A 57,041-nucleotide genomic window follows, 5' to 3' on the forward strand; every position below is an offset into this window, starting at 1 on the left:
CGATGGCGGAACGCGAGACCGATCGTTCAGTGTCGCAGACCGTGCGGGCGCAGCTTGCGCTGCGCGACCTCGTTCTCTCCGGCGGCCTGCGGCCCGGCGAGCGCATCTCGGAGCTGCAGGCGGTTGAAATCACCGGAGTGTCGCGTACGCCGGTGCGGATGGCGCTGGTCCGGCTCGAGGAGGAAGGCCTGCTGGAGGCGATCCCTTCCGGCGGCTTCATGGTCAAGGCGTTTTCAGAGCGCGACATTCTCGATTCGATCGAGCTGCGCGGCACGCTGGAGGGCCTGGCCGCGCGCTTCGCCGCCGAGCGCGGCGTCTCGTCGCGCGATCTCGAACCGCTGAAGGAATGCCTCAACGAGATCGACGGTCTGGTGCGGCAGGATCCGATTTCGGTCGAAGCCTTTTCGTCCTATGTCGCGCTCAACGCGCGCTTCCACGCGTTGCTCATCGAGCTGTCGCGCAGCCCGCCGCTGATCCGGCAGATCGACCGCGCTTCGGCGCTGCCGTTCGCGTCGCCGAGCGGCTTCGTGATGGCGCAATCGGCGCTGCCCGAGGCGCGCCAGATCCTGCTGATCGCGCAGGACCATCATCGCGTGGTGGTCGACGCCATCGAGAACCGCGAGGGCGCGCGTGCCGAAGCGATCATGCGCGAACATGCAAGGCTTGCGGCGCGCAATCTGCGGCTGGCGCTGCGCAATCGCAGCCATCTCGATCTGCTGCCGGCGCTGGCGCTGGTCACCGCCGGCTGAACGGAGCGCGCCATGCGATTCATCGAAACCTGGACATCCGCCACGCTGCTCGCCGTGCGCGACCTCACGCCCGGCATCCGCGAATTCCTGCTGCGGCCGGACGATTTCACCGCCGCGCCCTATCCCGTCGGCAGCCATATCGATGCCGGCGTCACCATCGAAGGCCAGCCGCAGACCCGCTCCTATTCGCTGGTCGGCGAAGTCGATCCGCAGGGCTACCGGATCGCAGTCCGGCACGCTGCGGATTCCCGCGGCGGTTCGCGCTATATGTGGTCGCTCGCGCCGGGCGCGCGGCTTGCCATCACGCTGCCGACTTCGCTGGTGCAGCTCGACTGGACGCGGCGACATTTCTGCCTGATCGCGGGTGGCATCGGCATCACGCCGATCGTCGGTGCGGCACAGGCGCTGGCCCGCCGCGATGCCGGCGTGACGCTGCACTATGCCGTGCGCACGCGCAGCGATGCGGCCTATCTCGATATGCTCGAAGGTCTGCTCGGCGACCGCCTCGTCGTCCATGCCGGCGACGAGGGCCGGCGGCTCGACCTCGACAGCGTCTTCGCAAGGCTACCGAAGGATACGATGGCGCTGTTCTGCGGCCCAATGCGGATGCTGGATGCGGCGCGGCGCGCCTGGGAGGCGTCGGGCCGTCCGATGACTGATCTGCGTTACGAGACCTTTGGATCGAGCGGGTTGCTGCCGACCGAGGCGTTCCGCGTGCGGCTCAGGGACGAGGGGACCGAGTTCGTGATCCCGCAGGATCGCTCGATGCTGGACGTGCTCAACGAAGCCGGCCATGAGGTGATGAGCGACTGCAGGCGCGGCGAATGCGGCGTCTGTGCGCTCGACGTGATCGACGTCGATGGCGAGATCGACCATCGCGATGTCTTCTTCAGCGACCATCAGAAGCAGGAGAGCCGCAAGATCTGCGCGTGCGTCTCGCGCGCCCGCGGCACCATCACGGTGGACACCCTGCATCGCGCCGACGCGCTCTGACGCAACCGGACGTTCGGTCGGGGGCTACGCCGCGTGCACGGAGTGCTGCGGATCGTGATCGAGCAGGGCAGTGATCTCGCTGCCCGACATCGGCCGGCCGATCAGATAGCCCTGAACCTCGTCGCAGCTGGTCTGGCGCAGATATTCGAGCTGGTCGGAGGTCTCGACGCCTTCGGCGACGACGCCGATCTGCAGCTCCTGCGCGAGGCCGATCACCGATTTGACGATCGCGGCGCAGTCCGGCTGGGTCAGCATGTCCCGGATGAAGGATTGATCGATCTTGATGCGGCTGAACGGCAGCTTGCGCAGATAGGTCAGCGACGAGAAGCCAGTACCGAAATCGTCGAGCGCGACCGTCAGGCCGAGCTCGAGCAGCGCGTTGAGGATCGCGGGCGCCGATCCATATTTCGAGATCAGCATCGACTCGGTGATCTCGATCTCGAGACGGTTCGGCGCGACGTTGGCGTCGGCGAGCGCGTCGACGATCGTCTGCAGGATGCCGACGTTCTGGAATTGGACCGCGGAGAAGTTCACCGCGATCCGGATGTCGTCCGGCCAGCGCGACAGCATCGCGCAGGCACGGCGGATCACCCACTCGCCGAGCTGGTGGATCAGTCCGCTTTCCTCGGCGATCGGGATGAAGACGGTCGGCGGGATCAGGCCGCGCGTCGGATGCTGCCAGCGCAACAGCGCCTCGAAGCCGGTGACGCGGCCTTTGCGGATGTCGAGGAACGGCTGGTAGACGAGAAACAGCTGGTCCGCGTCGATGGCGTGCTCGAGATCCCGCTGCAAGGCGCGGCGATTGCGCGCCGACTGGTCGTCGCCGGCCTCGAAGAAGCAGATGGTGCCGGGGCCGGATTTCTTCGCCCGGTAGAGCGCGATGTCGACATGCTTGAGCAGGTCGTGGGAGGTGCTGCCGTCGCGTGGCGCGAGCACGATGCCGATGCTGATCGCGCTGTTGATCTCGAAACCGTCGATGGGGAATGGGTCGGCGAAGGCCGCGACGAACCGTTCGGCGATCGCAAACGCGTCCTCGGGCCTCGTCAGATTCGACATGATCAGGGCGAACTCGTCGCCGCCGATCCGTGCGACATGTTCGGCCGCGCGCGTGCAGCGCTGCAACCGGGCCGCCACCTGCACCAGGAACTCGTCGCCCGCCGGATGGCCGAACCTGTCGTTGACCTCCTTGAAGCGATCGATATCGAGCAGCAGCACCGCGAATTCCTCGCCCGACCGCGCCAGCCGGTTCAGCGCGCCGTTGAGCGCTTCATTGAAGGCGACGCGGTTCGGCAGATGCGTCAGCGGATCCTGCCGCACCGTCCGTTCGGCCTCGTGCTGGGCGATGATCCGCCGCCTGAACTCGAACGCGTTGACGAACACGCCGCGCAGCAGCACCGAACCGTAGACCAGGACCAGCACGGCCATCAGGAGGTAGACGAAATCGCCGTCCCGGCCGAGGCAGATCGCGGTGCCGACGAAGATCGGCGCGGTGAAGGCAATCGCGGCGATCGGGATGGTGGAGAACGCGAAGGCGCCGCCGGCCAGCATTCCGGCGCACAGGCAGGTGATGACGAGCTGGGCGCCGCTCGATGCGTTGGCGAAGAAGGCGACCGGAACGACGCCCCAGGCGGTCCCGAGCGCCAGCGCATTGCGCACCAGCCGGTACATGGTTCGGCGCGACACGAATTGCGGCTTTGCGATGCGGCGCGCTGCCCGCGCCTGCAAGCCGAAGAACAGCGCCGCGCTGCCGACCGCGGCCGCCCACACCAGCGCAAAGGCCCAGTCCGGCGATTGCCACAGCGCAATCGCGAGCACCAGCGCGTTGCAGGCGTTGGCCAGCATGATGCCGAAGGAGTAGCCGAGCACGAGCGAGACCTGTTCGGCGCGGATGTGGCCGGCAAGCGCTTCATCCGCCGGCGGTGCGCCGAAGGCCGCGAGGTCGCCCGCGAACAGGGTCGCGAAATATGATCTCAGATGGGTACGCATCACTACGTTGCCCGCGCGTCACTACGTCGCCTGCCCGGTTTGGCCATGGCGCAGTGGCGAAGAATTCTCTGCAAACCTTTGACAAACTATGAACTATTGGAACGGACCGGGTCACGGCGGGCCCTCCTTCGGTTCCACCGGCGGGCATTGCTAACAAATCGATACAAATACGTGATGCGAGGTCACCGAGCGGCAAAGCTTGCCCGACGCTGCGCTGCTTGATCCCCCGCGGGTTTTCGCAATGAGTCGGGTTCCCGCGAACGGCAAAAACCAGAAGGTGCGCATGAGTCTCCCGATCACGAACCACGATCCCGGGTTCCGGATTACGCGGGCCAGCCATGTCGTCCTGACCGCTCGTGATCTCGCGGCGAGCTCGGCTATGGCGCGGCCGTCGAACGCGGCACGGGGCGGCACGGGCCGGGACACGCGATGTATGTCTACATGCGCGATCCCGACGGGCATCGCGTCGAGCTGTTCAACACGCACTACCAGATCATGGACATCGAGAACGAGCCGGTCGCCTGGGATCCGTCCGACCACAAGATCTCGTTTCCATGGGGACTGCCGGCGCGGCAGGCCTGGTTCGAGGAGGCGACGCCGTTCGAAGGTGTCGCGATCCGCGAGCCCGAGGTGAAGCCGAAGCCGCTGACGCTCGAGAGCTAACTCGCGAAGTAGCATGTCATTGCCAGCCGACAATCCCATTCATGACGTGGCCATCGTCGGCCTCGGGCCGGTCGGTGCCATCTTCGCCAATCTGCTCGCGAAACCCGGCTTGAAGGTCGCAGTCGTCGAGCGCGTTGCCGACATCTACGACAAGCCGCGCGCCATCACGCTCGATCATGAAGCGCTGCGCGTGCTGCAGGCGATCGGGCTCGGCGATTTCATGGAGCAGGTGATCGCCCCGCATAACGGCTCGCACTATCTCGGCGTCGATGGCGAGATCATCAAGATATTCGACCCGATGCCGCCGCCGTTTCCGCTCGGCTGGATTCCGAACGTGACCTTCGTGCAGCCGGACGTCGAGCAGGCGCTGCGCGACAAGCTCACAGGCTATCCGCATGCCGACATTTTCCTTGCGGCCACGGGCGTGGCGCTGCAGCAGGACGACGGCGCGGTGATGCTGACCGCGCGCCGCGAGTCCGGCGAGGAGTTCCTGATCCGCGCGCGCTATCTGGTCGGCTGCGACGGCGCCAACAGCTTCGTCCGCAAGCAGCTCGGCATCGGTCTGGACGACCTCGCCTTCGATGAATGGTGGATGGTGGTCGACACGCTGACCAGCGATCCCGCCAGGCGGCCGGCCAGAAGTTTTCAGTATTGCTGGCCGTCGCGTCCCGGCACCTTCGTGCCGGGTCCGCGCAATTTGCGGCGCTGGGAGATCAAGTTGCTGCCCGGCGAGGATCCCGAGGCGGCCGGCGCACCTGACAACGTCGTGAAGCTGCTCAAGGGTTTTACCGATATCTCCGACCTCACGATCTGGCGCTCGGCGGTCTATCGCTTTCACGCGCTGCTCGGACAGCGCTGGCGCGACCGCCGCGTCCTGCTGATGGGCGACGCCGTGCACCAGACGCCGCCGTTCCTCGGGCAAGGGCTGTGCGCGGGTATCCGCGATGCGGTGAACCTGGCCTGGAAGTTGAGGCTGGTTCTTCGCGGCGACGCAGGCGATGCGCTGCTCGACAGTTACGAGATCGAGCGCAAGCCGCATGTCCGCGCCGTCGTCGCCAGCGCCAAGGAGTTCGGCAAGATCATCGGCGAGCTCGATCCGCTGGCCGCCGTCGAACGCGACATGCGGCTGCGCGCCGACCTGAAGGCCGGCAAGGCCGAAACCATCAGGCAGAAATTCATCCCCGATCTCGCCTCCGGCCTGATCGCGCGCGATGCCGCGCTTGCCGGGCGGCTGTTCGTGCAGCCGCATGTGCGCGCGCCGGATGGGCGGACGTGCCGGCTCGACGACCTGCTGAAGTTGGAATTCGCGATCGTGACGACGGCGGCGGAGCCGATGGCGTGGCTGTCGGAGGCGTCCTCGAGCGCCTGGCAGCGTCTGTCAGGCGAGCGCGTCGTCATCGCCACATCGGGCGAAAGTGCCGATCGAGGCGGTATCCTGAGCGTGGTGGAGCGCGACGGGCTGTTCGCCGAATGGATGCGGCAACATGGCGCCGCGGCGGTGATCGTGCGGCCCGACCGCTACGTGTTCGGCGCCGCAGGGAACGCCGATGAGCTCAATATGCTTGTTGGGCAACTGCTCCAGAACCTCAGCGCAGGGCGCTAGCCTTTTCAAGCCGCCGCTTTGTCTGTACCACCGGAAGAAAGAAATTCCGGGGGGAAACCAGTGAACAAAAATCATGATGCGGCGGAGTATGATTACATCATCGTCGGCGCCGGCTCGGCCGGCTGCGTGCTCGCCAACCGCCTGAGCGCTGACGGCAAGCACTCGGTGCTGCTGCTCGAGGCCGGACCGAAGGACAGCAACATCTGGATCCATGTCCCGCTCGGCTACGGCAAGCTGTTCAAGGAAAAATCCGTCAACTGGATGTACCAGACCGAGCCGGAGCCCGGCCTCAACGGCCGGCAGGTGTTCCAGCCGCGCGGCAAGGTGCTCGGCGGCTCCAGCTCGATCAACGGCCTGCTCTATGTGCGCGGCCAGCACGAGGACTATGACCGCTGGCGACAGCGCGGCAATGCCGGCTGGGGCTATGACGACGTCTTGCCCTATTTCAGGAAGGCGGAGGATCAGCAGCGCGGCTCCAACACATATCACGGCGCCGGCGGTCCGCTGCCGGTGTCGGATTGGCGGCATCACGATCCGCTGTCGGAGGCCTTCGTGCATGCCGCAGCCGAGGTCGGCATTCCCACCAATCCGGATTTCAACGGGGCGACCCAGGAGGGCGCGGGCTTCTTCCAGACCACGACGCGGCGCGGCCGGCGCGCGTCAACGGCGCGGTCCTATCTGCGGCCGGCACTGACGCGCGGCAATCTTCATGTCGAGACCTCGGCGCTGGCGCAGCGCATCCTGTTCGACGGCAAGCGCGCGAGCGGCGTCGCCTACAAGCAGGACGGGCAATTGCGCAAGGCCAAGGCGCGCAAGGAGGTGCTGGTATCGAGCGGTGCGTACAACTCGCCGCAATTGTTGCAGCTCTCCGGCGTCGGCCCCGCCGATCTGTTGAAGCAGCACGGCATCGACATCGTGCTCGATGCGCCCGGCGTCGGCAACGATCTGCAGGATCACATGCAGGTCCGTATCGTCACGCGCTGCGCGCAGACCGTCACGCTGAACGACGTCATCAATCATCCCGTACGCCGCGTCATGGCGGGCCTGCGCTATGCGGCGCTGCGCAAGGGGCCGCTGACGATCGCCGCCGGCACCTCCGGTGCATTCTTCAAGACCAGCCCGCGGCTGGCGTCGCCCGACATCCAGATCCACTTCCTGCCGTTCTCGACCGACAAGATGGGGGAGAAGCTGCACCCGTTCCCGGGCTTCACGGCCTCGGTCTGCCAGCTGCGTCCGGAGAGCCGCGGATCGCTGAAGATCAGGAGCGCCGATCCGGGCGTGCCGCCGGAAATCCGCATCAACTATCTGGCGACCGAGACCGATCGCCGCGCCTTCATCGACGGCATCCGCATCCTGCGCAAGATCCTGGCGGCACCGGCGCTGAAATCCTATTCAGTGGGCGAGGTCGATCCCGGCGCCAAGGTGGTCAGCGACGACGACCTGCTCGATTTCTGCCGGCGCACCGGCAGCACGGTCTATCATCCGACCTCGACCTGCCGGATGGGCAACGATCCGCTCGCGGTGGTGGACCAGCGGCTCAAGGTGCGCGGCATCGAAGGTCTGCGCGTGGTCGATGCGTCCGTCATGCCGGACCTGATGTCGGGCAATACCAATGCGCCGACGATCATGATCGCGGAGAAAGCGTCGGACATGATTTTGGAGGATGCACGGTAGTCCACCGCTCTTCAGTCCGTCACCCTGAGGAGCGCGTAGCGCGTCTCGAAGGGTCGACGGCCCCAGTGTTTCGACGGGCGGCTCTCTTCACTCATGGCCAGACCCGGGCCGTCGACCCTTCGACGGCCGCTGAAGAAGCGGCCACCTCAGGGTGACGGTGAGGGAAGCTCCGTAGATGGGGTCACGGGCCGACGGATGGAGCCGGTCGCCGCTACGGCGCAATTGGACAGCGCGCTTGCGACCGGCTTGGCCGAGAGGCGGTCGTCCCTCAAACTGATGGTGTCAACGGAGTCGGGCAAGACCCGCTCCAAGCATCATTAAGGGACGACCATGTATCACTATGCAGGAATCGACGTGTCTTTGGAATGCTCTACGATTTGCGTTGTTGATGGCGCGGGCAAGATTTTGCGGGAGGCGAAGGTTGCCAGCGAGCCGGCGGCCCTGATCGCCTGGTTCCGATCGCTGGGCGTGAGCCTCGAGCGGATCGGGCTGGAAGCAGGACCGCTGTCGCAATGGCTCTATGGGGCGCTGCGTGATGCGGGCCTTGCGGTGGAATTGTTGGAGACGCGGCATGTCCGCGACGCCTTCAAGGCGATGCCGGTGAAGTCGGACCGCAATGATGCCCGCGGCATCGCCCAGCTGATGCGGCTGGGCTGGTTCCGGCCGGTGCACTGCAAGTCGATCGAAGCACAGGAGACCCGCGCGATCCTGACGGCGCGCAAGCTGCTGCAGTCGAAACTGCGCGATGTCGAGAACAGCGTGCGCGGCGTGCTGCGAGGCTTTGGCCTGAAGGTAGGCAAGACCACCGAGCGCAGCTTCGCCGGCCGCATCAGGGAGCTCGTCGCCGGCCATCCCGGGCTTGAACTGGTGGCGAAGGCGCTGCTCGAGGCCCATGCCGTGGTGCTGCGCGAGTTCAATGGTCTGGATAAACACACCCAGAAGCTCGCCAGATCGCATCCTCCAGCCCGACTTCTCATGACCACGCCGGCAGTCGGCCCGATCGTGGCTCTCACCTATGCCGCGGCGATCGATGATCCGACCAGGTTCCGCTCATCGAAGGCAACCGGCGCGCATTTTGGGCTGACCCCGAAGAAGTACCAATCAGGACAAACTGACTACAGCGGTCGCATCAGCAAGATCGGCGATGCTTCGGTCCGCGAAGCGCTATACCAGGCCGCTCATGTCATGCTGACCAAACCGCTCAAGGGCTGCTCGGCTCTGAAGAGCTGGGCGATGCGGATCGCCAGGCGCGCAGGCATGAGCAAGGCCAAGGTGGCCCTGGCGCGCAAGCTTGCCGTGATCCTGCATCGCATGCTCACCGACGCAAAACCGTTCAATCCGATGGCCAAGGGTGCCGTCATCTAAGCAAGAAGCATCAGCCGAATCCGGGCGGGCCACAACACCAGGCCTTCCCTGAGCGAAGTCCCTTGCCGGGACGACGGATCCGGTCAGGCCGCCATCCGGGAAGTTGGCTCACAACCACGCTTCCGTAGATTGGCCGGCCGGCTCCTCTCATGCACCCCATCAGGCGACGGCCATCGCGCGCCGATCCCGTACAGAAGCAAGTGCCCGGCAAGCGGATGACGCAAAAAGGGATTGACTAACCAAGGCCCGTGACAGAAGCCCGGACGAAGCGAAGCGTAATCCGGGGCCGGGCCATCGACGGAGGAGAGAGTCCCGGATTGCGCTGCGCTCCATCCGGGCCACAAGGCCTCAGCCCTTATACGCGCGCACCCGCGCGACCATCTGCTCGACATGGGCGATCGGCGTCTCGGGGAGGATGCCGTGGCCCAGATTGAAGATCAGCCGCCCCTTGCCAAAGTTCTCCAGCACATCGTCCACCGCGCGGTCGAGCGCGGCGCCGCCGGCAATCAGGGCCAGCGGATCGAGATTGCCCTGCACCGCGACGCTGTTCTGCACGCGCTCGCGGATCATTGACGGCTCGGTGGCCCAATCGATCGAGACCGCATCGACGCCGGTTTGCTCGACATAGGCGGGCAGCAGGCCTGCCGCGCCGCGCGGGAAGCCGATGATCCTGGCATCGGGGACCTGCTTGCGCACCCCGGCCACGATGCGCCGGGTCGGCTCGATCGACCAGCGGGCGAACTCGCGCGGCGGCAGCACGCCGGCCCAGGTGTCGAAGATCTGCAGGCAGTCGGCGCCGGCCTTCAACTGGCCAACCAGATAATGGATCGAGTTCTCGACCAGCACGTCGATGATCTTGGCGAATGCATCCGGATGGCGGTAGGCAAGCATCCGCGCGGGTGCCTGGTCCGGCGTGCCCTGTCCGGCCACCATGTAGGTCGCAACCGTCCACGGCGCGCCGCAGAAGCCGATCAGCGCGATCTCGGGGGCGAGTTCGCGACGGACGCGGCGCAGTGCTTCAAAGACCGGCTCGAGCTTGTCGAAGTTGGCGTGGGTCGCCAACGTCGCGATCTCGCCCGGCGTTGCCAGCGGATCGAGCCGGGGTCCTTCGCCGGCCTCGAAGCGCACCGAGCGGCCGAGCGCGTAGGGGATCACCAGGATGTCGGAGAAGATGATCGCGGCGTCGAAGTTGAACCGGCGGATCGGCTGCAGCGTGATCTCGGCGGCGAATTCGGGCGTGAAGCAGAGATCGAGGAAGCCGCCGGCCTTGGCGCGCAGCTCGCGATATTCCGGCAGATAGCGGCCGGCCTGCCGCATCATCCAGAGCGGCGGCACGGCCTGCCGGTGGCCCGACAGCACGTCGATGAGCGGCTTTGTGGTAGGATCCTGGGGCACGCGGATAGTTCCTGATCGCGGTCAAAATTTGCGCCCCTGATACACGCTGCAGCGCGATGGGCCAAGGCGGTTCTGGAACCCCTCTTTGCGTGGCCGCGTTGTGTCTAGGAATACCCTTGGGGAATGGAGGGACGACATGGCCGACAAATTCGATCCTGCCCCGCACGATAAGCATGCCGAGAAGCCGCATGAGGCGCAGGCCGCCGACCGCAAGGCTCGCACCCGGCTGAAGGAGGGGCTCGAGGACACCTTCCCGGCCTCCGATCCGGTCAGCGCCACGCAGCCCGCGCCGTCGAAGCACGACGGCAATCGGGACAATTAGCTGGTATATCCCAGCGGCTGCTGACCACGATGCCAACTGCGTTCATCATGCGGCGACCTGCCCGCTGAGGAGCGGTGGCCCGGAGCGACCGAGCCCGCCCGCGTACCGTGATTGCCGCGATAGACTAGACGGGGCCGCTTGCGGGGCGCTGCATCCGGTCAGATTCGAAGGTCACGCCGAGCCGCCGCTCCAGGCGCCAGGCCACGATGCAGTGCCGCCGGATCGGTTCGCTCTCGATATCGAGGTCGAACGCGAACGGGATTGCGACATCGCTTTCCACGGCGAGCCCCGCGCCGCCGGTCGAGATGTTGAGCACGAGACATCCGACACTGGTGTTGCGGAAGAAGATCGTCCCGCGCTTCAACAGGATCGTTCGTTGGCTGTCGGTCTTGTATCTTATTGTTGTGCTCACGGCAGTGTCCTATCCCCGATCGGTCCCCTAGTTCACCAGCACGGCGCCGTCGCAGCGGATGCCCAGCACCCAAACGTCGACCTGGCCGAGCCCGATGCCGAGCGTCGCGAGCAGCGACGCCAGCACCTGATCGACGGAACTCGTCACGCCATTCAGGATGCTCATGACGAGCGCCCCCAATCCCGGGATTGGCAGCCCGAGCGGGCCGAGATTGATGGTCAGCGAGAGGTCGCCGAGCAGGCTTCCGGTCAGCGATGAAAGGAAGTTGGTCGTCGTCACCGTCTTCTTGGTGCCCGACTGGATGTCGCTGTAACTGAAATTGACGTTGGTCGGCGTGGTGTTGCCCATGCCGGCATGGGCGAGGCCGGTGACGGTGGCGAGACCAAGGTTGACCAGTGTCGCCGGCGGCGGATTGGGCTTGGTCGTGAAGTTGGTCATGTCGGCGACCGTGACGTTGCCGATCCATGCATCCACGATCCCCGGCGTCACGCCGATCGTGACCTGCGAGGTGTTGATGTTCGGGTGGCCGCAGGACGCCGCGTTGAGTGTCGCGGTACCCGAGGCGACCTCGACATAGACCGGCAGATTGACCGCAGACACGGTGCCGGAGCCGAGAACATTGATCGTCGCCAGGATCCTGGTCTGAGCGGTGTGGACGCTCACACCCTGGGTGCCGATCGCGATCCAGCTCGAGCCGACCGGGCGCTCGCCGATCGTTGCGATCACGGAGACATTGGCGATGCCCGGCAGGCCGAGATTGACCGAGGTTGCGATCTGATGGTTGCCGTTGGCGATCTGCGCCACCGTGGAAATCAGGTCGAAGACCGACACACTGGCGCCGACCTTGGGTTTCTGCCCCACCGTGAGATTGGCAAAGGGACCGAGGTCGACCAGCGTGCCCGGCGAAATCTTGGTGGTGGAGCCGGTGACGGCCTGGGAGATCGTCGACAGCGCGGTGGTCGCTGCGTTGGCGCCGTTGGTGATCTGCTGTGTGGTCAGTGCGGACGCGACGATGTCGCCGACCTTGATGTTGCTGCTCAGCAGGTCGCTATAGGTGACGCCGGTCAGGTTGACCCGGGTTGCCAGTGCCGACAGGAAGTCCAGTGCGTCGATCTTCGCGCTGATCAGCGCATTGTAGTCCATCACCGAGAGCGACAGCGTGGTGCCGAGCATCGAGCCGAGCAGCGCATTGAGCGCGCCGCCGTTGACCGAGAGCAGCCTCGAGCCGATCGCGAACGAAGCCATTTCGGTCGATGTCGCGGTGGCGGTCGTCTTGATGGTGAAGCTGCTCGCGCCGGTCAGGTAGCGTGCGAAGTAGAGCGGGGTCTGGGTGTTCAGCGTGACCCGCGCGGCGTTGGGAGTGCCGACCGCCGGGGTCACGAAACGGGCCTGCGGCGCGATGGCGCTGTTTGCGGTGTAGGTTCCTGTCTCGACCTTGACCAGCGCGCTGGCCGGGTACTTGTTCTGCGTCACGGTCGCGGTGGCGGCGTTGACCGGGTTGTTCAGGTTGGCGGCGGCGACGATCGCGGCGAGATCGGCGGTGCTCTGCGTCTTGCGCCGGTCGGCGAAGATGGTGCCGAGATCGATTGCAAGCCCGGCGCACCCGATCAGCAGCGTCATCAGGCCGGCGCTGATCATCGCGAAGTTTCCTCGTTCGTCGGCGCCAAAGCGCCTCATCAGCATGAGGACGCCTCTCATCCTAGAATCCCCCGTACTGAATCGCCGCGGAGCGGACGATGGTGCTCGCCGGCGCGGGGACGAAGGGCAGCTTGTAGATGAAGTTGCCGGCCGCGTTGTAGTTGACCGTCACGACGTAGACGTTGGCATTCGATGGAGACGGCGCGGCATTGACCGTGAGATTGGCGGCAACGAGCAACGGATAGGTCGACGCGTTGGCGGTGACGTAGTTCGTCGCGAGGCTGTTGCGTTCGGTGTCGGTCATTCCCGCGATGGATGACCGCGCCGCTTCGGCGGCGAGTTGCTGAACGCCATGCACCATGGCGAGATACGAGCCGAAGACGATGATGCCGAAAATAAAGGCAAGAAACAGCGGCAGCATCAGCGCGAATTCGACGGCAGACGCACCGCTTCGGCAGCGAAAAAAACTGGTCATTGCAACACACCTCGAAACGCCAACTGCGACGTCACGTTGCGAGGCTTTGATTAAGGAAAACTATGAAAACGCTTTCGCGAATCAGCGGCGGCAATTCAGACTTATCGGGTCAGTGAAACATTATGGGGCGATCAGAATATTTGATGCGATATCCGCAAAAACCCGGGGTGTGGTGCGGTTGAGGTGCTGCAGCGTGTGGGGATGCAGTTGTTGGATACCGTGATATGCGGAGCAATGCACGTAACAATACATATGGCCTGTAATATCAGTGCCTTGGCGGTAATTGTAGCTAAACGAAAGTGCAACCAAATGTTAGTATAGCTTGATCACATACTGTGGAGATTGGAATTGCGTCCCGTGCTGAGATTGGAGTGCTCGCGATGCATAGACCGCGTCAACATTTGAATATTCCTACTGAAATCGTTCGCACCGTCGTTGCGATCGCGGAGACAGGCAGCCTGTCGAAAGCCGGGGAGCGTCTCGGCCTCAGCCAGCCGGCGATCAGTTCGCAGGTCAAGCGCCTGCAAAGCCTGATCGGTGGCGCACTCTTCGTCAGAACCGCAAACGGCACCACGACCACCGAGCTCGGCAAGGTCGCCGTGCAGCAGGCGAGGCGCATCCTCGAAGCCAACGATCAACTGCTTCGGCTCGGCGGCAATCATGAAGGACCCCAGCCGTTGCGGCTGGGAATCAGCACGATGCTCGCCGAGGAATTCCTGAAGCTGCATCCGTCCGATGCACTCGCCGACGTTCTGCTTCACGCCGACATGTCACCGGCCGTCATCAGGGGATTGATCGACGGCTACATCGACATCGCGTTCGTCTACAGCAACCCTTCGCAGGAGAACGAAGACGAGGTGACGATCGCCGCCGAGGCCGCCGAGCGGTCGGTGTGGGTGCGATCTCGTGATTTTGTGCTGCGGCCGGGCGCCCCGATCCCGATCCTGGCCTGGCCTGGTGACGACTGGATGATCCGGACGCTCACCAAGCACAACATCACATACAAGATCGTGTTCAGGAGCCCGAACCATCAGCTGCGTCTGGAAGCCGCGCGGGCCGGATACGGCCTGACGGCGTGCCCCGAGCGGATGATCCCGTCCTCGCTGATTTCCGCGAAGGACTATTATCTTCCGGAGCTTCCGATGCAGAAGCGCCTGCTGTGCGTTCGCCCTGGTCTCGAAGGAAGCCGCGCCACGGCGATGGTGCAGCGGTTGTCCAGCCTGTTCTTCAGCGGCGCGAAGCCGATGCGTCAGGTGAGCAACATGTAGCCGCTGCTGCCGCGGTCCGGCAGCAGCGATCAATAGTGCGGTGGGCGTTCGTTGGCGGGGCCGGGCGCCTGGCGTTCGGCCTCCTGAAGCCGGTTGCGCAACTCGGCGATCTGGCGCGTCAGCGCGTCGATCTGCTTCCATTGTGCCGTGATGGTCTGGTTCAGCGTCTCGATGGTTTCGTCCTGATAGGTCAGGCGGACCTCCAGCGCGTCGATCCGCTCGCTCAGCTTTGCCGTGTCATTCATGGATGCCAGCCTCGCAGGGGGGCATCCGCGCGCTCCACGTCGCTCGAACGCGCTCCCGCGCGCTCGCGCAGGCCGTGACCGAGCGCGACACGCTCGTCGAACACAAAACAGTCGCCGCGCCAGCGGCTGTCCTGCTGCGGCGTGTCCTCGAGATATTTCAGGATGCCGCCCTTGAGGTGATAGACCTCGGCAAAACCCTGCGCGAGCAGATAGGCGCTGGCCTTCTCGCAGCGGATGCCGCCGGTGCAGAACATCGCAATCCTGCGGTGCTTCGCCGGATCGAGGTTCCGTGCCGCAAATTCCTTGAACTGTCCAAAGCTCGCGATCCTGGGATCCACCGCGCCTTCGAACGTGCCCATCGCCACCTCGAACGCGTTGCGGGTGTCGAGCACCGTGATGTCGGGCGCGGCGATCAACTCGTTCCAGTCGGCGGCATCGACATAGGTGCCGACCTGCCGCGTCGGATCGACCATGGTGTCGCCGAGCGTGACGATCTCCTTCTTCAGCCGCACCTTGAGCCGCTGGAACGGCATTTGCGCGGCTTCGGAGAACTTCAGCTCGAGATTGTCGAGGCGACCGCCGAACAGCGGCCCGCGCCTGAGCTCCGCAACGAAGTCGTCGATGCCCTGGTCGGTGCCGGCAATCGTGCCGTTGATGCCCTCATGGGCGAGCAGCACGCTGCCCTTGAGATCGAGCCCGGCGCAGAACGCGCGCAGCGGCTCGCGCAGCGCGCGGAAGTCCGGCAGCGCGGCGAACTGGTAGAAGGCGGCGACCTTGAAGGGCATCGCCGGGGTTTATCAGGCCGGCCGGGCCGGCGAAACCCGCAAAGCCATGCATTGTCGGGATAATTCCCCTGGCATGCCAGGCATTGCTCAGCCGGGGATGAGTGTGCCATGTACTTTGTACCCCCTTGGCATCATCCGCCGCGGCCGCATCAGACCATCACGATCAAGCGAGCACTCCGTTATGAGGAATTTCCATTTCGCCGGCCGTTCCACGGTCCATGCCCAGAACGCGATGGTGGCGACGTCGCATCCGGAGGCGGCGCTCGCGGCCATCGAGGTGATGCGCGAGGGCGGCACGGCCGCCGACGCGGCGGTCGCGGCCTGCGCGCTGCTCGGCGTCATCGAACCGCAATCGACCGGCATCGGCGGCGACTGCTTCGCGCTGATCCAGCCGAGGGGGGAAGGCAAGATCACCGCCTATAACGGCAGCGGCCGGGCGCCGATGGCGGCGACCGCCGACTGGTATCTCGAGCGCAAGATCCATTCGGTGCCGCTGACCTCGGCACATGCGGTCAGCATTCCCGGCGCGGTCGATGCCTGGGACGTGATCCTCAGGGATCACGGCAAGTTCGGCTTCGACCGGCTGTTGCAGCCCGCGATCAAGGCCGCCGAAGAGGGCTACGTGGTCGCTCCGCGTATCGCCTTCGACTGGAAGAACGGGTTCGAGAAGCTGAAGAACGGCACCAACACCGAGCGCTATCTGTTGCCGCACGGCAAGCCCGCGGTTGCCGGCGACGTGATCCGCCAGCCCGAGCTCGGCAAGACGCTGCGCGCGATCGCGCAAAAGGGCCGCGATGCCTTCTATAGCGGTGAAATCGCCGCCGACATGGTCGACACGCTGCGCGGCATCGGCGGCCTGCACACGCTCGAGGACTTCGCTGCGCATTCGACCGAGGCGACCTCGCCGATCGGCACGATGTACAAGGGCTACGACGTCTGGCAGTGCCCGCCGAACGGTCCCGGCATCACCATGCTGGTCATGCTCAACATCCTGTCGCGCTTCGACCTGACCAAGTTCAAGCCGCTCAGCATCGAGCGCTTCCACCTCGAGGCCGAGGCGGCACGCATCGCCTACATGATGCGCGAGCAGCATATCGGCGATCCCCAGCACGTGCATGTCGACGTTGCCGGCATCCTCGCCAGGGAATTCGCCGAAGAGCACATCAAGAACATCCGGATGGACCGGCTGCTCGAACTGCCGAACGTTGCGCCGCCGATGAACCCGTCGACCGTCTACATCACGGTGGTCGACAAGGATCGCAACGTCTGCTCGTTCATCAACTCGATCGCGCATTCGTTCGGCTCGGCGATCGTCTCGAACAGGACCGGCGTCCTGCTGCAGAACCGCGCCGGCGGCTTCCGCATCCAGCCCGGGCATCCGAACTGCATCGCACCGGGCAAGCGTCCGCTCCACACCATCATCCCGGCGCTGGCCACCAGGAACGGCCGCGCGGTGATGCCGTACGGCGTGATGGGCGGGCAGTACCAGCCGGTCGGCCAGACCCGTGTGCTGACCAACATGCTCGACTATGGCTGCGACATTCAGGAAGCCATCGATATGCCGCGCGGCCTGCACTACGAAGGCGTCTACCAGCTCGAGGACAGCGTGCCGGCGGAGATCGTCGAAGGCCTGAAGAAGATCGGTCACAAGACCACCAGCGTGGTCGCGCCGCTCGGCGGTGGCCAGGGCATCTGGATCGATTGGGACAAGGGAACGCTGACCGGTGGCTCCGATCCGCGCAAGGACGGCTGCGCGCTCGGCTACTGAGCGCTGGCATCAACCGGCATCAAGCAGGGAGAACATCTACCATGCGTTCGTCACGACGCACTATCATCCAGACCGCATTCGCCGCTGTCGCGGTGGCAGTCTCCACGTCCGTTGTCAGCGGGACGGCAACGGCCCAAACTGCAGGAAAGCCCATGACCACAGCTTCAGGCCTCCAGATTATCGACAGCAAGGTCGGCACCGGCGCCTCGCCGAAGACCGGCCAGACCTGCGTCATGCACTACACCGGCTGGCTCTACGAGAACGGTCAGAAGGGCAAGAAATTCGACTCCTCGGTCGATCGCAACGAGCCGTTCGAGTTTCCGATCGGCCAGGGTCACGTGATCAAGGGCTGGGACGAGGGCGTCGCCACCATGAAGGTGGGCGGCAAGCGCACCCTGATCATCCCGCCGAATCTCGGCTACGGCGCGCGCGGCGCCGGCGGCGTGATCCCGCCGAACGCCACGCTGATGTTCGACGTCGAACTGCTTGGCGTCAAATAAGCTGATGGGCGTTAAGTAACCGGCCCACAACAACTGGGGCGCAGCGATGAAGATTTCGATCCTCGACGATTATTTCGACACGCTGCGCACCCTCGATTGCTACCGCAAGCTCGACGGGTATGACGTCAAAATCTGGAACGATCATGTCCAGGACGTCGATGCACTGGCCGAGCGGCTGCGCGATACCGACGCGCTGGTCCTGATCCGCGAGCGCACCCAGATCCGCACCCCGCTGCTCGAACGTCTGCCGAAGCTGAAGCTGATCAGCCAGCGCAGCGTCTATCCGCATATCGACATCGACACCTGCACGCGGCTCGGCATCATCGTGTCGTCGAGCCAGCATGCCGATACGCCGTCCTACGCCACCGCCGAGTTCACCTGGGGCATGATCCTCGCGGCGATGCGCGCGATCCCGCAACAGATGGCGGCGCTGAAGGCGGGCAAGTGGCAGATCGGCGTCGGTCATACGCTGCGCGGCAAGACGCTCGGCATCTATGGCTATGGTCGCATCGGCGCGGTGGTCGCGGGCTATGGCAAGGCGTTCGGCATGAACGTGCTGGTCTGGGCGCGCGAGGGCGCGATGGCGAAGGCGCGGGCCGACGGCTATGAGGCCGCGGCCAGCAAGGCGGATTTCTTTGCCCGCTGCGACGTACTGTCGCTGCATATGCGGCTGGTGGACGCGACGCGCGGTATCGTCAAGGCGGAAGACCTCGCGCGGATGAAGCAGACCGCGCTGATCGTCAACACCAGCCGCGCGCCGCTGATCGAGGCCGGCGCACTGGTCAATGCGCTGCGTGCCGGCCGGCCCGGGATGGCCGCGATCGACGTCTACGAGAGGGAGCCGCTGCGCGACACGGCCGACCCGCTGCTCAATATGGACAATGTGGTCTGCACGCCGCATCTCGGCTACGTCTCGCGCGACGAGTACGAAATCCAGTTCACCGACATCTTCGATCAGATATTGGCTTACGCGGCCGGTACGCCGACCAACGTCGTCAATCCGGATGTGCTGACACATCCGGATGTGCTGGCGCATGCGCGCCCGCGCGGCTGACCAGCATCGCTCATGCTCGAACGGCCGGCTCGATGGGGCGGCCGCGTCATCTCCCGTTCAGCGAGGCCAGTGAGCCGCTGCGGTCACCCTGCCGACAATCCTCTTGATGCCGCCGAGTGCCTTCTGTCCCTTGCCCTTGGCTTCCAGGATCGCGCCTCTGCCCTGCATCGCCGGAGAGCCGGTGACCTTGCCAAGACGCCGCTTGAACCTGCCGATCGCCTCGTTGGCCGTGCCTTTGATCCTATCGGTCGTGCTACCCATGAAATTACTCCTTCGGAATAAGAAGAAACGCGTTCGGAATAAGAAGAAACGCGCCGGCACATGGCGATGTTCCGATTTGGCGAGTTCCGATTTTGCGCTCGCCTGCGGGAGCGCTTTTCGGTAGCGTTCCACGCACGAAACCTGACCAACGAAAGCAAGAACGATGAGCGGTTCCCACGATCACACCCATTCCCACGACCATCACCATCACGACGATGAGCGCTGGAAGCACGACGGCGTCCGCGTGATTCCCGGCAACCAGCTCGATCCGAATGTGCCGTCAACCGCCGGCATGGACCGCAAGGCCGCGATCAATTTTGCCCGGGTCGGCGCGCAGAAGTTGTGGGCAGGCACCGTCAGCATCAAGCCGGACGCCAAGACCGGCGCGCATCATCACGGCCATCTCGAAAGCATCATCTATGTCGTGAAGGGCAAGGCGCGGATGCGCTGGGGCGAGAAGCTGCAGTTCACCGCCGAGGCCGGCCCCGGCGATTTCATCTTCGTGCCGCCCTACGTGCCGCATCAGGAAATCAACGCCAGCCGCGACGAGGTGCTGGAATGCGTGCTGGTGCGCTCCGACGGCGAGGCGGTCGCAATCAATCTCGACATCGAGCCGATCGAGAAGCCGGAGACCGTGCTGTGGGTCGACCCGGTGCACCGCCATCCCGACGAGAAGAAATAGCTGCGACGTTTGCGTCGTCATTCCGGGGCGATGCGCAGCATCGAACCTCGGATGCGCAATAGGGCATGGGGCAATCTCGAGATTCCGGGTTCACGCTTCGCGTGCCCCGGAATGACAGTCTAGGCTAGGAGGCCAGCATGACACTCGTGCGTTACGAGAGCGCCGACCACATCGCAACCATCACGATGGACCGCGTCGCGTCGCACAACGCGCTCAACAACGCGCTGTGCGACGAGTTGCAGCAAGCCTGGCGGCGCTTTCGCGACAGCGATGACCGCGTCGCGGTGCTGGCCTCGGCCGAGGAGAAGTACTTCTGTGTCGGCGCCGACGTCCGGGATTTCCCCGCCAATATGTGGCAGGCGGTGCCCGGGCTCGGCGTCGAGCTCGACAAGCCGGTGATTGCGGCGACGTCGGGCTGGGTGGTGGGCGGCGGCTTCGTTCTGGTGCAGATGGCCGACATCTGCGTCGCCTCGGAGACGACGCGGTTCGTCTATCCGGAAGCCAAGATCGGCACCACCGGCGGCGGCGTCTCCTCGGTGCTGGCGCGGATGCCGCACAAGATCGCGATGGAGTTCCTGCTTGTCGGCGAGGAGCTATCGGCCGAGCGGGCCTACCAGATCGGCTTCGTCAACCGCATCACGCCGCCGGGGCGGCACCTTGCGGCCGCGCAGGAGCTGGCGGCCAAGATCGCGGGCAACGCGCCGCTGGTGGTGCAGGCGCTGAAGAAGCTCGCGCGCGACGCGATGCCGAAGGGGCCGCTGGAGACGGTCGCGGAGGTGCGCCGGCAGCTCGACGCCATCAAGGACAGCGAGGACCTCAAGGAAGGCGCCAAGGCCTTCAGCGAGAAGCGCAAGCCGAATTTTACGGGGAGGTGACGCAGTCATTCCGGGGCTCGCGAAGCGAGAACCCGGAATCTCGAGGGTTCCCCGATGCGCAATTGCGCATCTGAGGTTCGACACTCGCGCGTCGCCCCGGAACGACGGGCTCAAGCAAACACCCGGTGATCGATCACATCGTTCGGCACGACATAGCCGTAACGCGTATTCGACGGTTCGGGGCCGGCCTTCTCATACTGCGCCTTCATCATCGCAAAGCGATCGCCCTTGAGGTCGAGCATGGCGCGCTTCGGCTGGATGTTGTAGAGTCGGGCGTTGTTGTCGCCGAAGATCGCCGTCTTGACCGGCCCGTCGGCGGGGCCGAGCGGTGCATAGCCGAACTTCTTCTGCATCGTCTCCGGGATTTCCAGCCGCCGTAGGCCCTCGATCTGCCATTGCGGCGCGCCCGTCCACAGCGCATCGGTGCCCCAGCAGACGTGGTCGACGCCGAGGCCCTTGATCAGGGTGCCCATCAGTGCGGCGCAGACATTGGGCTCGGCGACCAGTGTGGTTGCAAACAATTGCCCGACGTCGCCATAGACGTTGTTGACGCCATACTGCGCCGGGATGTCGGCGAGGTCCGAGGTCCAGGCGATGCGGCCGGTGCGCTCGAACTCGGCGAGCGCGACCTTCGGGTCGCCGCCGACATGGCGATAGGCCGAGTGGTAGATGATGAAGTTGAGCTGCGGCCAGTCCTTGGCCGCTCGGCCGACATCGGCAACGTCGGCGAAGCCGCGCAGATTCGGATATTGCTTCTCGATCCCGGGCGGAAACAATCCCTTGTGGACGCAGACATTCTTGATGCCCGCCTTCACCATCTTCTCGTAACCCTTGTAGGCGACCTTCTCGTCGTCCAGCCGCCAGGGGTAGCGGCTGATCTCCTTGTGGGTGTTGTCGCCGATCGTGTAGCCCTTGCAGGATTCCGGCTTCAGCGCCAATGCGGCGTCGAGCTTGTCGAGCCAGCCAGGCTGCCCGGGCGTGAAGATGGCGTGGCAGAACACGCGTCGCGAGCCGGCCTCGTCGTTCATCTTCTTGCGGGCGTCGGCCATTTGCTCGTTGGTCAGGAACCAGTCCTGCTCGATATCCGACGGCGCCGAGGAGATCAGCGCGATCTTGGTGTCGGAATCGAGAAACATCTCTTTCTTGTAGTTGTTGAACTTGAGATCCTCGATGGTCTGCTCGTGATCGTTGAGCTCCTTGTTCCAGCCGGCCTTGCCGACCGCCTTGCGCATTTCCACAAAACCCGTGATGCGGGTGTCGTCGCGCAGGAAATGTGTGTGCATGTCCATGATGAACTGATCTTTCAGGGAGTTGGCGCGCTCCTGCGCCATCGCGGGTGTCGCGGCCTCCGCCGGCGTCACGGCGAACAGCTCCCCGTAAACCTGATTCATCGCGACGAAGGAGGCGGCCATGCCGGCCGCGGTCTGGAAGAATCTGCGGCGATCGAGGCCCTGCTTGGCGCCAAGATCGTCGGCCATCGCGAGCAGCCGCGCCTCGACCTCGCGCTGACGTTCGTTCTGCGGGTCGGGATAGAATTCGTCGCTGGAGACGATCTGGGTCGGGATCGGCGTGTGGTGCCGGCACAGTTCGGAGGGCATCAAGGCGGCAAGTTCTTCGTCGGTGAGATTGCTGCTCATTCTTCGCTCCCGCTTCTCGCCGGATTTTTCCGGTCGGATCGCGGCGGAGACTAGGACCAAGTCCGTCTGTCGTCCGCGCCGTTTGCCGGAAACCGCGTTCACAAAATCGTGCATCGGATTGGCGGACGCGAGATGCGCCCGTCGCCCAACCGGACATGCGCGCTGCTATGCTCGATCGCACCGGATCGAACGAAGAAATCCGGAAGGGAGCGGATCCATGATGTCATCTGACCATTCGCGGCGCAGCATGATCAAAGGCATCGGCATTGCAGCGGCCGCCGGCGTATTCGGCGCAGCGACGGCGCAGGCCGCGAGCGCGGTTCCTGCCGAGGGAGAAATGTGGAGCAACGAATACTGGGCGAAGAAGGGCGACATCCCGTTGTGGATGTTCCGCAAGCGGATCGGCGCGCCGAAGCCGGGCGAGCCGACGCGGCCGGTAGTGTTCTTCGTTCACGGCTCGTCGGTGACATCAAGGGTGTTCGACCTCACGGTGCCCGGCAAGGGCGAGTATTCGCTGCTGAACACATTTGCCCGCTACGGCTTCGACTGCTGGACCATGGATCACGAGAACTACGGCAAGTCCGGCCGCACCGCGGGCAATGCGGATATCGCAAGCGGCGTCGAGGACCTGAAGGCCGCGGTCGAGGTGATCGCGCGCGAGACCGGGCAGAGGCGATATCACTTCGTCGGCGAATCCTCGGGCGCGCTACGGGCCGGCGCTTTCGCAATGGCCGCTCCCGAGCGCATCGACCGCCTGGTATTCGCGGCCTTCACCTACAAGGGCGAAGGCTCGCCGACGCTGGCAAAGCGCGCCGAGCAGCTCGCCTATTACCGCAGCCATAACATGCGCAAGCGCGACCGCGACATGATCCGCTCGATCGCAACCCGCGACAGGCCCGGCACGTCGGATCCCGCCGTGGTCGAGGTGCTGGCCGATGTCGAGATGCAGTTCGGCGACCAGATCCCGACCGGCACCTATCTGGACATGACCTCCAATTTGCCGGTGGTGCATCCGGAGAAGGTGCTGGCGCCGGTGCTGCTGGTCCGCGGCGAATATGACGGCATCGCCGCGGTTCCAGACCTCGAGGAGTTCTTCAACAAGCTGCCGAACGGCGACCGGCAGTTCATCATCCTGCCCGGCACCGCCCATTCGGTGGCGCTTGCCACCAATCGGGAGCTGTTCTGGCATGTGACGCGGGCATTCCTGACCATGCCGACACCGATTGTGACGTGACGTCACCCTGCGGCAGGACGCCGCAAAAAAAATTGGCGAGGTGATGTCGGGACGTGGCGAGGCGGTTCGTCCTCGGGGCGCAACCCCGCGAAAAGGAGCACCTTTCATGGCCACGCCGACAATGATCTTCGTCAACCTGCCGGTCAGCAATCTCGCCCACGCGACCGCCTTCTATGAGGCGATCGGCGCGACCAAGAACGCGCAATTTTCCGACCACACCGCCTCCTGCATGGTGATCTCGGACACGATTCACGTCATGCTGCTGACGCACGACAAGTTCCGTGAGTTCACCCCGAAGAAAATTGCCGACACCAAGACCACAAGCGAAGTGCTGATCTGCCTGTCCGCCGACAGCCGCGACGCGGTCGACGGCTATGTCGCCAAGGCGACAGGAGCGGGCGGCAACGCCGATCCGTCGCCGCAGCAGGATTACGGCTTCATGTACGGCCGCAGCTTCGAGGATCCCGATGGTCACATCTGGGAAGTGATGTGGATGGACGTCGAGGCGGCGATGAAGGCGCAGTCCGCCGCGGCGACCGCCTGATCGCATCCTGCCATCACGAGGAGTTCAGCATGTCCAAGGTATTTCCCTGCCTGTGGTTCAACGGCGAGGCCGAGGAGGCCGCGAACCTCTACGTCTCGCTGCTGCCCGGTTCGCGGATCGAGACCGTCCAGAAGAACGTCATCGACAGCCCCGGCGGAAAGGCCGGCACGGTGCTGCTGGTCGAATTCACGCTCGCCGGTCAGCGCTTCATGGCGCTGAACGGCGGGATGAGGATGGAGCATACCCACGCGGTCTCGTTCGCGATCGACTGTGTCGACCAGGCCGAGGTCGATCGCCTGTGGGATGCGTTGCTCGCGGCCGGCGGCACGGCCGAGCAGTGTGGCTGGCTGCGCGATCGGTACGGCGTCGCTTGGCAGATCGTGCCGGCGGCGGTCCGCCAATATCTCGGCGGGACCGACGCCGCCGGCGCCGCGCGCGTGATGCAGGCCGTGCTCGGGATGATCAAGCTCGATATCGAAGGTTTGCGCCGGGCCTATGAGGGCGAGGCGGCGGCGTAAGGTAGGGCTTCGCTGGCATCAGCTTCGCTGGCATCGCCCGGCTCGCCGCCTCCGCTGAAGCTTTGGCGCGCCCGAAAGCGAAAGCCTCGTCGAAGCCTTGGCGTAGACGGGACCGGGCGATCCAGCATTCCAGAGACTTCGGTGCTCGGCCGACAGGCCGCGGCGTATTGGATGCCCCCGCATGATGCGGGACATGACCTTATGGGCACGATGGTTCCGTCAGATGACCGTGGCGACGGATCGCGGACGCAGCTGATATCGTATAATTGTCGCAAGCTGCGTTCCTCCCGCACCGTGCTGGCCCTTTGAACATCGCATCCAACTCGCATTCTGTTCCAGGACGTCCCGCCGCGCGCACGGCGATCGTCGCGGCCATCATCTTCATCGTCGCCCATGTCGTGCTGCTGCTCGGGATCACGGCACCGGACAAGCTCTATTTCGACGAGGTGCACTACGTGCCGGCGGCGCGGCAGATGCTGCTGCCGGTGCGCGAGGGCCCGATCCTCAATCCGATGCATCCGCCGCTCGCCAAGGAGATCATCGCGCTCTCAATCAAGGCGTTCGGCGACGTACCGCTCGGATGGCGTTATCCCGCGGCGCTGTTCGGTGCGCTGGCGCTGGTCGGCGTCTATCTCGGCGGGCTTGCGCTGTTCGCGTCGCAGGAACGCGCGATCGCAGCCGTGCTGCTCGCCTTCTTCAACCAGATGCTGTTCGTGCAATCGCGGATCGCGATGCTGGATATTTTCGCGCTCGCCTTCGGCCTGTTCGCGATCGCGGCGTTCGTTCACGGCTTCAGGCAACCAAGACCGCAATCCGCATTCGCGCTGGCAGGGCTCTTCGCGGGGCTTGCCACTGCCTGCAAATGGAGCGGCCTGTTCGTGCTCGCGACCTGCATCGCGATTGTCGCTGCGATCCGCCTGATGCAGGGCTGGCGCACGCGCTTTGCCGACGCCAATGCGGAGGATTGGTACCGGCCGGATCTATGGCCGGACTTTCGTGTTCCGCACGTCATCGTCTGTTTCGTGCTGATCCCGGCGGCCGTCTATCTCGCGACCTTCGTGCCGCTCTATGGCCTCTCGTTCACGGATATCATCGAGGCGCAGCGCCGCATCCTTGCCGACAACACCACGACCGCGATCGCGGGCCATACCTATATGAGCTCATGGCCGTCCTGGCCGTTCCTGGTGCGCCCGGTCTGGTACCTGTTCGAGAAGGTCGGCGACGACAGGTTCGCCGCGATCGTGTTCCTTGGCAACCCGCTGGTGCTGTGGCCGGCATTGATCGCGCTGATCATTGCGCTGCGCGACTGGATCGTCGGGCGCGGCTGTGATGCATTTCTCGTGGCGGCGTTCTACCTCGGCCCGTATCTCGCCTGGGCGCTGCTGCCGCGCACGCTCGGTTTCATCTATTACTATTTGCCCGCGGCGACCGCCGCGAGCTTCGTGCTGGTCTACGCCTTGACACGCAAGGGGGCGCCGCGCTGGCTGCTGTGGACGTTCGTCGCGGTTGGATGCGCAGGGTTTGTTGCGATGCTGCCCGTCACGGCCGCTGTCATCGAGACGTCGATGGCGACATTCAACCGGCTGATGCTGTTTCAGGGTTGGATATGATTGATCCGCCTGCCGCACTGGCAGGCGGATCGAGAATACAAAGAGATTACTGCGACGCGGTCTTGGTATCCATATTGACGACCTGCACGCGGCGATTGGTCGGGTCCATCGGCGCGCTCGGGTCCTTCGGCCGGGTCTTGCCGTAGCCGACGGTGACGAGATCCGAGCCGTTCAGACCGTAATGCTCGACCAGATATTTCTTGATGGTGTCGGCGCGGCGCTCCGACAGGTCCTGGTTATAGGCCTCGCCGCCGATCGCATCGGTATGGCCGGCGACGACGAAGGTCGAGCCCTTCATGCTGGCATCCGACAGCGCCTTGCCGAGCTCCTCCACCGCCTGGGTCGAGCCCTTGCTGATGTCGGCCGAGTTGTAGTCGAAGTGGATCTCCAGGTCGATCTTCGGCTTGTTGGCCGCAATGTCGGCGATCTCCTGGCGTTCAACGCGCGACAACGAACGGGTCTGCCGGTTGCGGACGGTGTTGAGGAAGCTCGCCTCCTTGGCGGAAGCCGCGGGGTCGACCTGCGTGCCGGCGGCGAGGCTGCGGGTGACCGACTTCGGCTTCAGCGCATTGAGGATCTGAGCGGCCGGAACGGCCTCGCTGCCGGCCAGTGCAACGCCCGCCGTCATCGACAGCGCTGCGCCGATTGTCAGAAGTGACACGGAAAAAGAGCGGGTCATGGTTCTCGTCCTCAAATGTCTGGCTAGCCAATCCGGCTGCTGTCGGTTTGATGCTGGGAGCCTAGAACGGGTTCAAAACCCGGAATGTGATCTGGGTCACGATTGATCGCCGGCCCGCCCTCCACACCGGCGCGAATCTGACTACATTGGCGGGGCAATGTCCCGCGCCGCCGAACCCCTTTCGTTGAACAATGCTAGCGCCCGCCACATCTGGCTGCGTGCGCAGCGGCTCGATACAGAGGCGCCGTTCGGAGAGGGAGCGTCAGCGGTGGCGGCCGCGGTCGATCATCTCGGCTATGTGCAGATCGACACCATCAACGTGATCGAACGCTGCCATCATCACATCCTGTTCACCCGCATTCCGGACTACCGCCGCGCCGACCTCAAGCAGGCGCAGAGCCGGGACAAGAGCGTGTTCGAGTACTGGACGCACGCGCTGTCCTACGTGCCGTCCAAGGATATCGGCATCTTCCTGCCCGCGATGAAGGCGCACAGGCGCGAGGGCCACAAATGGTTCTCGTCGGTGACCCCGGCAGATACGCGCAAGGTGCTGCGGCTGCTCCGTGCCGGTCCTCTGACCATCCGCGACATCGATGACGACGTGCTGACCGAGAAGGAGCATCTCTGGCAGAGCCGCAAGCCCTCCAAGCGCGCGCTGCAACTCGCCTTCTATGGCGGCGTGGTCACGATCAGCGAGCGTGCCGGCATGTTGAAGACCTATGAGCTGATGACCCGGCACTTCGGCTGGGACAAGCCGCCGAAGCCGGCCCCGGCCTCGGCCAGGACCGCCTATCTGCTCGACCGCGCGCTGCGCTCGCAGGGCATCGTCAGCCTGGATTCGATCTGCCACCTCGACGCGCCGAGCAAGAAGGCGGTGCGCAGCCTGATCGAGGCGCGCCTGCGCCGCAAGGAGCTGGTGCAGGTCGCGCTGGAAGGTGCCGGCAAGCAGGAGCATTGGGCGCAGCCCGAGGTGCTGGAAGCGACCGGCGAGGGTGATCCCACCCTGGTTCACATCCTTTCGCCGTTCGATCCGCTGATCATCCAGCGCAAGCGCACCGAGCTGTTCTTCGGCTATGGCCACCGTTTCGAGGCCTATGTGCCGAAGGAGAAGCGCCTGTTCGGCTATTTCGCGCTGCCGGTGCTGGTCGGTGACGACATCGTCGCCGCCCTCGACCTCAAGACCGACCGGCAGAACAAGAAGCTCCTGATGCAGAAATGGAGCTGGGTCGGCAACGGCAAGAAGCAGGCGGCACGCAAGGAGCTGAAGCGCCGCATCGAGGAAGAGCTCGACCGCTTCGAGCGCTTCCAGCTGGCTGAATAGGGCTGGCTCGCAATGACGCCGTGCACAAAACGCACAAGGTTCCCGTTTGCGCTGTGAGCTATGAGTTTTTGCCATTGCTCAAAGCGGAGCCAGCCAATAATCCTCACGGCAAGCAACACCCGGGGGGCAGCTTATGAGCCAGACAGCAACCATTGCGCCTGATCGCGGCGCCCGCAGCGAGATCGAGACGTCGACGATCCGCGCGATCTCCTGGCGGCTGATCCCGTTCCTGATCCTGGCCTACTTCTTCTCCTATCTCGACCGCGTCAATCTCGGTTTCGCCGCGCTCACCATGAACAGCGAGCTGAAGTTCTCGCCGGTGGTGTTCTCGTTCGGCGCCGGCATCTTCTTCATCGGCTATTTCATTTTCGAGGTGCCGAGCAACCTGGCGCTGGAGCGGTTCGGCGCCAGCAAGTGGATCGCCCGGATCATGGTGAGCTGGGGCATCCTCTCGGCGCTGATGGCGGCGGTCTATGACGAGCACAGCTTCTACGCGCTGCGCTTCTTCCTCGGCGTGGCCGAGGCCGGCTTCTTCCCCGGCATCATCCTCTATCTGACCTACTGGTACCCGGCCGAGTATCGTGCGCGCTTCCTCGCCGCTTTCGCGCTCGCGGTGCCGATCTCGACCGTGATCGGCGCGCCGATCTCCGGCCTGTTGCTCGGCCTCGACGGCGTGATGGGCCTGAAGGGCTGGCAGTGGCTGTTCGTCATCGAGGGCATTCCCTCGGTGCTGCTCGGCATCGTCACCTGGTTCTATCTGACCGACCGGCCGGAGAAAGCCGATTGGCTCTCGGCCGAGCAGAAGGCGTGGCTCAAGGCGAAGCTCGACGCCGAGGTCGCGGCCAAGCAGGCGGCGAAGCATTTCACGCTGGGCGAGGCGCTGTCGTCGCCGAAGGTGCTGGCGCTCAGCGCGATCTATTTCGGTTTCGTCGCCTCGCTCTATGGCATGCAGTTCTGGCTGCCGCAGATCGTCAAGGCGTTCGGGCTGACCAACGCGCAGACCGGCTTCGTCACCGCGATCCCGTACGCATTCGGCACCGTCGCGATGATCCTGTGGGCGCGCCGTTCCGATGCCACGCGCGAACGCGTGTTCCATGTCGGCGCGCCGCTGCTACTGACCGCTCTGGCGCTCGGCGTCTCCAGCTACATCACCGATCCGGTCATGACGATGGTGGTGCTGACGATCGCCGCGATCGGCGTGTTCTGCACCTTCGCGGTGTTCTGGACGCTGCCGACCGCCTGGCTCTCCGGCACCGCCGCCGCCGGCGCGATCGCGCTGATCAACTCGATCGGCAACCTCGCCGGTTTCGGCGGGCCCTATCTGATCGGCTGGGTCAAGGAAGCCACCGGCAGCACGTCGACCGGTCTGCTGGTGCTCTCGCTGTTGCCGCTCGCGGCGGGCCTGCTGGTTTTCCTCGGCAGCCACGAGACCAAGACCGAGTTCGCCGGCGCGAAGTAGCTGCGCCGCTCGGCTAGACCACAAAAATCGAAAACAACCCCATGCACAGTCCCGGATTTCGCTTTGTTGCATCCGGGCGACGCATTTTTCCGGGCTTCCACACCCACAATTCCGCGCCTATCACGGCCATCCTCACGAATTGGTTATAACTGACGAATATTGACATTTATCAGTGATAAATCGATACTCTTCATCAGTTGTCAGCCCGATGGAGATTCCAGATGTTCGTTCGTTCCGTTTTCTCGAGCTATTACAGGCTCTTGACGGGAGCATCGTTGGCTTTTGCGGTGTTCGCGCTGACCGGCTGCAATGAAAAGGCGGCCGAGAACACCGATCCGGGACGCCCCGTTCTGGTGGCGACCGTCCATTATGAAGCCGAAACCCCTCAACGCAGCTTTGTCGGCACCATCAAGCCCCGTATCGAAGCCGATATGGGCTTTCGGGTTGCCGGCAAGGTGGCCAAGCGGCTGGTTGAGGTCGGACAGACAGTCGACGTCGACCAGCCCTTGGCCACCCTCGACGAGGTCGACCTGAAGCTGCAGGCCGAGCAGGCGGAGGCGGAATTCCGCGCCGCCACCGGCGTGCTGGCGCAGGCCGCGGCCGCCGAGCAGCGCGCCAAGGACCTGAAGGCCAAGGGCTGGACCACCGACGCGGCGCTCGATTCCGCCAAGGCCGCCGGCGACGAGGCCCGCGCCCGGCTGAATCGCGCCGAGCGCTCGGTCGAGCTGACCAAGAATTCCCTCTCTTACGCAACGCTGGTGGCCGACACCCGGGGTGTCGTCACAGCGACCATGATCGAGCCCGGCCAGGTGGTTGCCGCGGGCCAGGCTTCGATCCGTGTCGCCCGACTTGGCGAGAAGGAAGCTGTCGTCGCGATCCCAGAGACGCTTCTTGCTCGTGCCAGGTCGGGCGTAGCCACGGTGACGCTGTGGTCGGACGCCAAGAAGAGTTATGCCGCCAGGCTGCGCGAGGTCGCCCCGCAGGCCGATCCCGCCACCCGCACCTATCTCGCAAAATTCTCGCTGCCGGAGGCCGACGAGGCGGTCTCGCTCGGCATGACCGCGACGCTGACCTTGGCCGACAAGGCGAGCGAGCGCGTCGCCAAGTTGCCGCTGTCGGCGCTGTACAGCCAAGGCGGCGATCCCTCGCTCTACATCGTCGATGACAAGGGCGACATCGCACTGAAGCCGGTCAAGGTGAAGGCCTATGAGAGCAGCAACGTCGTCATCTCCGGCGGCGTCGACGATGGCGCCAAGGTGGTCGCCCTCGGTGTGCAGAAACTCGATCCGAGCCAGAAGGTGCGGGTCGTGTCGTCGCTGTCGTTCTAACCCTCGCATAGCAGCGGAAACGGTTCTGGGACTGGTCTAGAACTTGGAGAGTTCGATGAAGCGCTTCAACCTTTCGGCCTGGGCGGTCAGCCATCCGACGCTGGTGCTGTTCCTGATGATCATTCTCGCCGCCGCCGGCTTCTTCTCCTACGAGAAGCTCGGCCGCGCCGAGGATCCGTTCTTCACCGTCAAGGTGGTGAACGTCTCGGTGATGTGGCCGGGCGCGACCTCGCAGGAAATGCAGATGCAGGTCGCCGATCCCATCGAGAAGAAGCTGCAGGAACTGCCGTTCTTCGACAAGGTGCAGACCTATTCCAAGCCGGGCTTCACGGCGATGCAGGTCTCCTTCAAGGACTCGACCTCGCCGAAGGACGTGCCCTATCTCTTCTATCTGTTGCGCAAGAAACTGGTCGATGTGCAGGGCGAGCTGCCCTCCGGCATCCTCGGTCCCGTCGTCAACGACGAATTCTCCGACGTCGATTCGATCCTCTATATGATGACCGGCGACGGCGCCAATTATGCGCAGCTCAAGAAGGTCGCGGAGGGTTTTCGCCAGCGCCTGCTGAAGGTGCCGGGCGTCACCAAGATCGATCTCTACGGTACGCAGGACGAGCGTATCTTCGTCGAGTTCTCGCATGCCAAGCTGGCGACGCTCGGCATCACGCCGCAGGCGCTGTTCGACTCGCTCGCCAAGCAGAATAACGTCACCCCGGCCGGCACCGTCGAGAGCTCATCGCAGCGCGTGCCGCTGCGCGTCACCGGCGCGCTTGACGGCGTCAAGGCGGTTGCCGAAACGCCGGTCGAGAGCAACGGCCGCGTGTTCCGGCTCGGCGATATCGCGACCGTCTCTCACGGCTATGTCGATCCGCCGAGCTTCGTGGTGCGGCAGGAAGGCAAGCCGGCGCTCGGCATCGGCGTCGTCACCGCCAAGGGCGCCAACATCCTCGAGCTCGGCAAGGAGGTCCAGAAGGCGACCGCCGAGTTCCTGAAGGCGGTGCCGCAGGGCATCGATATCCAGCAGATCGCCGACCAGCCCAAGGTGGTCGAGCACGCCGTCGGCGAGTTCGTGCACTCCTTCGTCGAGGCGCTCGCGATCGTGCTGTTCGTCTCCTTTGTCGCGCTCGGCTGGCGCACCGGCATCGTGGTCGCGCTGTCGGTGCCGCTGGTGCTCGGCATCGTCTTCATCGTGATGAACGCGATGTCGCTCGACCTGCACCGCATCACGCTCGGCGCGCTGATCATCGCGCTCGGCCTTCTGGTCGACGACGCCATTATCGCGGTCGAGATGATGGTGGTGAAGATGGAGCAGGGCTGGGACCGCATGAAGGCGGCGTCCTTTGCCTGGGAATCCACCGCGTTTCCGATGCTCACGGGAACGCTGGTCACGGCCGCCGGCTTCCTCCCCATCGGCTTTGCCAATTCGGCGGTCGGCGAATATGCCGGCGGCATCTTCTGGATCGTGGCGATCTCGCTGGTCGCCTCCTGGTTCGTCGCGGTGATCTTCACGCCCTATATCGGCGTCAAGCTGCTGCCCAACATCAAGGTGCACCAGAACCACGATCCGCACGCGATCTACGAGACGCGGATGTATCGCGGCTTGCGCAGCGTCGTGCAATGGTGCGTCGATCACCGCATCAAGGTGGTGGCGGCGACCGTCGGCGTCTTCGTTGCCTCCATCGTTGCGTTCGGCCACGTCCAGCAGCAGTTCTTCCCGCTGTCGGAGCGGCCCGAGTTGTTCCTGCAGCTCCGTCTGCCCGAGGGAACCGCCTTCAACGTCACCGAGAAGACGGTGAAGAAGGCCGAAGGGCTGCTGAAGGGCGATGACGACATCCAGACCTACACCGCCTATGTCGGCCAGGGTTCGCCGCGCTTCTGGCTCGGCCTCAACCCGCAGCTGCCGAACGAGGCCTTTGCCGAGATCGTGATCCTCGCCAAGAACGTCGAGGCGCGCGAGCGCGTCAAGGCCAAGATCGAGCAGGCCGCCGCCGATGGCGCGCTGAACGAGGCGCGGGTCCGGGTCGACCGCTTCAACTTCGGTCCGCCGGTCGGCTTCCCGGTCCAGTTCCGCGTGATCGGCCCCGATGCCAACAAGGTGCGCGACATCGCCTACCAGGTGCGCGACGTCATGCGCCAGAACAAGAACGTCAAGGACGTCCAGCTCGACTGGAACGAGCAGTCGCCCTACCTGAAGCTCGCCGTCGACCAGGATCGGGCGCGCGCGCTCGGCCTGACCCCGCAGGACGTCTCGCAGGCGCTGGCGATGCTGATCTCGGGCGCGCCGGTCACCACGATCCGCGACGGCATCGAGAAGGTCGGCGTGGTCGCCCGCGCGGTGCCGTCCGAGCGGCTCGATCTCGGCCGCGTCGGCGATCTCACCATCACCACGCGCAACGGCGTCGCCGTCCCGCTGCAGCAGATTGCGAAGATCGAATATGCGCATGAGGAGCCGATCCTGTGGCGGCGCAACCGCGACATGGCGATCACCGTGCGGTCCGACGTCGTCGACGGCGTGCAGGCGCCCGACGTCACCAACCAGATCTCGCCGAAGCTGAAGGACATCCAGGCCCATCTCGAGCCGGCCTACCGGATCGAGCCGGGCGGGGCGTTCGAGGAATCCGCCAAGGGCAATGCGTCGATCTTCATCCTCTTCCCCGTGATGGTGATGGTGATGCTGACGCTGCTGATGATCCAGCTGCAGAGCTTCTCGCGCCTGTTCCTGGTGTTCCTGACGGCGCCGCTCGGCATCGTCGGCGCCTCGCTGGGGCTGAACGTGGCCAACCAGCCGTTCGGCTTCGTGGCGCTGCTCGGCCTGATCGCGCTCGCCGGCATGATCATGCGCAACGCCGTGATCCTGGTCGACCAGATCGAGAGCGACGTGGCGTCCGGCCTGACCCGGCGCGAGGCGATCGTCGAAGCCACCGTCCGGCGCGCCCGGCCGGTGGTGCTGACGGCCCTGGCCGCCATCCTTGCCATGATCCCGCTGTCGCGCTCGGCGTTCTGGGGCCCGATGGCGATCACCATCATGGGCGGTTTGTTTGTTGCGACTTTCCTGACCTTGCTGTATCTGCCGGGCCTTTACGCCCTCTGGTTCCGCAAGACCCTCGAGGAGAGCGGCTCCGAGCAAACCGATACTGCGCCGCAGCATGCCGGCGATGCGCAACGCGCATTTCCGCTTGCTGAGGCGGCCGAATAATTGAAGATTGAGCAGGCCAACATGACACTGATCTCGGAACATAGCGAAACCGACACCCGCGAGCGGATTCTCGTGGTGGCGGAGCGCTTGTTCCGGCAGATCGGCTACCAGAAGACGACGGTCGCCGATATCGCCAAAGAGCTGCGGATGAGCCCCGCCAACGTGTACCGCTTCTTCGATTCGAAGAAGTCGATCCACGAAAGCGTGGCCCGCGGCCTGATGGGCGAGGTCGAGATCGAGGCCCAGCGCATCGCGCGCTCGGAAGGGCCGGCGGCGTCGCGCCTGCGCCAGCTGATGACGACCATCAATCGCATGAACACCGAACGCTATGTCGGTGACTCCAAGCTGCACGAGATGGTCGAGATCGCGATGCAGGAGGACTGGGACGTCTGCGTCGCCCACATGGAGTGTATCGCCTCCATTATCGGCGAGGTGATCGCGCAAGGAGCCGCGTCGGGGGAGTTCGAGATCAAGGACCTGCAACTCGCCTCGCTGTGCGCCTGCACGGCGATGATGCGGTTCTTCCACCCGCAGATGATCGCCCAGTGTGCGACCAAGCCGGGCCCGACCATCGACCAGATGATCGATTTCGTGATCGCCGGCCTGTCGCCGCGCGGCCGCGCCAACTGAGCGCCAGCCCTGACATTTTCGTCAGTTGACTCTTCTCGCATAGCAGGCAAATCGGTTTGTGGCCCGGATGGAGCGCAGCGCAATCCGGGGCCATTTCCGCTTGCGAGACCGTTCCGGATTGCGCTGCGCTCCATCCGGGCCACGTGAGAGGGGCCAGCCGTGACCGCCAAAGACCTGCACTTCTACGAGCCGAAGAACGGCCACGGCCTGAAGCACGACCCGTTCAACGCCATCGTGGCGCCGCGGCCGATCGGCTGGATCTCCTCGCGCGACAAGGGCGGCAACGTCAACCTCGCGCCCTACAGCTTCTTCAACGCCTTCTGCTACGTGCCGCCGATCATCGGCTTCTCCTCCACCAACTGGAAGGACAGCGTCGCCAACATCCAGGACACCGGCGAGTTCGTCTGGAATCTGGCGACGATGGATCTCGCCAGGCACATGAACGCGACGGCGGCGCATGTCGCGCGCGATGTCGACGAGTTCAAGCTCGCGGGGCTCACGCAGGTCGCCGGCAAGCTCGTCAACGTGCCGCGGGTCGCCGAAAGCCCGGTGTCGTTCGAATGCAAGGTGAGCCAGATCGTCCAGCTCCAGGGCGCCGACGGCAAGAAGGCCGAGGCGTGGCTGACGCTCGGCGAGGTCGTCGCCGTCCACATCGACAAGGCCTTCATCAAGGACGGCGTCTACCAGACCGGCCTCGCGCACCCGATCGTCCGCGCCGGCCGCCGCGGCGACTACTTCGAGATCAAGCCGGAAAACATGTTCGAGATGATCCGGCCGGATTAGCTCTTCCGCCCCGCTCTTGCGGGGTCGAGACGAGCGAAGCTCGCTCTTAGAAAGCAGGGGTGAGGGGCTGCTTCCGCAAGTTCTGTCGGCGATGAGACCTGTACCCCCTCACCCGGAACGCATCCGGCGATGCGTTCCGACCTCTCCCCGCAAGCGGGGCGAGGTAAGAGACGTCGCCCCGCAACGACGGCCCGCGCCACAACAATGTGAAATCTCCGCGCGCGGGGATGAAAAACCGTCACTCGCAACCTCTCCGAGAGCAGTCTAACCTCCACCCGCCAGGCCGGATCAACGGCCAGCCAACAGAGTGGGAGGATGCGATGACACGCCAACCGCGGCGCGATCCGAACGAAGAACAACGCGATCCGAATGTCTCACGACGCACGCTGGTTCAGGGGCTTGCGGCTTCCGCCGCCGCCGTCGCGGGCATCGGCAGCGCGCTGGCTCAGAACGCGCCCGCGCCGGTCGGGCCGCCGACGACGATCACCAGCCCGCCGCGCGACTTCAGTCCGCGCGGTGCGCCGACCACCTATTTCTGGGACCCCGACATCATCGCGGTCGATCCGTCCTTCAACGACCTTGCCCAGCCCAACACCTCGATCAAGCGCCTCTTCACCGGTGTGCTGTGGGCGGAAGGCCCGGCCTGGAGTTCGCAGGGCCGTTATCTGTTGTGGAGCGACATCCCCACAACCGGCAGATGCGCTGGTCGGAGGATGACGGCCATGTCAGCGTCTTCCGCATGCCGTCGAACTACTCGAACGGCAATTCGTTCGACTTCCAGGGCCGCCAGCTGTCCTGCGAGCATCTCACCCGTCGCGTGACGCGCTACGAGAATGACGGCACCGCGACCGTGCTCGCCGATAACTATCAAGGCAAGCGGCTGAACTCGCCGAACGACGTCGTCGCGCATCCCGACGGCAGCTACTGGTTCACCGATCCGCCCTATGGCGGCCAGCTCTATGAGGGCGAACCTGACGCCGCGGGCGGCCCGGGCAATCCGGCCGGCAAGCTCAATCCCCGGATCGGGCAGCCGGCGGGCTTCGTGCCGGCCAAGCGCGAGCTGCCGACCAATTGCTATCGCATCGATCCCTCCGGCCGCCTCGATCTCGTGGTCAGCGAGGACCAGGTGCCCGATCCGAACGGCCTCTGCTTCTCGCCGGACTACAAGAAGCTCTACGTGGTCTCGACCGGCAAGGGACCGGGCGATAGCGGCCCCGGCGGCAAGGGCGACGTTTTCGTGTTCGATGTCGGCGCCGACAACAAGCTTTCCAACGGCAAGCGGTTCAGCGACTTCACGATCGACGGCGTGAAGTGCGGACCGGACGGCATCCGCTGCGACGTCAACGGCAATGTCTGGTGCTCGAGCAATGCCGGCCGCGCCGTCGGTTACAGCGGCGTGACGGTGTGGTCGCCGGACGGCAAGCTGCTCGGCCGCATCCGGCTGCCTGAGGTCTGCGGCAACATCACCTTCGGCGGCCCCAAGCGCAATCGCCTGTTCATGGCGGCAAGCCAGTCGCTCTATGCGGTTTATACGGCAACCCAGGGAGCAGGGCCGGCCTAGCTCGCGGTCAGGCTAGATGGAGTTATATCCGCGCAGGAACTGCGCTCCCTCTCCCGCTTGCGGGGGAGGGCAGGGGTGAGGGCTCTCTCCGCGAGCCGCATTGTGGAGAGAGCCCCCACCCGCATCGCATCTTCGATGCGATGCGACCTCCCCCGCAAGCAAGAGAGGTGCAGAGGAGCCTGCCGCGAGTCCGATCGATCCGGCTTCATCCCGCACGGCGCCGCCGCCACCTCGGCTACCTGATTGTCGCACCTCACTTTTCGGAACTGAAGGCGCAGCCTGCCGTTAACAGAATGGCGCCTGGGCCGCGTCAATTTCGCTTTATTTGAACAGCGAAGTGTTCACCGGTGGACGGCATTTTCGATAGGATCACCCATCCGCGCCGCCGTTTCATGAGGATCCGCCATGAGCTTCCGCCGCGACTATATGACAAAACCGATCTTCTCCTGGGCGCGTGGCGTGCTGCCGACGATGTCGGACACCGAGCGCGAGGCGCTGGAAGCGGGCGATGTCTGGTGGGACGCCGATCTGTTCACCGGCAATCCCGACTGGTCGAAACTGCTGGCGTTTGCGCCAGCCAGATTGACCGACGAGGAGCAAGCCTTCCTGCACGGTCCGGTCGACGAGCTCTGCAGGATGCTCGACGAGTGGAAGATCAACTGGGAATGGCGCGATCTGCCGCCCGAAGTCTGGGCCTTCATCAAGGCCAAGAAATTCTTCGGCATGATCATCCCGAAGGAATTCGGCGGCCTCGGCTTCTCGCCCTATGCGCATTCCGAAGTGGTGCGCAAGATCTCGTCGCGTTCGCTGACCGCGGCCGTTACCGTGATGGTGCCGAACTCGCTCGGGCCGGGTGAACTCCTGATGCGCTTCGGCACCAAAGAGCAACAGGACAAATGGCTGCCGCGCCTCGCCTCCGGCCAGGACATTCCCTGTTTCGGGCTGACCAGCCCGGAAGCCGGCTCCGACGCCGCCTCGATGATCGACACCGGCATCATCTGCAAGGGCAATTTCGAAGGCCGCGAGGTGCTCGGCTTGAGGCTCAACTGGCACAAGCGCTACATCACGCTGGGGCCGGTGGCGACGCTGCTCGGACTTGCGTTCAAGGCCTATGATCCCGATCACCTGGTCGGCAGCGAGGACGAGCTCGGCATCACCGTCGCGCTGATCCCGACCCATCTGCCCGGCGTCTCGATCGGCCACCGCCATCTGCCGGCGATGCAGGTGTTCCAGAATGGCCCGAACCGGGGCAAGGACGTCTTCATTCCGCTCGACTACATCATCGGCGGTCAGGAGCGGCTGGGTCAGGGTTGGAAGATGCTGATGACGGCGCTCGCCGCCGGCCGCGGCATCTCGCTGCCGTCGTTGTCGGCGGCCGGCGCTGCCTATGCCGCGCGCACCACCGGCGCCTATGCCCGCATCCGCGAGCAGTTCGGCATCTCGATCTCGAAATTCGAGGGTATCGAGGAGCCGCTCGCCCGCATCGTCGGTACCGCGTATTTGCTCGACGCCGCGCGGCGGCTGACCTGCGCGGCGCTGAACGAGGGGCATCATCCCGCCGTCATCTCGGGGATCATGAAGCTGCACGCCACCGAGCGGATGCGGATCGCGATCGACGACGCCATGGACATTCATGGCGGCAAGGCGGTGATCGACGGACCGCAGAATTATCTCGGCGGGCTCTACCGCTCGGTGCCGGTCGGCATCACGGTCGAGGGCGCCAACATCCTGACCCGCAACCTGATCGTGTTCGGGCAGGGCGCGATCCGCGCCCATCCCTACCTGTTGCAGGAGATGAACGCGCTCAGCGAGCCCGACCGCGACAAGGGCCTCACCGCGTTCGACACCGCGTTCTGGAAGCATGTCGGCCACAGCTTCGCGACGATGTTCCGCGCCTGGGGCCGCAGTTGGAGCTTCGGCCTGTTCGCGCCGGCGCCGGATGCCGGCGACGCAACCGAGTTCTATCGCCAGCTCTCGCGCTACTCGTCGGCGTTCGCGCTGTGCGCCGACATGGCGCTGCTCACCCTCGGCGGCGCATTGAAGCGCAAGGAGATGCTCTCGGCGCGCTTCGGCGACATCCTGTCCGAGCTGTATCTGCTGTCCGCCGCGCTGAAGCGCTGGCAGGACGAGGGGCGGCAGAAGGAGGATCTTCCCGCGCTCGAATGGTGCATGGCATCCGGCTTCAAGACCATCGAGAACCGCTTTGCGGAAATCTTCGGCAATCTGCCGAACCGCCCGGTGGCTTGGCTGCTGAAATTCCTGATCCAGCCGTTCGGCGCCCGCGTCACCGGCCCGTCGGATCGCGTCGTGCAGCAATGCGCGCAGCTCGTACTGTCGCCGTCTTTGGCGCGCGATCGCCTGACGCCGGACCTCGCCTTTGTCGAGGATGACGGCGGTATCGCGCGGCTGGAAAAGGCCTTCCGCCTCGTCACCGAAGCCGAGGACGCCGCCAAGCAGCTGCGCGCGGCGCGCCTGCACGACTGGAAGGAGGCGGTGAAGAAAGGCGTCATCACCGTGGCCGACGGCGAGAAGCTCGCCGCCGCCGATGAGGCCGTCGCCAAGGTCATCGAGGTTGATGATTTTGCGCCGGAGGCGCTGTCCCCGATTTACAAGAAATCCGCCGACGTGCATCAGTTCTTCCAGGAGCTTGGTGAGCAGAGGGCGGCGAGCTGATGGCGCGACCAGTCTTTATCGTCGACGGCAGCCGGACGCCGTTCCTGAAGGCGCGCTCCGGTCCCGGCCCGTTCACCCCGGTCGATCTCGCCGTGCAATGCGGCCGGCCGCTGCTGGCACGGCAGCCGTTCGCGCCCACCGCCTTCGACCAGGTGATCCTCGGCTGTGTCAACGTGATCGCCGACGAGATGAACCCGGCGCGCGTCGCGGCCCTCAGGCTCGGCATGGGCGAAGAGATGGTCGCCTTCACGGTGCAGATCAATTGCGGCTCCGGCATGCAGTCGATCGACACCGGCTACCGCTACATCCGCGAGGGGACCTCCGACCTGATCCTCGCCGGCGGTGCCGAGGCGTTGAGCCACGCGCCGCTGGTCTGGCCCAACTCCGGCGTGCGCTGGTTTGCCGGCTTTGCCGGCGCCAAGGGGCTAGGTGCCAAGATCGCCGCGGCGCTGAAGGTGAAGCCGAGCTACTTCAAGCCGATCATCGGCCTCGAGCGCGGGCTGACCGACCCGATCACCGAGCTCAACATGGGGCAGACCGCCGAGAAGGTCGGCCATCTCTTCGGCATTACGCGCGCACAGTCCGATGCATATGCCGCCGAGAGCCATCAGCGGCTGGCCAACGCGCAGAAGCAAGGCTTTCTCAAGGGCGAGGTCGAGACCGCGTTCTCCCGCGACGGCAAGTTCTACGATCATGACGACGGCGTTCGCCCGGACTCGACGCCCGAGACCCTGGCCAAGCTGAAGCCGGTGTTCGAGCGTCCGTGGGGCCAAGTCACCGCCGGCAATTCCTCGCAGATCACCGACGGCGCCTCCTGGGTGATCCTGGCGTCGGAGACGGCGGTGGCCAAGCACGGGCTGACGCCGAAGGCCGTCATCCTCGACAGCCAGTGGTCGGCGCTCGATCCCTCGATCATGGGCCTCGGCCCGGTGCTGTCGGCGACCGCGCTGCTCAAGCGCAACGCCATGACCTTGCAGGACGTCGAGACCTGGGAGCTGAACGAGGCCTTCGCCACCCAGGTGCTCGGCTGCCTCGCGGCGTGGAACGACGAGACATTCTGCCGCGAAATCCTCGGGCTCGACGGCGCGGCCGGCGAGATCGACCGCGCGAAGCTGAACGTCGACGGCGGCGCGATCAGCCTCGGCCATCCCGTCGGCACCAGCGGCAACCGCATCGTGCTGCATCTGGTCAATGCGATGAAGCGGCTCGGCACCAGGCGCGGCATCGCCACCGAATGCATCGGTGGCGGGCAGGGCGGCGCGATGTTGATAGAGACGGTGTGATCATGGATTCACGGATCATGGACCTTCTCGCCGATCGCGTGCTCGAACTTGGGCCGAAGCCCGCCGCCGACGGTCCCTACAGGAATTTCAAGCTGACCCGTGACGAGGATGGCATCGCCTGGCTGCTGTTCGACCGCGCCGGTGCCAGCGCCAACACGCTGTCCGCCGATCTGCTGGAAGAACTCGATGCCGTCGTCTTGGCGCTCGAGAGCCAGCGGCCGACCGGTCTCGTGGTGCGCTCGGCCAAGCCGAGCGGCTTCATCGCCGGCGCCGACGTCAATGAGTTTCGCGGCGCCAGCGATTCCAGCGCGGTCGAGACCGCGATCGGCCGCGCCCATGCGGTGATCGACCGGCTCGAGGCGCTGCGCGTGCCCTCGGTCGCCGTCATCCACGGCTTCTGCCTCGGCGGCGGCCTCGAGGTCGCGCTGGCCTGCCAGATGCGGATCGCGATCGACGACGCGCGGTTCGGCTTCCCCGAGGTGATGCTCGGCCTGCATCCCGGTCTCGGCGGCACCGTGCGCTTCACCGAGCTGGTCAACCCGATGCAGGCGATGACCTTGATGCTGACCGGCAAGACGATCGACGCGCGCCGCGCCAAGTCGCTCGGCCTGGTCGATGCCGTCACCCAGGAGCGCCATGTCCGCAACGCGGTGAAGGATGCGGTGTTCGGCCGGCTGAAGCGCGCCAGGCCGGGCGCGCTCAACCCGATCCTCAATCTTGGTCCGGTCAGGGGCTTCCTTGCCTCGCGGATGCGCAGCGAGGTTGAGAAGGCGGCGCCGCGCAAGCATTACCCGGCGCCCTATGCGCTGATCGATCTGTGGGAGAAGCACGCCGGCAACCGCGCGGCGATGCTGAATGCGGAGAAGGCCTCGTTCGCCAATCTGATGGTGACGCCGACGGCGCAGAATCTGATCCGCGTGTTCTTCCTGCGCGAGCAGATGAAGAAGGTCGCGGCGAGCGGCAACAAGGTTGCGCATGTCCATGTCATCGGCGCCGGCGCGATGGGCGGCGATATCGCGGCCTGGTGCGCCAACCAGGACATGCGCGTCACCTTGGCAGACATGAAGGCCGAGCCGATCGCGGGCGCGATGAAGCGCGCTGCGGAGCTGTACGGCAAGATCATGCGCAAGCGGATCGACCAGCGCGATGCACTCGACCGCCTGATTCCCGACATGGACGGCGAGGGCGTCCGCAATGCCGATCTGATCATCGAGGCGGTGCCGGAAAAGCTCGAGCTGAAGCAGAAGGTCTATGCTTCCCTCGAGCCGAAGATGAAGCCCGGCGCAATCCTCGCCACCAACACCTCGAGCATCCCGCTGCAGGATCTGCGCACCACGCTGGCACGGCCGGAGCGGCTGCTCGGCCTGCACTTCTTCAACCCGGTGTCGCGGCTGCAACTCGTCGAGGTCGTCAGCCATGACGGCATCGATACCGGCATGCTCAAGGAGGCGCTCGCTTTCGTCGGCGCCATCGACCGCCTGCCGCTGCCGGTGAAGAGCTCGCCGGGCTTCCTCGTCAACCGCGCGCTGACGCCCTACATGCTGGAAGCGATGATGATGCTGGACGAGAAGACCGACCAGCGCCTGATCGACGCGGCCGCGGTCGAGTTCGGCATGCCGATGGGGCCGATCGAACTCGCCGACCAGGTCGGCCTCGATATCTGCCTCGATGTCGGCGACATGCTGCGGTCGAAGTTCGGCGACACCTTGCCGCCGACGCCGGCCTGGCTGCGCGAAAAGGTCGCCAGGGGCGAGCTCGGCCGCAAGACCGGCAAGGGCTTCTACACCTGGAAGGACGGCAAGGCGGAGAAGGCGCCGCTGCCGGAGACCGGTCCCCGGGTCACCGACGAGATGGTCGACCGCCTGGTGCTGCCGATCTCGAACGTCTGCGTCGCCGCCTTGCGCGAGGGCATCGTCGACAATCCCGACATGGTCGACGGCGCGATGATCTTCGGCACCGGCTATGCCCCGTTCCGCGGCGGCCCGCTCAGCTATGCGCGCAGCCGCGGCGTCGACAATGTAGTGTCGGCGATGCAGGCCTTGATGCGCAAGTTCGGCGGACGATTTGCACCGGATCCCGGCTGGGAGGCATTCAAGTGACCGACTCGCAGATGACCGACGCCCATGTTCACGCGCCGCTGAGCAATGACGCCGAGCCGAAGGGCGATCTCTGCATCCGCACGCTGGCGATGCCGGCCGACACCAATGCCAATGGCGACATCTTCGGCGGCTGGCTGCTCAGCCAGATGGATCTCGGCGGCGGCGTGTTCGCCTCCAAGGTGGCGAAGTCGCGCACCGTGACGGTCGCGATCGACGCGATGAACTTCCGCAAGGCGGTCAATGTCGGCGATCTCGTCTCCGTCCATGCCAATCTCGTGCGCATCGGCCGCACCTCGATCACGGTGCATCTCGAGGCCTGGGTGCTGCGCCGTCGCGAGCAGCAGTCGATCCTCGTGACCGACGGCAATTTCACCTATGTCTCGATCGACGAGCAGGGCCATCCGCAACCGATCCAGCGCGACGGCGCGACGATCGAAACCTGAGATCTTTCGCGCGCCAGCGCCGCTGATTCGGCGCGGGAGCAAACGCGTCGAAACTGAGTCCGGAGCGTGATTTGACTGCAAAAACCCGCTTCGCCGCGCAAAAATAATCTAGGAACAAACAGCCAGCGATTCCGTTGTCGGGCCGGAGTCAAACCGAGGCTGACAATGTCCGACAGTTACGTGATCGAAGTGAGTTCGCAGACGGCGGGTATCGTGGTGCGCGATGCGCGTGGTTATCAGTTCTTTGCTGCATCGCACCTTTTCGACCGCCTTGAAGGCCAGATCTTCCGCAATGCCCGCGAGGCCGAGCGCGCGGCGCGCCGGCTGCTCACCGGTCAGTCCATGCAGATGGCGTCGTAGAACGCTCCTTCGCGTCATTGGCCCGGGCGAATCGTCCACCTTCGCCCCGGCCGTCCCCGACCCGGCACTGCACGTTGACCTCCGTGCCGAACGGTCGCACCATGGGCGACTCGCCGTTTCAAGGGGGCCGCCGTGGCCGGACTCTCCCATCGCCAGACTGAAATCCTCAACATCGCGCGCGCGTTCGGGCGGGTCATGGTCGAAGACCTCGCCAAGCGATTCGAGGTGTCGGCGCAGACCATCCGCAAGGACCTCAACGATCTCTGCGACCAGCGCTCCCTGACCCGCATCCATGGCGGCGCGATCATCGCCTCGGGCGTCGAGAACCTCGCCTACGAGGCGCGCCGCTTCGTCGCTGCCGAGGAGAAGAAGGCGATCGGCGCTGCCGCGGCAGCACGGATTCCGAACGGCTGCTCGCTGTTCATCAATATCGGCACCACCACGGAAGAGGTCGCAAGCGCCCTGACCTCACATGAGGATCTGCTCGTCATCACCAACAACCTCAACGTCGCAATGCTGCTGTACCGCCATCCGCGCATCGAGGTGGTGGTGGCCGGCGGCACGGTGCGCCGCGCCGACGGCGCCGTGGTCGGCTCCACCGCGACGCAGCTGATCGGCCAGTTCAAGGTCGACTACGCCATCATCGGCGCATCCGCGATCGACGAGGAGGGCGCGCTGCTCGACTTCGACTATCGCGAGGTGCAGGTCGCGCAGGCGATCATCGCCAATGCGCGCAACGTGATGCTGGTCTCGGACTCGACCAAGCTCCGCCGCAGCGCGCCGGTGCGGATCGCCCATATGAGCCAGATCCAGACCTTCGTCACCGATTCACCGCTCCCTGCGGGCCTCGCCAATATCTGCCATAGCCGCGGTATCGAGGTGGTCGTCGCGATGGACAAGCCGCAAGTCGATCTCGACGACAACGGCGCTGACGCGGCACCCGCGACGCTGCGCAGCGCGCAGGGCGCTTGATCGCTCAAGTTTTAGCGAACTTGTTTCGGATGCCTTTCGGCGGCTGCTGTAGCCTTCCGGAGGTGGAGCGGTTCGTTGGTCAGCACGCAATTCAAGATCGTCACGGCATTGGGCATGGCGGCGATGTTCGGCATCGTCTCGTTTGTCCTTGGCTTTAACGTCGCATCCGCGTGCGCGACGGCGCTGGCCGGCGGTGTTTCTGCGCTTGTGGTCATGCGCGCGTTCGATGGTGAGACCCGGCCGCCGTCGCGTAGCGTCCGTGCCGATATCTTTCGCTTCGGCAGCGGGAATCGCCCGGCCTGGCTTTCGGAACTGGAACAGCAGAACGGTCGTGGCAGGAAGCTGCTCTACGGACTGTCGCGGATATTCTTTTCGGGATCGCTGTGTCAGCGCATCGCGAGCGGAGCCTTCTTCGTGCAGTCGGCAATTGGCCTGGTGGCGGTCGTCGTGTTCTGGCTTGGGCAGGCGATGGGTTTTGAGATGCGAGTATTCGCAATCCCGCCGTTCGGGAGCCTGTTTGCAGATGGCATCCCGATGTCGGCTGAAGCGATCGCGCGGGTGAGGTTCGAGCATCTCTTCCTGCCGCTGGTCTCGCTCTACGCCGTCACGTTTTCCCTGTTCCTGGTTGCTTTGCTTGGCGATCTCACGATCATCCTGCGCGATTGGCGAGAGCAGTGGAAGTATCTCACGATGCCGCTGTTCTGCTTTGCATTCTGGGCACTCCTGGCGCACCGAAAATCATCGGGATATAGCGGTCTGCAAGTTGCGCTCGGCGGCGGACACCTGTGGGCCTATGTCGCGGTCTTCGTGTTCTTTCCGCTTTTCTTTCTCGTGCTGTCGGCGTCGCTGCCAGGCAATCGGGCGATCCGATGAACAGGGATCGCGCGGTCGGGCGAATCTATCTCCGCTTCGCCCTCAAATGGTATGCGATCCTTTTCGTCGCGTCGTTGGTCTTCTACGTCCTGTTCGCCAGCGGCCATACATTCGTCGCATCGACCGGTGTGCTTTTGCTCGCCGTCTACTTTGTGCGCGACGGCCGAGCTTGCGCCAAGCGGGCAGGCGGTGAAGTTCGCCGTACCTACGATCCCGAAAAGGCTCTGTCGGAATTGCGCGTCGGATGATCGCCGTGAAGTCCCTGATCGTCCGCCATCGCCTCGCCTGACGTCACCCCAAGCGTCGCCCGTCCGTCCTCCCCAAAAGCCCTGACAGCGAGCACTCCGCCCAAAGAATCCGCAGCAAAGGTTCCCCGTTTTCACTTTGCTTTCGTTTTTGGTTGTGATTTACTACAATCCGAAAGTAAAACCGTCAAAGCGAAGGCGGTTGCCGGGGGAAGCGTTCTTTGGATCGAATTTACGACCTCGCCATCATTGGAGGCGGCGTTAATGGCTGCGGCATCGCGCGCGATGCGGCGGGCCGGGGTAACTCTGTTTTCCTCTGTGAAATGAACGACTTGGCCAGCGGGACGTCGTCCTGGTCGACCAAGCTCGTGCATGGCGGTCTGCGCTATCTCGAATATTACGAGTTTCGTCTGGTGCGCGAGGCGCTGATCGAGCGCGAAATCCTCTGGCAGATCGCGCCCCACATCATTCGGCCGCTGCGTTTCGTTTTGCCGCACCATGCCGGCCTGCGCCCGGCCTGGCTGCTGCGGCTCGGCCTCTTCCTCTATGACCATATCGGCGGCCGGCATTTGCTGCCGGCGACGCGCTCGGTCGATCTGACGCGCGACGTGGTCGGCAAGCCGCTGATTCCGGGCCGCTACACCAAGGGCTTCGAATATTCCGACTGCTTCGTCGACGACGCCCGGCTGGTGGCGCTGACCGCGCGCGATGCCGCCGATCGCGGCGCCGAGATCCGCACCCGCACCCGCGCGGTCGAGATCAGGCAGGTCGACGGCGTCTGGCACGTCACGGTCGAGGACAGTGTCACAGGTGCCCGCGACACGATCCAGTCACGCGTGCTGGTCAATGCCGGTGGTCCCTGGGTCGAACAGGTCCTGGCCTCGGGCGCCGGCGTCAACGCGCGCGCCAAGGTGCGCCTGGTGCAGGGCTCGCACATCGTGGTGCCGAAGCTCTACGACCACGACCGTGCCTACATCTTCCAGAATGCCGACGGCCGCATCATCTTCGTCATTCCCTATCAGGACGACTTCTCGCTGATCGGCACCACCGATCGCGACTATGACGGCGATCCGGCCAAGGTGAAGGCGACGCAGGAGGAAATCGAATATCTCTGCGCATCCGCCAGCGCGTATCTCGCCAAGCCGGTGAAGCCCGAGGACGTGGTCTGGAATTACTCCGGCGTGCGTCCGCTCTATGACGACGGCGCGAGCGAAGCCAAGGCCGCGACCCGCGACTATGTGTTCGAGCTCGATACGCCCGACGGTGCGCCGCTACTGTCGATCTATGGCGGCAAGATCACGACCTATCGCCGCCTCTCCGAAGAGGCGCTCGAGCGGCTGTCGCCGTATCTCCGCGGCACAAAGGCGCAGGAGGGCTGGACCGGCAAGGCGCCGCTGCCCGGCGGCGACATGGATGTATCCGCGGTCGCGGCGCTGAGCGCCGAACTGATCCGCAACTATCCGTTTCTCGCGCAATCGCACGCCAATCGTCTCGCCCATGCCTATGGCACGCGCGCCAGCAAAGTCTTGGGCGACGCAACATCGATGGCCGATCTCGGCCGCTCCTTCGGCGCCACCTTGACGGAAAGCGAAGTCAGGTACCTGATGGCGAACGAATGGGCTCGGACTGCGGACGATGTCGTCTGGCGACGATCCAAGCTGGGCTTGCGGATGACGGCGGGTGAAATCGCCGCGCTCGACGAGTGGATGCTCGCCAACCGCGTGTCCGGTGAACGTCCCCTCCGCGAAGCGGGAGGACGGGCATGAGCGTCACACTACAGAATGTCACGCGAACCGTGGATGGCATTCCGACCATCCGCGATGTGTCGCTGACGCTGGAGCGTGGCACGCTGAGCGTGCTGCTGGGGCCGACGCTGTCGGGCAAGACCTCGATCATGCGGCTGCTCGCCGGCCTCGACAAGCCGACCACCGGCCGCGTGCTGGTCGACGGCAAGGACGTCACCGGCGCCGACGTGCGGCAGCGTTCGGTCGCGATGGTCTATCAGCAGTTCATCAACTATCCCTCGCTGACGGTCTACGAGAACATCGCCTCGCCGCTGCGCGTGCAGGGCAAGCCGCGCGCCGAAATCGAGCGGCGGGTGGCGGAAGCGGCCAGCCTGTTGCGGCTCGAGCCGTTCCTGAAGCGCACGCCGCTGCAACTCTCCGGCGGCCAGCAGCAGCGTACCGCGATCGCGCGGGCACTGGTCAAGGGCGCCGACCTCGTGCTGCTCGACGAGCCGCTCGCCAATCTCGACTACAAGCTGCGCGAGGAGCTGCGCGCCGAGTTGCCGCGCATCTTCGAGGCCTCCGGCGCGATCTTCGTCTATGCCACCACCGAACCGTCGGAGGCGCTGCTGCTCGGCGGCGACACGGTCTGCATGTGGCAGGGCAAGGCGCTGCAAACCGGCGCGACGCCGAAGGTCTACCGCCATCCCGACACGCTGCGCGTCGCGCAGGTGTTTTCCGATCCGCCGCTCAACATCATCGGCATCGAGAAGAAGGGCGCGCAAGTGATCTATGCCGGCGGCGAGCTGGCGCCCGCTGCCGGCCTCTATGCCAATCTGCCCGACGGCGCCTACCGGACCGGTTTCCGCGCGCACCAGCTCGAGGTCGGGAATGTCGCGGCCGGCCGCCACAAATTTTCCGCCGCGGTGACGGTGACGGAGATCACCGGGTCGGAGAGCTTTGTTCATGTCCATGTCCACGGCTCGAACTGGGTCGCGGTGCTGCACGGCGTGCACGAATATGAACCCGGGCAGGTGCTCGACGCCGCGCTCGATCCCGACAACATCTTCGTGTTCGACGCGGCCGACCGCCTCGTCGCGTCGCCCGCGACCGCGTTTTCGGGTAACGCGCATCGCAGTGCGCGTGCAGCAAACGCGTCAGCCGGCAACGGCAAGTGAGGGAGATGCTTCATGGCCCGCATTGACCTCGTCGATCTCGCGCACTCCTACGGCGGCAACGACGCGCCGCAGGAATCCTTTGCGCTGAAGCCGGTCACCATGACCTGGCGGCAGGGCGGCGCCTATGCGCTGCTCGGGCCGTCCGGCTGCGGCAAGACCACGCTGCTCAACCTGATCTCCGGCATCGTGACGCCGTCGCGGGGAAAGATCCTGTTCGACGGCCGTGACATCACGCCGCTGTCGACGCAGAAGCGCAACATCGCGCAGGTGTTCCAGTTCCCGGTGATCTACGACACGATGACGGTCGGCCAGAACCTGGCCTTCCCGCTGAAGAATCGCGGCGTCGCGAAGGCCGAGGTCGACGCGCGCGTCAGGCAGATCGCCGACCTGCTCGACCTCACGCCCTATCTGAAACGCAAGGCGACGCGGCTCACAGCCGACGCCAAGCAGAAGATCTCGCTCGGCCGCGGCCTGGTGCGGTCCGACGTCGCGGCCGTCCTGTTCGACGAACCGCTGACGGTGATCGATCCCGAGCTGAAGTGGCAGCTTCGTTCCAAGCTGAAGGCGCTGCACCGCGAGCTCGACCTCACGATGATTTACGTCACCCACGACCAGACCGAGGCGCTGACCTTCGCCGATACCGTCGTCGTGATGCATGATGGCCGGGTAGTGCAGAGCGGCACGCCGGCCGAATTGTTCGACAAGCCGGCGCACACCTTCGTCGGTTACTTCATCGGCTCGCCCGGCATGAACATCGTGCCCGCCGAGGTCAGTGGTCACGAGGCGCGGATCGACGGCCATGTCATCGGCCTGCATCGAAATTATGGTGTGCTGCCTGCGGGCAAGAAGATCGAGATCGGCGTGCGTCCGGAATTTGTCGATGTCGCGGCGCCGGCGTCAGGGCTGCTGTCGGCCACCATCGAGCGGATCGACGATCTCGGACGCATCCAGTTCGCCCGCGTGCGGGTCGGCGATACCAAGTTCGCCGCGCGCGTGCCGCCGGGTTTCTCGGTCTCCGGCAACACCGCCGGGCTGATCTTCAATCCCGCGCATGTCCACGTCTATGCCGACAGCCATTTGGTGGAGGGGGTCGCCTGATGGATAAGACGATCAACCAAAAAGCCTGGTTCCTGGTGCTGCCGGTGTTCCTGGTGGTGGCGTTCTCGGCGGTGCTGCCGCTGATGACCGTCGTGAACTATTCGATGCAGGACACCTTCGGCAACAACCAGTTCTTCTGGAACGGCGTCGGCTGGTTCAAGGAGCTGCTCGATCCCTCGACCGATCTCGGCGGCCGCTTCCTGGCTTCGCTCGGCCGTAACCTGTTCTTCTCGGCCGTGATCCTCGCGATCGAGGTGCCGCTCGGCATCATCGTCGCGTTGTCGATGCCGCGGGAGGGCTGGAGCGTCGCGGCTTGCCTCGTCATCCTCGCCTTGCCGCTGCTGATTCCGTGGAACGTGGTCGGCACCATCTGGCAGATCTTCGGCCGGCCCGATATCGGCCTGCTCGGCTATGTGCTGAACCACCTCGGCCTCAACTACAATTACGTGTCCAATGAGGTCGACGCCTGGATCACCGTCATCGTGATGGACGTCTGGCACTGGACCAGCCTCGTCGCGCTGCTGTGCTATGCCGGTCTGAAGTCGATCCCCGACGCCTATTACCAGGCGGCGCAGATCGACGGCGCCTCGCGCTGGGCGGTGTTCAAGGCGATCCAGCTGCCGAAGATGAACCGCGTGCTGCTGATCGCGGTGCTGCTGCGCTTCATGGACAGTTTCATGATCTACACCGAGCCGTTCGTGGTCACCGGCGGCGGCCCCGGCAACTCCACCACCTTCGTCTCGATCGAGCTCGTCAAGATCGCGCTCGGCCAGTTCGATCTCGGCAAGGCCGCGGCGCTGTCGCTGGTCTACAATTTGATCATCCTGATCGTGTGCTGGGTGTTCTACACCGTGATGGTCAATGCCGGATCCGAGCGTCCGGCCAAGGAAGGAGCGGCGTGATGCATTCGATCCCCGGCCGCCGCCTGATCATGGCGCTGTTTTTGATCTTCCTGCTGTTGCCGATCTACTGGCTCGTCAACATGAGCTTCAAGACCAACGCCGAGATCGTCTCGACGATGACGCTGTGGCCGCACACGCCGACACTGCAGCACTACAAGCGCATCTTCACCGACGAGAGCTGGTATTCGGGCTACATCAATTCACTCGAATACGTCGTGCTCAACACCATCATCTCGATCGCGGTGGCGTTGCCCGCGGCCTATGCGTTCTCGCGCTATCGCTTCCTCGGCGACAAACATCTGTTCTTCTGGCTGCTGTCGAACCGCATGGCGCCGGCGGCGGTCTACGCGCTGCCGTTCTTCAACCTCTATTCGGCGATCGGCCTGTTCGATACGCCGTGGGCGGTCGCGCTCGCGCACTGCATCTTCAACGTGCCGCTGGCGGTGTGGATCCTCGAAGGCTTCGTCTCCGGCGTGCCGCGCGAGATCGACGAGACCGCCTTCCTCGACGGCTATTCGTTCCCGCGCTTCTTCATCAAGATCCTGGTGCCGCTGATCGCGAGCGGCATCGGCGTCGCCGCCTTCTTCTGCTTCATGTTCTCCTGGGTCGAGCTGCTGCTGGCGCGCACGCTGACCTCGGTTCAGGCCAAGCCGATCGCGGCGATCATGACGCGCACGGTCTCGGCGGCCGGCATGGACTGGGGCCTGCTTGCCGCCGCCGGCGTGCTCACCATCATTCCGGGCGCGCTGGTGATCTGGTTCGTCCGCAACTACATCGCGCGCGGCTTCGCGCTCGGCCGGGTCTAGGAGGCGATCATGGAATCCATCGCATGGATGGCCTGGACGCTGCCGACCGCGATCTTCTTCGTGCTGCTGGCCTCGACGCTCGGCGTGATGACCTGGCTCGCGGCGGTCTATCCCGAGGCCGAGCGGGTCGGCGTGCTGCGCATCCCGACCACGCGCGGCGATCGTTTGTTCATTTCGCTGGTGCTGGCGGCGGTGATCCACCTGGTGTGGATCGGCCTCGTCGGCACCGATCCGATCCTCACCCTGCCGATCGGCGAGGGTGTGGAAATTTCGAGCCTGTGGCTCGCAACGCTGATTTCGCTTCTTTCAGCCGTGGCGATCTTTCGCACCGTCTGACGAAAGCGAAGAAGAGCAGATCCGGGGTCTACCCGGGCCTGGGGTTTTGTTTGTCGCTGCAAACGGAGGAATCATAATGCGACATTTGAGAACGACAAAGGATAGTCTTTTGACTATGACCAGCGCCGCCGCGCTGATCGCGGCCTCGCTCGCGGTCGCCACGCCGGCCCGCGCCGCCGACGATGCCGTGATCCAGAAGTGGATCGCGGAATTCCAGCCCTCGACGCTGTCGAAGGAAGACCAGAAGAAGGAGCTCGAGTGGTTCGCCAAGGCCGCCGAACCCTTCAAGGGCATGGAGATCAACGTCGTCTCGGAAACGATCACGACGCACGAATATGAATCGCAGACGCTGGCCAAGGCGTTCTCCGAACTGACCGGCATCAAGCTCAAGCACGACATCATCCAGGAAGGTGACGTCGTCGAGAAGCTGCAGACCCAGATGCAGTCGGGCAAGAACGTCTATGACGGCTGGATCAACGACTCCGACCTGATCGGAACCCACTTCCGCTACGGCCAGACCATCATCCTATCGGACTACATGAAGGGTGAGGGCAAGGACGTCACCGACCCGATGCTCGACGTCGACGACTTCATCGGCAAGTCGTTCACCACGGCGCCGGACGGCAAGCTCTACCAGCTGCCCGACCAGCAGTTCGCGAACCTCTACTGGTTCCGCTACGACTGGTTCACCAACCCCGAGTACAAGGCCAAGTTCAAGGCCAAGTATGGCTACGAGCTCGGCGTGCCCGTGAACTGGTCGGCCTATGAGGATATCGCCGAGTTCTTCACCAATGACATCAAGGAGATCAACGGCGTCAAGATCTACGGTCATATGGACTATGGCAAGAAGGATCCTTCGCTCGGCTGGCGGTTCACCGACGCCTGGCTGTCGATGGCCGGCAACGGCGACAAGGGTATCCCGAACGGCCTGCCGGTCGACGAGTGGGGCATCCGCATGGAAGGCTGTCGCCCGGTCGGGTCCTCGGTCGAGCGCGGTGGCGACACCAACGGCCCGGCCGCGGTCTACTCGATCACCAAATATCTCGACTGGCTGAAGAAGTATGCCCCGCCGCAGGCCCAGGGCATGACCTTCTCGGAAGCAGGTCCGGTGCCGGCGCAGGGCAACATCGCCCAGCAGATGTTCTGGTACACCGCCTTCACCGCCGACATGGTGAAGCCGGGCATCGCCGTGATGAACGCGGACGGTACGCCGAAGTGGCGTATGGCTCCGTCGCCGCACGGAGCTTACTGGAAGGAAGGCATGAAGCTCGGCTATCAGGACGCCGGCTCCGTGACGCTCCTGAAGTCGACCCCGCCGGATCGCCGCAAGGCAGCCTGGCTCTATCTGCAGTTCATCATCTCCAAGTCGGTGTCGCTGAAGAAGAGCCATGTCGGTCTCACCTTCATCCGTGAGTCCGATATCTGGGACAAGTCGTTCACCGAGCGTGCGCCGAAGCTCGGCGGCCTGATCGAGTTCTACCGCTCGCCCGCGCGCGTGCAGTGGACCCCGACCGGCAACAACGTGCCCGACTATCCGAAGCTCGCGCAGCTGTGGTGGCAGAACATCGGCGATGCGTCGTCCGGTACCAAGACGCCGCAGCAGGCGATGGACGCGCTGGCCGCGGCCCAGGATTCGGTGATGGAGCGTCTTGAGAAGTCCGGTGTGCAGGGCGCCTGCGGACCGAAGCTGAACAAGAAGGAATCCGCCGAGTTCTGGTACAAGAAGGCCGAGAAGGACGGCACCATCGCTCCGCAGCGCAAGCTCGCGAACGAGAAGCCGAAGGGCGAGACGATCGACTACGACACGCTGATCAAGTCGTGGCCGGCCAACCCGCCGAAGCGCGCCGAAGCGAAGTAAGGCGTACCAGCCCACGCCATCCGAAGACGACGAAAGGCCGGGAGCGATCCCGGCCTTTTTGTTTTCTGACCTCGCCCCGCCTGCGGGGAGAGGTCGGATTGCGAAGCAATCCGGGTGAGGGGGCTCTCCGCATATCCGTCTCTCGAATTTGTGGAGAGAGCCCCTCACCCCGACCCTCTCCCCGTAAGGACGGAGAGAGGGAGCGTACCACCCTACACCGCCGCCTCGGTCGCCTTCAGCGTCGGATAGTCGGTGTAGCCCTTGGCGCCGCCGCCGTAGAAGGTTGCCTTGTCCCACTCGCTGAGCGGCGCGCTGGCCTTGAGCCGCTCGACCAGGTCGGGGTTGGAGATGAACGGCTTGCCGAACGCGATCAGGTCGGCCGCGCCGGCCTCCAGCACTTGCTCCGCCAGCGCGAAATCGTAGCCGTTGTTGGCGACATAGGCCTGCTTGAAGCGCTTGCGCAGCGAGGCGTAGTCGAACGGCGCGATGTCGCGCGGGCCGCCGGTCGCGCCCTCGACGACGTGGAGATAGGTCAGCTTCAGCGCACTGAGTTGGTCGACGATGTAGTCGAACAGCGCTTGCGGATTGGAGTCGGTGATGTCGTTGGCCGGCGTCACCGGCGAGATCCGGATGCCGGTCCGATCCGCGCCGGCCTCGATGGCGACCGCCTTGGACACGTCCAGCATCAGCTTGGCGCGGTTTTCGATTCCGCCGCCATAGGCGTCGGTGCGCTTGTTGGTGCCGTCGCGGGCGAACTGGTCGAGCAAATAGCCGTTGGCCCCGTGGATCTCGACGCCGTCGAAGCCGGCCGCCAGCGCATTCGCCGTGCCGCGCTTGAAGTCCTCGATGATCCCGGGAATTTCCGACAGTTCGAGCGCGCGCGGCTCGGACACGTCGGCGAAGGTGCCGTTGACGAATGTCTTGCCCTTGGCCCGGATCGCGCTCGGCGCCACCGGCGCGCCGCCATTCGGCTGCAGCGAGGTGTGTGAGATGCGGCCGACATGCCAGAGCTGGATGAAGATGCGGCCGCCGCGCTCATGCACGCGATCGGTGACCTTGCGCCAGCCCTCGACCTGTTCCTTCGAATAGATGCCGGGCGTGTCCTGATAGCCCTGGCCCTGCTGGGAGACCTGGCTCGCCTCGGTGATCAGAAGGCCGGCGGAGGCGCGCTGGCCGTAATAGTCCACCGCGAGCGGGCTCGGCACCATGCCGGGCGGCACCGCGCGGTTGCGCGTCAGCGGCGCCATCACCAGGCGGTTCGGCAGCGTCAGCGGGCCGAGCTTGTAGGGCTCGAGAAGTTTGGTCGATTGGCTCATATGAAATGTTCCAGAGAATGGATGATGAGGGAGAATTGTGCATTGCCGCGACGAGCGCAATGCCCGAGGCATTCGCGCTCCGCAGGCTAGCTGCGCACAATTCCGCCCATGTGGCCGGCATCGAGGAACAAGGTGTGCGCGTTCACGTAGGAGGATTCATTCGAAATCAGGAACAGCGCAGTATAGGCGACCTCCCAGCCAGTGCCCTGGCGGCCGAAAGGCACTGTCAGGGCGCGATCCGATCGCCTGCGGCTGGCATCGCGGCCCATCGGCGTGTCCATGAAGCCGGGCGCGATCACATTGCAGCGAATGCCCTTGTCCTCGCCGGCACGCGCGATCGCGCGCCCCAGCGCGATCTGCGCCGCCTTGGAGGATTCATAGGCCGGGTTGCGGCCACCGGCGCGCTGGCTCGCCATTGAGGAGATCAGGATGATCGCGCCGCCCGGTGCCATCACCTCCAGCGCCTTTTGCGCGAACAGCATGTGGCTGCGCACATTGACGGCGTAGTCGCGGTCCCAGGCTTCGGCCGTCATCTTGGGCAGCGACAGGCCGGACGAGATGCCGACATTCAGCGCCAGCCCGTCGAGCCCGCCGAGCCTTTGCGCGCAGCGTTCGACCGCGGGCGCGATCGCCGCGACGTCGGAAACATCGACCACGTCGGTGAAGGCCTCGCCGCCTTCCTTGGTGATCTGCGTGACGGTGTCGTCGGCGGCGTCCTTGTTGACGTCGAGGCAGGCGACCGACGCGCCCTCGCGCGCGAACAGCACGCTCATGGCGCGGCCGTTGCCGATCGGCGGCGCTTCATCCACGGTCGTGCGCTGTCCCGCGCCGACCACGAGGATGCGCCGCCCGGCGAGGCGGCCGTGGTTCTTCGCCAGTCCGAGCGCTTCGGCATGCAGCGAGGCGGACGGATCGATGGCTTTCGGTGCGTGGGTTGTGGTCGACATGGCGTGCTCCCTGACGTCTTGTTGTTGTCAGGGAGCAGTAGCACGGTCCGGCATGCGAGGCGACGTGTCGCGCCGAAGCCTTGGCGAAGGTGGAAAATCCCGCGCCGGGGAATTTGGTCGTGCCGCCGTCATTCCGGGGCGTCCGAAGGACGAACCCGGAATCTCGAGATTCCGGGTCTGCGCCTAACGGCGCATCCCGGAATGACGCGCGAAGCGCGTCAGCTGACGCCGAGGAAATCGCGCTTGCCGATCTCGACGCCGTTGTGGCGCAGGATGTCGTGCGCGGTCACGGCGTGGAAGTAGAAGTTCGGGAACGAGAACGCGCTGAGGAATTGCTGGCCCTTCAGGGTCATTGTGCGATCGGGGCCGATCGGGAAGGTGACGTCCCGGGCGTCGGCGCCGTCGAACTGCGCCGGCTTGAACGACTTCACATAGTCGATGGTCTTGGCGAGCCGCTGCTTCAGTTCACCGAAGCTCTTCTCGGTGTCGGGCGTCGACGGCACCTCGCTATGGGTCAGCCGCGCGCAGCCGCGTGCGGCGTGATCGCAAACCAGCTGCACCTGCTTGGTCAGCGGCAGCATGTCGGGATAGAGCCGCGATCCCAGCAGCACTTCGGGCGCGACCTTCTTGGCCTCGCAATGCGCCTCGGCCTTGGTCAGCTCGCCGGTGAGGCTGTTGAGGATCTGCAGGTAGGCGGGGACGACGGCGTCATGAAAGG

At 64.8% G+C, this 57,041-nt stretch carries 51 protein-coding genes and 1 pseudogene (1 of these 52 running past the window's edge); 39 read left to right on the forward strand and 13 right to left on the reverse strand.

Features of this window, described 5'->3' with window-relative positions:
* The first annotated feature begins 2 nt into the window (after window positions 1-2).
* Complete coding sequence (locus E2I15_RS00830; RefSeq protein WP_137483820.1) at window positions 3-749, forward strand: GntR family transcriptional regulator; 747 nt, start codon at window positions 3-5, stop codon at window positions 747-749.
* A 12-nt stretch (window positions 750-761) separates the two neighbouring features.
* Window positions 762-1,742 carry a PDR/VanB family oxidoreductase gene (locus tag E2I15_RS00835; protein ID WP_137483821.1) on the forward strand — a complete coding sequence of 327 codons (981 nt, stop codon included), beginning with the start codon at window positions 762-764 and terminating at the stop codon, window positions 1,740-1,742.
* A gap of 24 nt (window positions 1,743-1,766) precedes the next feature.
* On the opposite strand, the gene E2I15_RS00840 is transcribed toward E2I15_RS00835, so the two are convergent.
* Window positions 1,767-3,728 carry a putative bifunctional diguanylate cyclase/phosphodiesterase gene (locus tag E2I15_RS00840; protein WP_137483822.1) on the reverse strand — a complete coding sequence of 654 codons (1,962 nt, stop codon included), beginning with the start codon at window positions 3,726-3,728 and terminating at the stop codon, window positions 1,767-1,769.
* Between the two features lie 429 nt (window positions 3,729-4,157).
* Between E2I15_RS00840 and E2I15_RS00845 the strand changes: the two genes are divergently transcribed.
* From E2I15_RS00845 to E2I15_RS00860, 4 genes are all read left to right on the forward strand, one after another.
* Window positions 4,158-4,391, forward strand: a complete 234-nt coding sequence (locus E2I15_RS00845) for a VOC family protein (RefSeq protein WP_246668458.1) — start codon at window positions 4,158-4,160, stop codon at window positions 4,389-4,391.
* 13 nt (window positions 4,392-4,404) lie between these two features.
* Complete coding sequence (mhpA, locus tag E2I15_RS00850) at window positions 4,405-5,994, forward strand: bifunctional 3-(3-hydroxy-phenyl)propionate/3-hydroxycinnamic acid hydroxylase MhpA (protein ID WP_137483823.1); 1,590 nt, start codon at window positions 4,405-4,407, stop codon at window positions 5,992-5,994.
* Window positions 5,995-6,054: 60 nt separating this feature from the next.
* Complete coding sequence (locus E2I15_RS00855; protein ID WP_137483824.1) at window positions 6,055-7,668, forward strand: GMC family oxidoreductase; 1,614 nt, start codon at window positions 6,055-6,057, stop codon at window positions 7,666-7,668.
* A 330-nt stretch (window positions 7,669-7,998) separates the two neighbouring features.
* Window positions 7,999-9,033, forward strand: a complete 1,035-nt coding sequence (locus tag E2I15_RS00860; RefSeq protein WP_155262156.1) for an IS110 family RNA-guided transposase — start codon at window positions 7,999-8,001, stop codon at window positions 9,031-9,033.
* A 348-nt stretch (window positions 9,034-9,381) separates the two neighbouring features.
* Here the strand turns inward: E2I15_RS00860 and hemE are convergent, their stop codons facing one another.
* Window positions 9,382-10,428: a uroporphyrinogen decarboxylase gene (hemE, locus tag E2I15_RS00865; protein ID WP_137478221.1), complete on the reverse strand. Its 1,047-nt coding sequence runs from the start codon at window positions 10,426-10,428 to the stop codon at window positions 9,382-9,384.
* Window positions 10,429-10,564: 136 nt separating this feature from the next.
* Here hemE and E2I15_RS00870 point away from each other — a divergent pair, with 136 nt between their 5' ends.
* Window positions 10,565-10,750, forward strand: a complete 186-nt coding sequence (locus E2I15_RS00870; RefSeq protein WP_028333252.1) for a hypothetical protein — start codon at window positions 10,565-10,567, stop codon at window positions 10,748-10,750.
* Between the two features lie 124 nt (window positions 10,751-10,874).
* On the opposite strand, the gene E2I15_RS00875 is transcribed toward E2I15_RS00870, so the two are convergent.
* Genes E2I15_RS00875 through E2I15_RS00885 form a run of 3 tightly spaced genes read right to left on the reverse strand, consistent with a single transcriptional unit; the run spans window position 10,875 to window position 13,275 of the window.
* Window positions 10,875-11,162, reverse strand: a complete 288-nt coding sequence (locus E2I15_RS00875) for a PilZ domain-containing protein (protein WP_246668001.1) — start codon at window positions 11,160-11,162, stop codon at window positions 10,875-10,877.
* Window positions 11,163-11,189: 27 nt separating this feature from the next.
* Window positions 11,190-12,860, reverse strand: a complete 1,671-nt coding sequence (locus E2I15_RS00880) for a pilus assembly protein TadG-related protein (RefSeq protein ID WP_137478220.1) — start codon at window positions 12,858-12,860, stop codon at window positions 11,190-11,192.
* Window position 12,861: 1 nt separating this feature from the next.
* A complete protein-coding gene (locus E2I15_RS00885; protein WP_016846204.1) occupies window positions 12,862-13,275 on the reverse strand; it encodes a TadE/TadG family type IV pilus assembly protein in 414 nt (137 codons plus the stop codon).
* 380 nt (window positions 13,276-13,655) lie between these two features.
* Between E2I15_RS00885 and E2I15_RS00890 the strand changes: the two genes are divergently transcribed.
* Window positions 13,656-14,543: a LysR family transcriptional regulator gene (locus tag E2I15_RS00890; RefSeq protein WP_246668000.1), complete on the forward strand. Its 888-nt coding sequence runs from the start codon at window positions 13,656-13,658 to the stop codon at window positions 14,541-14,543.
* Between the two features lie 29 nt (window positions 14,544-14,572).
* On the opposite strand, the gene E2I15_RS00895 is transcribed toward E2I15_RS00890, so the two are convergent.
* Window positions 14,573-14,788, reverse strand: coding sequence for a SlyX family protein (locus E2I15_RS00895; protein ID WP_137478219.1), 216 nt, complete (start codon window positions 14,786-14,788; stop codon window positions 14,573-14,575).
* Window positions 14,785-15,573 carry an oxygen-dependent tRNA uridine(34) hydroxylase TrhO gene (trhO, locus tag E2I15_RS00900; protein ID WP_137478218.1) on the reverse strand — a complete coding sequence of 263 codons (789 nt, stop codon included), beginning with the start codon at window positions 15,571-15,573 and terminating at the stop codon, window positions 14,785-14,787. Before trhO ends, E2I15_RS00895 begins: the two co-directional genes overlap by 4 nt.
* A 181-nt stretch (window positions 15,574-15,754) precedes the next feature.
* Here trhO and ggt point away from each other — a divergent pair, with 181 nt between their 5' ends.
* Genes ggt through E2I15_RS00915 form a run of 3 tightly spaced genes read left to right on the forward strand, consistent with a single transcriptional unit; the run spans window position 15,755 to window position 18,895 of the window.
* Window positions 15,755-17,341 (forward strand): gamma-glutamyltransferase, encoded by a 1,587-nt coding sequence (ggt, locus tag E2I15_RS00905; RefSeq protein ID WP_137478217.1) that lies wholly within the window; start codon window positions 15,755-15,757, stop codon window positions 17,339-17,341.
* Between the two features lie 41 nt (window positions 17,342-17,382).
* Window positions 17,383-17,841 carry an FKBP-type peptidyl-prolyl cis-trans isomerase gene (locus tag E2I15_RS00910; RefSeq protein WP_137478216.1) on the forward strand — a complete coding sequence of 153 codons (459 nt, stop codon included), beginning with the start codon at window positions 17,383-17,385 and terminating at the stop codon, window positions 17,839-17,841.
* Window positions 17,842-17,887: 46 nt separating this feature from the next.
* Window positions 17,888-18,895: a D-2-hydroxyacid dehydrogenase family protein gene (locus E2I15_RS00915; protein WP_137478215.1), complete on the forward strand. Its 1,008-nt coding sequence runs from the start codon at window positions 17,888-17,890 to the stop codon at window positions 18,893-18,895.
* A 57-nt stretch (window positions 18,896-18,952) separates the two neighbouring features.
* On the opposite strand, the gene E2I15_RS00920 is transcribed toward E2I15_RS00915, so the two are convergent.
* Window positions 18,953-19,156: a CsbD family protein gene (locus tag E2I15_RS00920; RefSeq protein ID WP_016846210.1), complete on the reverse strand. Its 204-nt coding sequence runs from the start codon at window positions 19,154-19,156 to the stop codon at window positions 18,953-18,955.
* 163 nt (window positions 19,157-19,319) lie between these two features.
* On the opposite strand from E2I15_RS00920, the gene E2I15_RS00925 reads away from it, so the two are divergent.
* Both E2I15_RS00925 and E2I15_RS00930 read left to right on the forward strand, forming a co-directional pair.
* Window positions 19,320-19,838: a cupin domain-containing protein gene (locus E2I15_RS00925; protein WP_028338582.1), complete on the forward strand. Its 519-nt coding sequence runs from the start codon at window positions 19,320-19,322 to the stop codon at window positions 19,836-19,838.
* Between the two features lie 137 nt (window positions 19,839-19,975).
* Window positions 19,976-20,713, forward strand: coding sequence for an enoyl-CoA hydratase/isomerase family protein (locus E2I15_RS00930; protein ID WP_137478214.1), 738 nt, complete (start codon window positions 19,976-19,978; stop codon window positions 20,711-20,713).
* A 110-nt stretch (window positions 20,714-20,823) separates the two neighbouring features.
* Here the strand turns inward: E2I15_RS00930 and E2I15_RS00935 are convergent, their stop codons facing one another.
* A complete protein-coding gene (locus E2I15_RS00935) occupies window positions 20,824-22,350 on the reverse strand; it encodes an amidohydrolase family protein (protein WP_137478213.1) in 1,527 nt (508 codons plus the stop codon).
* 217 nt (window positions 22,351-22,567) lie between these two features.
* On the opposite strand from E2I15_RS00935, the gene E2I15_RS00940 reads away from it, so the two are divergent.
* The 4 genes from E2I15_RS00940 (at window position 22,568) to E2I15_RS00955 (ending at window position 26,256) form a co-directional block, all read left to right on the forward strand.
* Window positions 22,568-23,584, forward strand: a complete 1,017-nt coding sequence (locus E2I15_RS00940; RefSeq protein WP_137478212.1) for an alpha/beta hydrolase — start codon at window positions 22,568-22,570, stop codon at window positions 23,582-23,584.
* A gap of 106 nt (window positions 23,585-23,690) precedes the next feature.
* The gene (locus E2I15_RS00945) at window positions 23,691-24,128 is read left to right on the forward strand and encodes a VOC family protein (protein WP_137478211.1); all 438 of its coding nucleotides are present in this window, start codon (window positions 23,691-23,693) and stop codon (window positions 24,126-24,128) included.
* Window positions 24,129-24,157: 29 nt separating this feature from the next.
* The gene (locus E2I15_RS00950) at window positions 24,158-24,646 is read left to right on the forward strand and encodes a VOC family protein (RefSeq protein WP_137478210.1); all 489 of its coding nucleotides are present in this window, start codon (window positions 24,158-24,160) and stop codon (window positions 24,644-24,646) included.
* A gap of 305 nt (window positions 24,647-24,951) precedes the next feature.
* Window positions 24,952-26,256, forward strand: coding sequence for a phospholipid carrier-dependent glycosyltransferase (locus E2I15_RS00955; RefSeq protein ID WP_137478209.1), 1,305 nt, complete (start codon window positions 24,952-24,954; stop codon window positions 26,254-26,256).
* A 46-nt stretch (window positions 26,257-26,302) separates the two neighbouring features.
* Here the strand turns inward: E2I15_RS00955 and E2I15_RS00960 are convergent, their stop codons facing one another.
* Window positions 26,303-26,935, reverse strand: coding sequence for an OmpA family protein (locus E2I15_RS00960; protein WP_137478208.1), 633 nt, complete (start codon window positions 26,933-26,935; stop codon window positions 26,303-26,305).
* Window positions 26,936-27,092: 157 nt separating this feature from the next.
* Between E2I15_RS00960 and E2I15_RS00965 the strand changes: the two genes are divergently transcribed.
* The 22 genes and pseudogenes from E2I15_RS00965 to E2I15_RS01070 all read left to right on the forward strand — a co-directional run bounded on the left by E2I15_RS00965 (window position 27,093) and on the right by E2I15_RS01070 (window position 54,060).
* Complete coding sequence (locus tag E2I15_RS00965; protein WP_137478207.1) at window positions 27,093-28,256, forward strand: winged helix-turn-helix domain-containing protein; 1,164 nt, start codon at window positions 27,093-27,095, stop codon at window positions 28,254-28,256.
* Window positions 28,257-28,389: 133 nt separating this feature from the next.
* The gene (locus E2I15_RS00970) at window positions 28,390-29,715 is read left to right on the forward strand and encodes an MFS transporter (RefSeq protein WP_137478206.1); all 1,326 of its coding nucleotides are present in this window, start codon (window positions 28,390-28,392) and stop codon (window positions 29,713-29,715) included.
* A gap of 221 nt (window positions 29,716-29,936) precedes the next feature.
* The gene (locus E2I15_RS00975; RefSeq protein WP_137478205.1) at window positions 29,937-31,043 is read left to right on the forward strand and encodes an efflux RND transporter periplasmic adaptor subunit; all 1,107 of its coding nucleotides are present in this window, start codon (window positions 29,937-29,939) and stop codon (window positions 31,041-31,043) included.
* 55 nt (window positions 31,044-31,098) lie between these two features.
* Window positions 31,099-34,236: an efflux RND transporter permease subunit gene (locus E2I15_RS00980; RefSeq protein WP_137478204.1), complete on the forward strand. Its 3,138-nt coding sequence runs from the start codon at window positions 31,099-31,101 to the stop codon at window positions 34,234-34,236.
* A gap of 21 nt (window positions 34,237-34,257) precedes the next feature.
* A complete protein-coding gene (locus E2I15_RS00985) occupies window positions 34,258-34,866 on the forward strand; it encodes a TetR/AcrR family transcriptional regulator (protein WP_137478203.1) in 609 nt (202 codons plus the stop codon).
* Between the two features lie 159 nt (window positions 34,867-35,025).
* The gene (locus tag E2I15_RS00990) at window positions 35,026-35,649 is read left to right on the forward strand and encodes a flavin reductase family protein (RefSeq protein WP_069277150.1); all 624 of its coding nucleotides are present in this window, start codon (window positions 35,026-35,028) and stop codon (window positions 35,647-35,649) included.
* 320 nt (window positions 35,650-35,969) lie between these two features.
* Window positions 35,970-37,210, forward strand: a pseudogene (locus tag E2I15_RS00995) (SMP-30/gluconolactonase/LRE family protein).
* A 405-nt stretch (window positions 37,211-37,615) separates the two neighbouring features.
* Complete coding sequence (locus E2I15_RS01000) at window positions 37,616-39,883, forward strand: acyl-CoA dehydrogenase (protein WP_137478202.1); 2,268 nt, start codon at window positions 37,616-37,618, stop codon at window positions 39,881-39,883.
* Window positions 39,883-41,166, forward strand: coding sequence for an acetyl-CoA C-acetyltransferase (locus tag E2I15_RS01005; RefSeq protein WP_137478201.1), 1,284 nt, complete (start codon window positions 39,883-39,885; stop codon window positions 41,164-41,166). The genes E2I15_RS01000 and E2I15_RS01005 overlap by 1 nt, the downstream gene beginning before the upstream one ends.
* Before the next feature lie 2 nt (window positions 41,167-41,168).
* Window positions 41,169-43,265: a 3-hydroxyacyl-CoA dehydrogenase NAD-binding domain-containing protein gene (locus tag E2I15_RS01010; protein ID WP_170991462.1), complete on the forward strand. Its 2,097-nt coding sequence runs from the start codon at window positions 41,169-41,171 to the stop codon at window positions 43,263-43,265.
* 11 nt (window positions 43,266-43,276) lie between these two features.
* Complete coding sequence (locus tag E2I15_RS01015) at window positions 43,277-43,708, forward strand: acyl-CoA thioesterase (protein WP_137478255.1); 432 nt, start codon at window positions 43,277-43,279, stop codon at window positions 43,706-43,708.
* 165 nt (window positions 43,709-43,873) lie between these two features.
* The gene (locus tag E2I15_RS01020) at window positions 43,874-44,068 is read left to right on the forward strand and encodes a hypothetical protein (RefSeq protein WP_016846235.1); all 195 of its coding nucleotides are present in this window, start codon (window positions 43,874-43,876) and stop codon (window positions 44,066-44,068) included.
* Between the two features lie 132 nt (window positions 44,069-44,200).
* Window positions 44,201-45,040 (forward strand): DeoR/GlpR family DNA-binding transcription regulator, encoded by an 840-nt coding sequence (locus E2I15_RS01025; RefSeq protein ID WP_028338603.1) that lies wholly within the window; start codon window positions 44,201-44,203, stop codon window positions 45,038-45,040.
* 75 nt (window positions 45,041-45,115) lie between these two features.
* The gene (locus tag E2I15_RS01030; RefSeq protein ID WP_155262157.1) at window positions 45,116-45,913 is read left to right on the forward strand and encodes a hypothetical protein; all 798 of its coding nucleotides are present in this window, start codon (window positions 45,116-45,118) and stop codon (window positions 45,911-45,913) included.
* A complete protein-coding gene (locus tag E2I15_RS01035) occupies window positions 45,910-46,161 on the forward strand; it encodes a hypothetical protein (RefSeq protein WP_137478198.1) in 252 nt (83 codons plus the stop codon). The genes E2I15_RS01030 and E2I15_RS01035 overlap by 4 nt, the downstream gene beginning before the upstream one ends.
* A 218-nt stretch (window positions 46,162-46,379) precedes the next feature.
* Entirely contained in the window at window positions 46,380-47,924 is a 1,545-nt protein-coding gene (glpD, locus tag E2I15_RS01040; protein WP_137478197.1) for a glycerol-3-phosphate dehydrogenase, read from the forward strand.
* Entirely contained in the window at window positions 47,921-49,060 is a 1,140-nt protein-coding gene (locus E2I15_RS01045) for an ABC transporter ATP-binding protein (RefSeq protein WP_155262158.1), read from the forward strand. The genes glpD and E2I15_RS01045 overlap by 4 nt, the downstream gene beginning before the upstream one ends.
* A 12-nt stretch (window positions 49,061-49,072) precedes the next feature.
* On the forward strand, window positions 49,073-50,158 hold the full coding sequence (locus E2I15_RS01050; protein ID WP_018273399.1) for an ABC transporter ATP-binding protein: 1,086 nt from the start codon (window positions 49,073-49,075) through the stop codon (window positions 50,156-50,158).
* Window positions 50,158-51,060, forward strand: a complete 903-nt coding sequence (locus E2I15_RS01055) for a carbohydrate ABC transporter permease (RefSeq protein WP_137478195.1) — start codon at window positions 50,158-50,160, stop codon at window positions 51,058-51,060. The genes E2I15_RS01050 and E2I15_RS01055 overlap by 1 nt, the downstream gene beginning before the upstream one ends.
* Window positions 51,060-51,866: a carbohydrate ABC transporter permease gene (locus tag E2I15_RS01060; RefSeq protein ID WP_028333212.1), complete on the forward strand. Its 807-nt coding sequence runs from the start codon at window positions 51,060-51,062 to the stop codon at window positions 51,864-51,866. Before E2I15_RS01055 ends, E2I15_RS01060 begins: the two co-directional genes overlap by 1 nt.
* A gap of 9 nt (window positions 51,867-51,875) precedes the next feature.
* The gene (locus tag E2I15_RS01065; protein WP_016846242.1) at window positions 51,876-52,202 is read left to right on the forward strand and encodes a DUF2160 domain-containing protein; all 327 of its coding nucleotides are present in this window, start codon (window positions 51,876-51,878) and stop codon (window positions 52,200-52,202) included.
* A gap of 115 nt (window positions 52,203-52,317) precedes the next feature.
* Window positions 52,318-54,060 carry an ABC transporter substrate-binding protein gene (locus E2I15_RS01070; protein ID WP_016846243.1) on the forward strand — a complete coding sequence of 581 codons (1,743 nt, stop codon included), beginning with the start codon at window positions 52,318-52,320 and terminating at the stop codon, window positions 54,058-54,060.
* 212 nt (window positions 54,061-54,272) lie between these two features.
* Here E2I15_RS01070 and E2I15_RS01075 read toward each other — a convergent pair whose 3' ends face one another.
* The 3 genes from E2I15_RS01075 to E2I15_RS01085 form a co-directional block, all read right to left on the reverse strand.
* Window positions 54,273-55,376, reverse strand: a complete 1,104-nt coding sequence (locus E2I15_RS01075) for an alkene reductase (RefSeq protein WP_137478194.1) — start codon at window positions 55,374-55,376, stop codon at window positions 54,273-54,275.
* An 86-nt stretch (window positions 55,377-55,462) separates the two neighbouring features.
* On the reverse strand, window positions 55,463-56,323 hold the full coding sequence (locus tag E2I15_RS01080) for an SDR family NAD(P)-dependent oxidoreductase (RefSeq protein WP_137478193.1): 861 nt from the start codon (window positions 56,321-56,323) through the stop codon (window positions 55,463-55,465).
* A 218-nt stretch (window positions 56,324-56,541) separates the two neighbouring features.
* Window positions 56,542-57,041, reverse strand: partial view of a DUF1993 domain-containing protein gene (locus tag E2I15_RS01085; protein WP_137478192.1) — the 3' portion only. 4 nt of this gene lie beyond the right edge of the window; the window shows 500 of its 504 coding nt (coding positions 5-504); its start codon lies beyond the right edge, outside the window; the stop codon is at window positions 56,542-56,544.

The organism is Bradyrhizobium sp. BR2003 (assembly GCF_009720285.1).
Classification (GTDB): domain Bacteria; phylum Pseudomonadota; class Alphaproteobacteria; order Rhizobiales; family Xanthobacteraceae; genus Bradyrhizobium; species Bradyrhizobium elkanii.

Bases quoted from the DNA above. Each gene is read 5' to 3' on its own strand.
- E2I15_RS01005 (WP_137478201.1), top strand. From the start codon at position 39,883: ATGGCGCGACCAGTCTTTATCGTCGACGGCAGCCGGACGCCGTTCCTG.
- E2I15_RS00835 (WP_137483821.1), top strand. From the start codon at position 762: ATGCGATTCATCGAAACCTGGACATCCGCCACGCTGCTCGCCGTGCGC.
- E2I15_RS00890 (WP_246668000.1), top strand. From the start codon at position 13,656: ATGCATAGACCGCGTCAACATTTGAATATTCCTACTGAAATCGTTCGC.
- E2I15_RS01050 (WP_018273399.1), top strand. From the start codon at position 49,073: ATGGCCCGCATTGACCTCGTCGATCTCGCGCACTCCTACGGCGGCAAC.
- E2I15_RS01055 (WP_137478195.1), top strand. From the start codon at position 50,158: ATGGATAAGACGATCAACCAAAAAGCCTGGTTCCTGGTGCTGCCGGTG.
- E2I15_RS00885 (WP_016846204.1), bottom strand. From the start codon at position 13,275: ATGACCAGTTTTTTTCGCTGCCGAAGCGGTGCGTCTGCCGTCGAATTC.
- E2I15_RS00895 (WP_137478219.1), bottom strand. From the start codon at position 14,788: ATGAATGACACGGCAAAGCTGAGCGAGCGGATCGACGCGCTGGAGGTC.
- E2I15_RS00960 (WP_137478208.1), bottom strand. From the start codon at position 26,935: ATGACCCGCTCTTTTTCCGTGTCACTTCTGACAATCGGCGCAGCGCTG.
- E2I15_RS01020 (WP_016846235.1), top strand. From the start codon at position 43,874: ATGTCCGACAGTTACGTGATCGAAGTGAGTTCGCAGACGGCGGGTATC.
- trhO (WP_137478218.1), bottom strand. From the start codon at position 15,573: ATGCCCTTCAAGGTCGCCGCCTTCTACCAGTTCGCCGCGCTGCCGGAC.
- E2I15_RS00950 (WP_137478210.1), top strand. From the start codon at position 24,158: ATGTCCAAGGTATTTCCCTGCCTGTGGTTCAACGGCGAGGCCGAGGAG.
- E2I15_RS01075 (WP_137478194.1), bottom strand. From the start codon at position 55,376: ATGAGCCAATCGACCAAACTTCTCGAGCCCTACAAGCTCGGCCCGCTG.
- E2I15_RS00930 (WP_137478214.1), top strand. From the start codon at position 19,976: ATGACACTCGTGCGTTACGAGAGCGCCGACCACATCGCAACCATCACG.
- E2I15_RS00830 (WP_137483820.1), top strand. From the start codon at position 3: ATGGCGGAACGCGAGACCGATCGTTCAGTGTCGCAGACCGTGCGGGCG.
- E2I15_RS00870 (WP_028333252.1), top strand. From the start codon at position 10,565: ATGGCCGACAAATTCGATCCTGCCCCGCACGATAAGCATGCCGAGAAG.
- E2I15_RS00840 (WP_137483822.1), bottom strand. From the start codon at position 3,728: ATGCGTACCCATCTGAGATCATATTTCGCGACCCTGTTCGCGGGCGAC.
- E2I15_RS01065 (WP_016846242.1), top strand. From the start codon at position 51,876: ATGGAATCCATCGCATGGATGGCCTGGACGCTGCCGACCGCGATCTTC.
- E2I15_RS00920 (WP_016846210.1), bottom strand. From the start codon at position 19,156: ATGGGTAGCACGACCGATAGGATCAAAGGCACGGCCAACGAGGCGATC.
- E2I15_RS00970 (WP_137478206.1), top strand. From the start codon at position 28,390: ATGAGCCAGACAGCAACCATTGCGCCTGATCGCGGCGCCCGCAGCGAG.
- E2I15_RS01010 (WP_170991462.1), top strand. From the start codon at position 41,169: ATGGATTCACGGATCATGGACCTTCTCGCCGATCGCGTGCTCGAACTT.
- E2I15_RS01080 (WP_137478193.1), bottom strand. From the start codon at position 56,323: ATGTCGACCACAACCCACGCACCGAAAGCCATCGATCCGTCCGCCTCG.
- E2I15_RS00940 (WP_137478212.1), top strand. From the start codon at position 22,568: ATGATGTCATCTGACCATTCGCGGCGCAGCATGATCAAAGGCATCGGC.
- E2I15_RS00975 (WP_137478205.1), top strand. From the start codon at position 29,937: ATGTTCGTTCGTTCCGTTTTCTCGAGCTATTACAGGCTCTTGACGGGA.
- E2I15_RS01015 (WP_137478255.1), top strand. From the start codon at position 43,277: ATGACCGACGCCCATGTTCACGCGCCGCTGAGCAATGACGCCGAGCCG.
- E2I15_RS01000 (WP_137478202.1), top strand. From the start codon at position 37,616: ATGAGCTTCCGCCGCGACTATATGACAAAACCGATCTTCTCCTGGGCG.
- E2I15_RS00985 (WP_137478203.1), top strand. From the start codon at position 34,258: ATGACACTGATCTCGGAACATAGCGAAACCGACACCCGCGAGCGGATT.
- E2I15_RS00860 (WP_155262156.1), top strand. From the start codon at position 7,999: ATGTATCACTATGCAGGAATCGACGTGTCTTTGGAATGCTCTACGATT.
- E2I15_RS00845 (WP_246668458.1), top strand. From the start codon at position 4,158: ATGTATGTCTACATGCGCGATCCCGACGGGCATCGCGTCGAGCTGTTC.
- ggt (WP_137478217.1), top strand. From the start codon at position 15,755: ATGAGGAATTTCCATTTCGCCGGCCGTTCCACGGTCCATGCCCAGAAC.
- E2I15_RS01035 (WP_137478198.1), top strand. From the start codon at position 45,910: ATGAACAGGGATCGCGCGGTCGGGCGAATCTATCTCCGCTTCGCCCTC.
- E2I15_RS00935 (WP_137478213.1), bottom strand. From the start codon at position 22,350: ATGAGCAGCAATCTCACCGACGAAGAACTTGCCGCCTTGATGCCCTCC.
- E2I15_RS00915 (WP_137478215.1), top strand. From the start codon at position 17,888: ATGAAGATTTCGATCCTCGACGATTATTTCGACACGCTGCGCACCCTC.
- mhpA (WP_137483823.1), top strand. From the start codon at position 4,405: ATGTCATTGCCAGCCGACAATCCCATTCATGACGTGGCCATCGTCGGC.
- E2I15_RS00925 (WP_028338582.1), top strand. From the start codon at position 19,320: ATGAGCGGTTCCCACGATCACACCCATTCCCACGACCATCACCATCAC.
- E2I15_RS01060 (WP_028333212.1), top strand. From the start codon at position 51,060: ATGCATTCGATCCCCGGCCGCCGCCTGATCATGGCGCTGTTTTTGATC.
- E2I15_RS00945 (WP_137478211.1), top strand. From the start codon at position 23,691: ATGGCCACGCCGACAATGATCTTCGTCAACCTGCCGGTCAGCAATCTC.
- E2I15_RS01045 (WP_155262158.1), top strand. From the start codon at position 47,921: ATGAGCGTCACACTACAGAATGTCACGCGAACCGTGGATGGCATTCCG.
- E2I15_RS00910 (WP_137478216.1), top strand. From the start codon at position 17,383: ATGCGTTCGTCACGACGCACTATCATCCAGACCGCATTCGCCGCTGTC.
- E2I15_RS00880 (WP_137478220.1), bottom strand. From the start codon at position 12,860: ATGAGAGGCGTCCTCATGCTGATGAGGCGCTTTGGCGCCGACGAACGA.
- E2I15_RS01070 (WP_016846243.1), top strand. From the start codon at position 52,318: ATGACCAGCGCCGCCGCGCTGATCGCGGCCTCGCTCGCGGTCGCCACG.
- E2I15_RS00965 (WP_137478207.1), top strand. From the start codon at position 27,093: ATGTCCCGCGCCGCCGAACCCCTTTCGTTGAACAATGCTAGCGCCCGC.
- E2I15_RS00980 (WP_137478204.1), top strand. From the start codon at position 31,099: ATGAAGCGCTTCAACCTTTCGGCCTGGGCGGTCAGCCATCCGACGCTG.